Genomic DNA, 54,950 nt, shown 5'->3' with positions numbered 1-54,950 from the left:
ACGGCCTTTCATCAGGCGGACTCGCCAACCTGCATCCGAGGGGTTGGCCTTCCGTTGATCCCGGGTGATGCCTTGCATATCAGGATCGATACCGCGTCGTGTGCCACGGGCTTGCATCGAAGTCATTCCAGACGACGAACTTACTGGGAGATCAGAAGCCATAGTTCGTCCAGAGGAGTCAATCCGAGTCGACATCGGTAGCGCTGCCAGAAAACTCGATATCCTGGTCCTCAGCTGCATAAACAATCCCGCCTCCCAGCAAGAGCGAAGTCATCCCCAGATCCGGTAGCGTCAGTTTTGATGCGTCATCGGCATTTGCCCCTTTTGGCTGCACCTTGGCCGGCATTGGGATGACAGCAGCACGGATTGGGGATGGCTCCAGAGATGTCAATGCGTCTCGTGGGCGTGATTGTGGCTTCGGCCGGGGCAGCGGATTACTGCGCATAGGCATCAGCAATGGCTCGTTACCCTCATCGGCCTCTGGTAGTGCTGCTGTCATCGACCTTTCAAGAAGGTCGAACACTTCATCAGAGCGGGCCATCATTTTGCGAAAGGCAGAGTCAGAAAGATCCTGATGCCGGCGCAAATTACCCATGGCGCGAACCGTATCAGTTCCAAGTGCATCGAGAGCGTGCCGAAGCTCCATCCGCGTTGCATGTGTCAAAAAGTTGCATTTGTATAACGTGCCATCGGCTTGCTCAATTCTCAGCGAGAGCTTCTCCATTGCTCTCAACTGCCTTTGCACTCGTTGCTCCTGAGATTTGGAAAAGCTCCGAACACGTCGGACCCAGAAATATCCCCCTGCCACAAGAGCGATAGCCATGCCCGACGCTAAAACCGGGGATGCGCCTGATTGAAAATTCTCCGGAAACAGACTGAAACCGTACGATGTCGACGCCAATAGAGGCGCAGAGAGTGCCCCTGTTACCACTGCCACGAGCATTGGTTTATGGATCATGTTCGCTCCAACGCCATACCTAATTATTGATATTTGTGTTTCGATACATAACGCGTAGGCGTACGTTAGGCTTATTACACCCTGTCACACCATTCTTGTCACGCTGAAACAACAGAAGGGCACGAGTGCAGGAAAAAAATTACTGTTGTGCACGTTGAAATTTGAGGCAGCATCCGGAAGGTGGGAGTCGTAGAACTACGTTGCTAGGATCCTGTAATCTGCACGCCGGCATGCGCATCGTTTTGCGGGGAAAGAAAAAGGCGCGGTCCAAACCGGGGTTTCAGACCGCGCCTACGAAGCCTGGCATTGCTTCAACTGGAACCTACAGAACAGTCATGGAACTCTGATCAGCCAAGACTCCCGTGAGATCCTACATCTGGTCCAACTTGAAGGACCCAGCTTTGGCGCCGGCGATAACGTCTGACTTCAAATTATTGAGCACCGTTTCGGAATCCTGAGTAACACCGTGTCCACGAATGCCGCCGGTAGGAACCCAGTAGGGCTTTCCAGTCCCAGACTCAATAACTTTGCGGTGAAGGGTCACCGAATAGCTGTACAGACGCTGGCCAGGCATGTAATCGCCAGTCTCAAAGATAGCGAATACCTGGTAGTCGCTGCCGAGCTGGGAAACCTTCGTGGGAAGGTTTGGAACGATCGCGTCCTTTATTTGGACTTGTGGAATATGGGGTTGTACGCCGGAATCCCAGAAATTTCCGTCAGCCCAGCTCCAGTCCCGCCACGAGCGCATCCAGGTCGATGAACTTGCCGTCAGTCTGGAAGGTGTAATGCCCGTTCAGCAGGATGTGCCGCCAGGCCGCTGGCGACATCTGCGTGATCAACGCCAGCGCCTTGGCATTGCCAGCTGCCTCGTACTTCGTCAGCAGCAGGGACAGGATCGCCGAGTTGTAGAAGATGATCGCGTTGCCGATCAGCCTGGCGCACTGGTTGCTGATCTCGATTTCGATGTCGGTGCGGCCGGTCAATTCCTTCTTCCCACCGACTTGGGCGATGGTCGAGCGTAGCTGGTGATAGGGGAGCCCGCAGAATTCGGAAAAAATCGTACGCTAAGGTTTTCCGGGCAATCGTAGCGGCCTGAACTTCCCGATCTCCAGCCTGCGGCTCTGCCGCCAGACGTAATCGCCAGTCAGGTTGATGTGCTCCCAGCCCAGCGGCAATAGGTATTGCAGCAGCTCGCCGCCCACCGACTTGCCAGCCTCGACCAGCCCCAAGTGATGCACTCCAGATACATCGTGTTCCATAGCACGATGGCCGTCACCAAGTTTGGGCTTCTGGCTCTGTAGCGCTGCGGCTCGAAGTTCCGATCCTGATTTTGCCTAAAACTGGACACTAGCTATTGTCTTTGAACAACGTCGATACGGTACGGGCAACATGGTCTGCACCGTCACTGATTTCACGCATAATAGTTGTTACAGTTGCGATCTGATCGTTGTTTTCTTCGGCGCTTCTAGCGATGCTGTTCATATCTATATTCAGTTGCTGAGTAAGCTTTCCGTTAGCAGTTACCACATTCTGGATTTCCACGGTGGCACTGCTAGTTCGAGCTGCCAACTGACGAACCTCGTCGGCTACTACAGCAAAGCCTCGGCCCATTTCACCCGCTCGGGCAGCTTCAATTGCGGCGTTAAGTGCTAGTAAGTTAGTTTGTTCTGCCACGCCTTGGATGATGGTAACAATTTTCTCGATATCTTTAGCCTGAGCATTTAGCTGTGTAATCGAAATAACCGCACCGTTTATTAAATTAAATGTACCCTGAGATAGTTCAATTGAACTAGCAAGGGACTCCATGCCCCGCACGGAAATTTGAGATGTCTCCTCGGCGGTGGTGAAGGAAAGCTCTGCGGCCTGACGGATTTCATCAGCCTTATGCTTCTGCGAGCTGACGTCGGTGGCAAATTTTAACACTTTCACAACCTGGCCGGCTTCATCAATGACGGGGTTGTAGGTGGCCTCAAGATAGATGGTCTCTCCCGATGCGGTCTTGCGCTCAAATTGCCCGCTTAAAAAAGTTCCTCCCTTTAAACTCTGCCAAAAATTTGGATTTTCTTGATAAAAATTATCGAAACAGAACATTCGGTGGTGTCGACCCTTGATATCGCTGAGGCGATAACCCATAGCACGGAGGAAATTCTCATTTGCATGCAGGATGTCACCGTTAGGTGTGAACTCGATCTCCGCCATCGAGCGGGAGATGGCTGCATGGACGGCTCTTAGTGAGAGTAACTCGTTTTCTCTCTGAGTGACATCTGAGCCAATCTTAATGATTTCAATAACTTTTCCATCTTGATTTTGAACTGGAATATAAGTAGCCTCAATCAATACTAAGTTACCGTCTTTGCGCAGCCGCCTAAATAAACCTGATTGAAGATGGCCGTCAGCCAATTTCTGCCAGAAGCGCGAATAATCAGCTGTGTTAGCATAATTCTTTTCGCAGAAAATTCTGTGGTGCTGCCCTGCTATTTCTTCGAGTTTGTAACCAAGCATCTCTAGAAAGATATTGCTCGCATAGATTACGCTCCCGTCTGGCCTGAATCTGATTTCCGCGACATTTCGACTTATTGAATCAAGCTGCCGCTGTAGTTCTGAGAGCTTATTTTCTGTGTCCAGCAGTTGTTTGTTTTTATTGAAAAACATAATCATTACCTTTGTGCAAATAAAATAATACTTGGGGCCCAATTTATACTGTATCGGTTAGCGCAACCGCTTCTTGAGAGCATAGCTCTTTATAGTTGGAAAATTAGCGATTTGCAGCCATGTGTCATATTGAGCTATGCCTCAACCTGGCGTCAGTGTCGTTTTCAGAAGACGACCGCACCATCTGACTGGATGTAACGCCTGGTGTGCATACGGCTCCTGACAGCCCAATATCAGGAGTCGTCTGCACCAATCTCGACTATGCTCAATACTCGTGTGCACCAAAGCGAGGTTTGGGCATGACATCAGACACTCCACCGATTGCCGCGCAAGGCGTGGCCACCCTGCCCGACGAGGCATGGGCGCAAGCCCGGCACCGGACGGAAATCATCGGGCCACTGGCAGCGCTTGAGGTGGTCGGGCATGAAGCCGCCGATGAGGCAGCCCAAGCGCTGGGCCTGTCCCGGCGACAGGTATATGTCCTGATCCGTCGCGCCCGGCAGGGTACTGGCCTGGTAACAGACCTGACGCCCGGCCGATCCGGCGGCGGCAAAGGCAAGGGGCGCTTGCCGGAACCGGTCGAGCGCATCATCCGCGAGCTGCTGCAAAAGCGCTTCCTGACCAAGCAGAAACGCAGCCTGGCGGCGTTCCACCGCGAAGTCGCGCAGGCGTGCAAAACCCAGAAGCTGCCGGTGCCGGCGCGCAACACCGTGGCCCAGCGGATTGCCGGACTACACCCGGCGAAAATAGCCCGCAGCCGGGGCGGGCAGGACGCTGCCCGTCCCTTGCAAGGCGCGGGTGGCATTCCGCCCGAAGTCACCATGCCGCTGGAACAGGTGCAGATCGACCACACCGTCATCGACCTGATCGTGGTCGACGAGCGCGACCGGCAACCGATTGGCCGCCCATATTTGACCCTCGCCATCGACGTGTTCACGCGCTGCGTACTCGGCCTGGTGGTCACGCTGGAAGCGCCGTCCGCCGTCTCGGTCGGCCTATGCCTCGCGCATGCCGCCTGCGACAAGCGGCCCTGGCTGGAAGGGCTGAATGTGGAAATGGACTGGCCGATGAGCGGCAAGCCCAGGCTGCTCTATCTGGACAACGCGGCCGAGTTCAAAAGCGAAGCGCTGCGCCGTGGCTGCGAACAGCATGGCATCCGGCTGGACTATCGCCCACCAGGCCAGCCGCACTACGGCGGCATCGTGGAACGGATCATCGGCACGGCGATGCAGATGATCCACGACGAATTACCGGGGACGACCTTCTCCAATCCCGGCCAGCGCGGCGAGTACGATTCCGAGAAGATGGCCACCCTGACGCTGCGCGAGCTGGAGCGCTGGCTCGCGTTGGCGGTAGGCACCTATCACGGCTCCGTGCACAACGGCCTGCTCCAGCCGCCGGCCGCGCGCTGGGCCGAGGCCGTGGAGCGCGTTGGCGTCCCGGCCGTCGTTACCCGCCCCACCGCGTTTTTGGTCGATTTCCTGCCGGTGATCCGCCGCACCCTGACCCGCACCGGCTTTGTCATCGACCACATCCACTACTACGCCGACGCCCTCAAGCCGTGGATTGCCCGGCGCGAGCGCTTGCCCGCCTTCCTGATCCGGCGCGATCCGCGCGACATCAGCCGCATCTGGGTACTGGAACCGGAAGGTCAGCACTATCTGGAGATCCACTACCGCACCTTGTCCCATCCGGCCGTCACCCTCTGGGAACAACGCCAGGCGCTGGCCAAATTGCGTCAGCTCGGGCGCGAGCAGGTGGACGAGTCGGCGCTGTTCCGCATGATCGGGCAGATGCGCGAGATCGTGACCACCGCCCAGAAGGCCACGCGCAAGGCGCGGCGCGACGCTGATCGCCGCCAGCACCTCAAGACGTCGGAGCCACCGGCCAAGCCCATACCGCCGGATGTGGACATGGCTGACCCGCAGGCAGACAACCTGCCGCCGGCCAAACCGTTCGATCAGATCGAGGAGTGGTAGCCGTGGACGAATATCCCGTCATTGACCTGTCCCACCTGCTGCCAGCGGCACAGGGTTTGGCCAGGCTGCCGGCAGACGAGCGCATCCAGCGCATTCGCGCCGACCGCTGGATCGGCTACCCGCGCGCGGTCGAGGCGCTGAACCGGCTGGAAACTCTGTATGCGTGGCCGAACAAGCAACGCATGCCAAACCTGCTGCTGGTCGGCCCCACCAACAACGGCAAGTCGATGATCGTCGAGAAATTCCGGCGGGCGCACCCGGTCGGCACCGACGCTGACCAAGAACATATCCCGGTGCTGGTCGTGCAGATGCCGTCAGAGCCATCGGTGATCCGCTTCTATGTCGCGCTGCTGGCTGCGATGGGCGCGCCGCTGCGCCCGCGCCCACGGCTGCCGGAAATGGAGCAACTGGCGCTGGCCCTGCTGCGCAAGGTCGGCGTGCGCATGCTGGTGATCGACGAACTGCACAATGTACTGGCTGGCAACAGCGTTAACCGGCGCGAGTTCCTCAACCTGCTGCGCTTCCTCGGCAACGAGCTGCGTATCCCCCTGGTCGGGGTCGGCACGCGCGAGGCGTACCTGGCCATCCGTTCGGACGATCAGTTGGAAAACCGCTTCGAGCCGATGCTGCTGCCGCCGTGGGAGGCCAATGAGGACTGCTGCTCGCTGCTGGCCAGCTTCGCGGCGTCACTCCCGCTACGGCGGCCATCCCCGATTGCCACGCTGGACATGGCCCGCTACCTGCTCACCCGGAGCGAAGGCACCATCGGCGAGCTTGCACATCTGCTGGTGGCGGCGGCCGTCGCCGCCGTGGAGAGTGGCGAGGAAGCGATCAACCACCGCACGCTCAGCATGGCCGACTACATCGGCCCCAGTGAGCGGCGGCGACAGTTCGAGCGGGAACTGATGTGAAGTCCGCGCCGCGCTGGCCGCTGCATCCGGCACCCAAGGAAGGCGAAGCCCTGTCCTCATGGCTCAACCGGGTCGCCGCCTGCTACCAGATGGACGTGCACGAGCTGCTGGCCCACGATCTTGGTCACAGCCAACTTGATGACCTGGATACCGCACCATCCTTGTCGTTGCTGACGGCGCTCTGCCAGCGCAGTGGCGTCGAGCTGGAGCGGTTGCGCAGCATGAGTCTTGCAGGCTGGGTGCCGTGGCTGCTCGACAGTCTCGACGATTCGGTACCAGCAGCCTTGGAAACCTATACATTCCAATGCGCGGTGCTCCTGCCCAAGCGCACCCGCAAGGTGCGGTCCATCACTCGCTGGCGTGCCTGGCTACCGAGCCAGACGATTCGCCGGGCGTGTCCGCAGTGTCTGAACGATCCAACGAATCAAGCTGTGCTACTCGTCTGGCAGCTCCCCTTGATGCTGAGCTGCCCGCAGCATGGCTGCTGGCTGGAGTCCTACTGGGGCATGCACGGCCGGTATCTTCAGTGGGAAATCGCCGATGCTGCGCCGCGCCCTGCCGATGACGCAATCGCCTGCATGGACCGGCGCACCTGGCAGGCGCTGACGACGGGTTTTGTGGAGCTGCCGCGTCGGCGTGTCCACGCCGGCTTGTGGTTCCGGCTGCTGCGCACCCTGCTTGATGAGCTGAACACGCCGCTCTCGCACTGCGGCAGTTGCTCGGCGAGCATCCGCCATGTCTGGGAGCGCTGCGGCCATCCGCTGCGCGCCGGGCAGAGTCTGTGGCGTCCCTACGAGATTCTGGCCCCGGCGGTGCAGTGGCAGATGCTGGAGGCGGCGGCCACCGCCATCACGCTGATCGAGTCAAAGGCGCTGATCCCGCGCGGGGAACAGGCCGCGCTGTTTCAGACGGAGCCGCACACTGGTTTCACCAACGGCCTGCCGGCGAAGGTGCCGAAGCCGGAACCCATCAACCACTGGCAACGAGCAGCCCAGGCCATCGATGAGGCCATCATTGAAGCGCGACACAACCCGGAGACGGCCCGCTTGCTGTTCACACTGGCGTCCTACGGGCGACGCGACCCCGAATCCCTGGAACGTTTGCGCGCCACGTTCACCAAGGAGGGCATCCCGCCGGAGTTTTTGTCACATTACGAGCCTGAATGGCCGTTTGCAGGTCTTAGACTAAATGACGGGTTAAGTGACAGTTTTTGACGGCGAGAACTTTCTGGCTCACACTGTCACATAATCGAACGTATATGTGACAGGTACGACATGCTGATAGGCTACATGCGGGTATCGAAGGCGGACGGCTCCCAGGCTACCGATTTGCAGCGCGACGCGCTGATTGCCGCCGGGGTGTTGCCGCTGACCGAAAACTGACCCAGTAGAGGCTGTTCTGCCGACTGAAAACTGACCCAGGTGTTCAACTGCTTCTGCTCAATTTTTGAGCAGGAGAACACAGGGTGATCAGTATGGAAATGATGGGCAAAATTCGCCGGATGTATTTCCGCGACAAGCTGTCGCTGCATGAGATAGCCAAGCGCACCGGGTTGGCGCGCAACACGATTCGCAAGTGGGTCAGAGCACCTGAGGCCAAGCCGCCGGTCTACCAACGCCGCGCGATCTTCAACAAACTCAGCCCTTTTCACGCCACGCTGGAGCAGGCGCTAAAAGCCGATTCGCTGCGGCCCAAGCAACAGCGGCGCAGTGCCAAGGCGCTGTTGGCGCAAATCAAAGCCGAAGGTTATGACGGTGGCTACAGCCAGCTCACCGCGTTTATCCGTGCCTGGCGAGGGGGACAGGGCAAGGCGTCGCAGGCCTTTGTGCCGCTGACCTTTGCTCTTGGCGAGGCGTTTCAGTTTGACTGGAGCGAGGAAGGCTTGCTGGTCGGCGGCATTTACCGGCGTATGCAGGTGGCACATCTGAAGCTGTGTGCCAGCCGTGCGTTCTGGCTTGTGGCGTATCCGAGCCAGGGCCATGAGATGTTATTTGACGCCCATACACGCTCGTTCGGCTCCTTGGGCGGCGTGCCGCGCCGGGGCATCTACGACAACATGAAGACCGCCGTCGACAAGGTCAATAAGGGCAAAGGCCGGGCGGTGAATGCGCGCTTTGCGGTGATGTGCGCGCATTACCTGTTCGATCCGGACTTCTGCAACGTCGCCGCTGGTTGGGAAAAGGGCATCGTTGAAAAGAACGTGCAAGACAGCCGCAGGCGTATCTGGCTAGACGCCCAGGACTGCCAGTTTCACTCCTTCGAGGAACTCAATGCCTGGCTGGGCCAGCGCTGCCGCGCGCTTTGGAACGAGCTGACGCACCCTCAATACAGCGGGCTGAGTGTGGCCGAAGTGCTGGAGTTGGAGCGCGCTGAACTGATGCCTGTGCCAGCGCCATTCGACGGTTACGTCGAGCGGCCTGCGCGGGTCTCCAGCACCTGCCTGGTCAGCGTCGGGCGCAACCGCTACTCGGTGCCGTGTGAGTATGCGGGTAAGTGGGTCAGCAGCCGTTTGTATCCGACGCGAATCGAGGTGGTGGCTGACGACGCGCTGATCGCCAGCCATGTCCGCTTGCTGGATCGCGACCAGGTCAGCTATGACTGGCAGCACTACCTCCCGCTGATCGAACGCAAGCCCGGTGCGCTGCGCAACGGCGCGCCCTTTGCTGATCTGCCGGCGCCGCTGCGTCAGCTTAAGCACGGTCTGGGGCGTCATGCCGGCGGTGACCGGATCATGGCGCAAGTTCTGGCTGCCGTACCGGTCGCCGGGCTCGATGCGGTGCTGGTGGCTGTTGAGCTGGTACTGGAAAGCGGCAGCCTGAGCGCCGAACACATCCTCAATGTCGTGGCGCGCCTGGCCGCGACCGAACCACCACCCAGCGTCGAAACCCACTTGTCGCTCAAGGAAGCCCCCGTCGCTAACACGGCGCGCTACGACCGCCTGCGTGGCCAGACCGAGGAGATCGGTCATGCGTGATTTGATGGCGGAACTCAAGGAGCTGCGCCTGCACGGCATGGCCACGGCCTGGGCGGAGTTGACTGCGCAGGGTGAGTCGAACACAGCCTCGTCCAAGTGGCTGCTCGAACACCTGCTGGAACAAGAGCACACAGATCGCGCCATGCGCTCGGTGAGCCACCAGATGAACATGGCCAAGCTGCCGATGCACCGCGACCTGGCCGGCTTCGACTTCAGCGCCTCCAGCGCAGACGCTCGTTTGATCAGCGAACTGGCCAGTCTGGCCTTTACCGACACCGCGCAGAACGTGGTGCTGATCGGTGGGCCTGGCACCGGTAAAACCCACCTGGCCACTGCGCTGGCCGTGTCCGGCATCACCCGGCACGGCAAGCGCGTGCGCTTCTACTCCACGGTCGATCTGGTCAATCTGCTGGAGCGCGAAAAGCACGACGGCAAAGCCGGGCGGATCGCCCAAGCTCTGCTGCGCATGGATCTGGTCATCCTCGACGAACTGGGTTATCTGCCCTTCAGCCAGGCCGGCGGTGCGTTGCTGTTTCACCTGCTATCCAAGCTGTACGAACACACCAGCGTGGTGATCACCACCAACCTGAGCTTCGCCGAATGGTCGAGCGTGTTCGGCGACGCCAAGATGACCACCGCCCTGCTGGATCGGCTGACCCACCACTGCCACATCGTCGAAACCGGTAACGAGTCCTATCGCCTGCAACACAGTAGCTTGGCGGCCCAGGCCAAGATCAAATCACGGGAGCGAAAGCGTAAGGGCGGCCAGGAACCGGAGGACGATGAGCCGTTCTGATTTCATGGCGACGACGGCCTGCTACATGGCTGCGTGTGGCAGGTCTTAAACAACTGAACTGGGCTAGCGAAGGAGTGGGGGCAACAGCAGCTGCGCTGGTAGACTTATCCACAGTTGCTGGTAACAAAATCAGCAATCCGCCCTGGGTCAAATTTCAATCGGCAGGGTGGGTCAATTTTCCATCAGCGCCAACACACTAAGCAACCATCAGAAAATTTTGACTGTACGCCAAAAAATTCGCATCTACCAGCATCTAAACAGGCGTTGCAGGGCAATCGCATGAACGCCTGCCGATTTGAATGAGTCCTTTCCCAGCGGGCATCCTGAGCGCCTCTCTACTCAGGATGCCCTGCAATGTCGCATCACATACCAATCTCCGATGTTCTGGTCGCCATCAATGATCCCCGTCAGCAGGGCAAGATTCGTCACGACCTGGTCGAAACACTGGTCGTGGCTATCTGCGGCGTGCTTGCCGGCGCTGACACCTTCATCGAAATCGAACTCTGGGCTGAGCAGCGGCTGGACTGGTTCCGCCGTATTCTGAAACTACCCCACGGCATTCCCTCACACGACACCTTTGGACGGCTATTCAGCCTGATCGATCCAGAGGAGTTCGAGCAGGCCTTCCGCTGTTGGGTTGCGGCGATCCTACCGGCCCTTTCTCCGCAAGTGGTTGCCCTAGACGGCAAGACCAGTCGCCGCTCCGGCAAGAAAAACACGGCCCCGTTGCACCTGGTCAGCGCTTTTGCGGCTGATTCAGGGCTGATTCTCGGGCAGAGGGCGACCTCCCAGAAGTCCAACGAGAAGACCGCCATTCCTGAGCTGCTGGCCACACTGGCGCTTGAGGGCTGCACCGTGACGATCGATGCCATGGGTACCCAGCCGGACATTGCACAGGCCATTCTCGATCGCGGGGCGCACTATCTGCTGGCCATCAAGGGAAACCAGCCGAAGCTGGCCGAAGCGATCGATGACTTCGCTGACACCTTTTTGGACGGCGATCCTGCCCGGGTACCCCATGCGCACTTCGAGCATGTCGAGAAGGACCATGGCCGGCTGGAGGTTCGTCGCTGCCATGTTTTCGACCAACTCCAGTGCCTGCCACAGCCAGAACGCTGGCCAGGACTGCGCACTTTCGTGATGCTGGAGTCCGAGCGGACTGTGGGCAACCAGACCAGCCTGGAGCGCCGTTACTACATCAGCAGTCTTGCTCCGGATGCAGAGCGCATCGCACATGCCATCAGGGCGCACTGGGGCGTGGAGAACCGCGTCCACTGGTGCATGGATGTCATTTTTGGTGACGATCAGATGCGGATCCGAACCGGGCATGCTGCCCACAACATGGCCGTTCTCAAGCAACTTACATTGAATTTGATCCGGTTGGATCCGGTCAAGCGCAAGGGTGGCATCAAGGCACGAAGGCTGATTGCTGCAACCTCTGATGATTATCGGGCTGAACTATTAGGTCTCAGGTGAGCTTCATGCGATTGCCTTGACAGGCGTTGTTGATTATCATAAAACACTGACACTGTATTATATAATCGTGCTTTTGTGTTATTTTTTTAATATTTACTGATTACGTACTTGCTTAACCACTCAGTTGCGCTAGAACTAATAGACGCGAAATTTAAATCTCTAATTTTCCAACACTTAGTAAAACCTCGTTTGCCATCCCACTACCATTGTAGGAGCAAATCAGGAGACATAAAAAATTAGCGGTAGCGTGCCTGGCCCTCTAGATAAGTATTGGAGACTGTAATGAAGTTTGAAAAGTCACAGACAGCAATCGACCACCTGACTCCCGAGCAACACCGAATTACCCAGGAGGCGGGCACCGAAAGGCCCTTCACGGGCGAGTACAACGACAACAAGGAGCCTGGCATCTACGTCGACATAGTGTCGGGAGAGCCACTGTTCGCTTCGACGGACAAGTTCGATTCGGGTACTGGCTGGCCCAGCTTCACCAAGCCGATCGTTTCGGCAAACGTGAACGAGGTGCGGGACAGCGCACACGGCATGGTCCGGACGGAGGTCAGGTCAGTACACGCAGACAGTCATCTCGGCCATGTGTTCCCCGATGGTCCTTCCGACCGCGGCGGTCTGCGGTACTGCATCAACTCAGCGTCCCTTCGCTTCATCCCGCGCGACGAGATGGAGTCCGAGGGATACGGTGAATATCTCGATCAAGTAGAGGAGGCTTAACATGCATCAGCGCGCTGTTCTCGCAGGAGGATGTTTCTGGGGCATGCAGGATCTGATCCGCAAGCGGCCCGGCATCATCTCGACCCGTGTGGGTTACACGGGCGGCGATATTCCGAACGCCACGTATCGTAATCACGGCACGCATGCCGAGGGGATCGAGATTGTCTTCGACCCGACAGTGACGAGCTACCGGAACATCCTGGAATTCTTCTTCCAGATCCACGATCCGACGACGCTGAACCGCCAGGGCAATGATCGTGGGCTCTCCTACCGGTCGGGCATCTATTATGTCGACGAGGAGCAGAAGCGCGTCGCCGAGGATACGATCGCCGATGTGGATGCCTCGGGGCTGTGGGATGGCAAAGTGGTGACCGAGGTCCAGCCGGTCGGCGAGTTCTGGGAGGCCGAGCCCGATCACCAGGATTATCTGGAGAAGCGCCCGGGCGGCTACACCTGCCACTTCGTCCGTCCCGGCTGGGTGCTTCCGAAGCGCCAAAAGGTTGACGACGTACAGCCAGCGGCCGGGACCGCGGCGGAATAGGCTTCACTGCCGTTGCCACTGCGCCGATCCGGTCCGCAATCTTCGTGACCGCGTCGTTCAGCGACGCGGTCATCGAACCCTACTTCAGAGTGACGGCTCGTTCCAGTCAGTCGCCATCGCAACACCAGGATCGCAGATTTATGCCAGACCTCTCGTCCTTTCCGATCACGCAGCGCTGGCCGGCATCTCATCCCGATCGCCTGCAACTCTACGCAGCCCCTACGCCCAATGGCGTCAAGGTCTCGATCATGCTTGAGGAGACTGGCCTGGCGTACGAGCCCCACCTGATCGACATCTCGAACAACGAGTCGAAGGATCCGGCGTTCGTGTCGCTGAACCCGAACGGACGCATACCGGCGATCATCGATCCGGCTGGCCCTGACGGTAGACCCATCGCCTTATGGGAATCCGGTGCGATCCTCCTCTATCTGGCCGACAAGACGGGTCAGTTCATCTCCACCGAACCAGGCCAGCGTTACGAGACCCTAGCGTGGGTGTTCTTTCAGATGTCGGCCATCGGGCCGATGTTCGGTCAGCTCGGCTTCTTCCTGCGATTTGGCGGCAAGGACTATGAGGACAAGCGGCCGCAACAGCGCTTTATCGACGAATCCACGCGTCTGCTGGGGATTCTGGATCGCCGGCTGGAAGGCCGCGACTGGATCGTCGACGACTATTCGATCGCGGACATCGCGACGCTCGGCTGGGTGAATGCGCTGGTGGAATTCTACGCTGCGGGTGACATCCTTGGCCTCAGCAGCTTTTCGAACGTCCGCGCATGGCTTGGACGCGGGCTGGCTCGACCGGCCGTCCAGCGTGGCCTCCACATTCCCGCGAGGCCAGCATGAGCATCATCGCCGCCTATTATTACAACGAAGGCAAGCGAGTTCGCGAAATCGCGCTCGATGAGCACGTCAAGTTGGGCGAGAGTCGCTCGGGCTTCTGCTGGATCGCGCTTAGCGAACCCACCCCCGAGGAACTACTCGCGATCCAAAGGACATATAATCTTCATCCGTTGGCGATCGACAACGCGATGCACCCGCTGTGCCCGCCCAAGCTCGAGGTCTACAACGATGAGTTGTACGTCGTCGCGCAGACCGCCGAGCTGGTCGGCGACCGGATCAGCTACGGCAAGATGGCGATCTTCACCGGTCACAATCACCTTATCACCGTGCGGCACGGCAATGCCGGAGCGCTGGGCAAACTTCGGGAGCAACTCGAGGCATCGCCGACGCAGTTCGGCAAGGGTGTCGACTATGTGCTGCACGCGATCTTGCATCGCGTGGTCGACCAGTATCTGCCCATCTTCGAAATGATCGAGGACGACGTCCTGGCGATGGAGCGACGGTCGCTGCACGATTTCCTCGGGCCAGAAGAGGTGGCGCGAATCTTCGAACTAAGGTCCGAACTCACGCGGTTCCAGCGCACGCTCGGGGCTATGGCCGAGCTGGTGCGAAAGCTCGTTCGCGGCCACTTTCCCTGCATCAGCGCCGAAATGACACCATATTTCCACGACGTCGCGGACCATGTCCACCGCGTGCAGTCCATGGTCGACGGCCTCCTGCTTGTCCTGTCCACGGTCTTTGAGGCCAGCAGCCTTCTTGAAGCGCAAAGGACGGGGGTGATCACCCGCCAGCTGGCGGCTTGGGCGGCAATACTGGCAGTCCCGACGGCGATCGCTGGAATATACGGCATGAACTTTAAGCACATGCCGGAGCTGGACACGGCCTACGGATACTTTGTCGTGCTCGGAGTGATAGCGATATCGTGCGTTTTCCTATTTGTGCGCTTCAAGAAGGCTAAGTGGCTGTGAATACTGCCCATCGTTTTCTTCGCCGTCATCTGACGGTTACAGCGGGCCTTATACGGAAGCTTGTCCAATCCAACTCAAGATGAAGGTGCGTCCATGACATAGCAGCTGACCGACGCTCTACAAGCAGTTCAGTCCTTCATCGCCAAGGGCTAAGACCGCGAATAGCGCGTCAAGGACAGCAATCTCGTCGATCTCGAGCCAGGATCAACCATCGGTCCGTGCGGCATCTGCGTCGACGCGGCGTTTCGCCTCGGAAGCGGTGATGATGGCGATAACGCCTCCACCCTCTACGCGATCACCGATCCGGCGACCGAGCATAAGGGCCTGTTGATCGACGTGTTCGATGAAATCTGCTACCGCGACCCAGTTCAAGAGTCGGGACCTCAATGTAGAAGAAGTTGACTAACGAGCATTCGCGTCATCCGATCAAGCAAGCTGGAGACATTTATGAAAGCCATTGGTTACAAGGTTCCGGGACCCATCGCCGCGGATGCCGCGCTGGTCGACATCAATCTGCCTCGGCCTGTCGCTGCAGGATACGATATCCTGGTTGAGGTGAAGGCCGTCTCGGTCAACCCGGTCGACTACAAGGTCCGCAACAGCACGCCGCCGGCAGATGGCGATTGGAAGGTGCTGGGATGGGATGCCGCCGGGATTGTGCGCGAGGTCGGCCCCGACGTCACGCAGTTCGAGTTAGGCGACGAGGTCTATTATGCCGGATCGATCACACGGCCCGGTACCAATGCGGAGTTCCATCTCGTCGACGCCCGGATTGTCGGTCACAAACCTGCGTCGCTCTCCTGGGCGGAAGCGGCGGCGCTGCCGCTGACGACGTTGACGGCCTGGGAGGCGATGTTCGACCGCCTGGACGTGGCGAAGCCCGTACCCGGTGCGGCGGAGGCGATCCTCATCATCGGTGGCGCGGGCGGGGTTGGGTCGATCGCCGTCCAGATCGCGCGACAGCGCACGGACCTCACCGTCATCGCCACAGCCTCTCGACCGGAAACCCAAGAGTGGGTAAGAGGGCTTGGAGCTCACCACGTCATCGACCATTCTCGTCCGCTCGCGCCACAGATCGCCGAACTCGGCATCGGTGCTCCCGCTTTCGTCTTTTCGACCACACATACCGAGCAACATGTCGCCGACATCGCCGAACTGATCGCCCCACAAGGACGGTTCGGACTGATCGACGATCCCAAGGCATTCGATATCATGGTTTTCAAGCGCAAGGCGGTGTCGATCCACCACGAGCTGATGTTCACGCGGTCGATCTACGGCACGCCCGACATGAATGAGCAGGGCGAGATTCTGGATGCGATGGCAGCGCTGGTTGACGACGGCAAAATCCGCACGACGCTGACCCGGCGACTGTCGCCGATCAATGCCGCCAATCTGAAGACGGTGCATGCACTGATCGAAAGTGGCGCGGCTAAAGGCAAGATCGTCCTCGAAGGCTTCTAACGACCGCGATCGCCAAACATCTTGTCCAACCTCAAAAAGCCGAACGGGTTATGCCCCAGCGATGAGAATCCCATGACCAAATCTATTGCCACCGCCTCGATCAACCGCGAAACCGCAGTCGCCCTCATCGACGCGGCGCTCGCTGCGGCCCGTGCCATCGGCATCCCGGCTGCCGTCGCCGTCGTCGACGCCACCGGTAACCTGCGCGCGTTCGAGCGCACCGACGATGCGCCGTTCCTTACCGTCGATGTTGCCATCGACAAGGCCTGGAGTTCCGCCTCGTTTGGGTTCCCGACCCATGTCTGGAACGACTATGTGACCAACGATCCAAAAGTGGCGCCGCTAGCCTATCGCCCTCGGATGGTCGCTGTCGGCGGCGGTTATCCGATTCTGGAGGATGGGAAGTTGATCGGCGGCATAGGCATCTCCGGAGGCAACTATCAGCAGGATCAGGATGCGTGCGTCGAGGCACTCATGAAAATCGGGTTCCAGTTGCCAGCCTGACGACTGTGAGGCCATCACCGGTGGTAATGGCCAACAGATCCAACCTTTGAGAGGCCTAATGATGGAAGCGTTCGTCGTCTTTACGCGGGAAGAAACCAGCGACCCACATGCACTCGCAACCTATTCTGCAGGCGTCGGACCATCGTTCGATGGTCACGACGTTACCTTTCTCGCCGCTTATGGCGCGATCCAGCATTTGGAGGGGCCGCCCATCGAAGGGGCCGTAATCTTGCGTTTCCCGACGATGCAGGCCGCTCGCGACTGGTATGACAGTCCCGCCTACCAAACCATCGCTGCTCAACGCTTTGCCGGTTCCCGTTACCGCGCCTTTATCATTGAAGGGCGGCGGTGACATACCGACAGAAGCACTTCGGCGCTGACCACGAGGTATCGGCGTGTGAACTCGCATCTTGGGAATCTGTGGGGGGGACCAAGACAGCGGCGCTAGGGGCTCATATCGTCGATCGGATCAGAGAGTTGCTCGGCGAGAATGGGTTATCTATTGCCGAGCTGACGGAGCGGAGCCGCCCTCTCCCAACGGATTGATTCAATCGTTGACGCTCCTCCTATCCGGATCCGGGTTTTCGCACGCTGATCAACAGAGTTACAGCGCGCAACGCCTGTAGTGGGCATCAGGGGATGGGTGGCAATCAGGATGATTGCCCACCTTCCAACGATTAACCTTGCTCAAGTTGCTTCACTAGTCGCTCCGCGTCGAGATGGAAGTCCGAGAAAACAATGCTACCGCCAGCGTCGATAACCGTAAACCACGGAGTTCCTCGTGTGCGGTAGTCTTCCATGAAGGTTGGAAACGGCGAGCCGGTCGGTTGCTCGTCGTGACCGAAAACGATAGGAAGCTCATACTTGAGCTGGTTCACGCGCAACTTCTCGAAGGTATTCTCATGCGTTCCTTCGAAGACGGTCTGGATCACTGCGAACCCCACGTCTTTTGAGCTCAACGCTGCATGCAACTTTTGTAGCGTCGGAAACCCATGCAAATGGCAACCTTGGCACCAATGCTGGAAGGCAAACAAGATTTTCGGGCCGGGCCCGATATCTGACAGTTTGAACGGCGCGATACTTTCCCCATCTTTGCCAATCCATTTTTGCACCCGCAGCTCAGGCGCTTGTCGTTCGATCTCGTTCATCTGATCCTCCAACCCCGATACAGAAGCTTAGTGGATGATCGCGCGTCGCGACGGTGCGCGAACGTCCGACCTTATTTTCCCTATTTCCTGAAGCCAGAATAGATCAGATCGACATTTCGTCCTTAATATACTCAAGCTGCCGGCGAGCGCGAACTGGGCAACCATGCGCTGGTGAGCCTTGAGCTTTGCACGCTGCCCATCCGTTTGAGAGCGAACCTGCAACTTCCGCTCCGCATACCGCAGATCAGCGTACGCAGCCTTGGGGTTATCTACCCTATAGCCATTGGGTATTGGGAATCATGCTGGCCTGACGCTATGTTCGATACGCGATTTTTTACGATGATAGAGCATCTGTATCTGATTTTTAGTCGATTGGCTTATTCGGCGGATGTGCGGGCAAATGCTTTACGCAGAGTACTGAAATGAAGGCCGGCTTCGGTCTGCCGTATCGAGCAAGAGGGGTCACTATGGTCACCAGAGGTTTCACCGGTCGCGGTTCAGGCGACCAGTCCGATCGGATTCCGCCAGGTCAGCATCTGGTGGAGGATTTCCCTGTTCTGTCGGCCGGCCCTACGCCGAGGGTAGAGCCCTCCGACTGGAAATTCACAGTCAAAATTGGTCCGAAGCCCGTCAAAACGTGGAATTGGGGCGAATTCAACACTCTACCAAAGACCCAGGTGACAAAGGATATTCACTGCGTCACCTCTTGGTCCAAACTGGATACCGTTTGGGAGGGTGTACTCATTGAAGACATCCTTGCAGATGCAGAGCTTGATCGGCCTACCGATTTCGTCTTGGCGCACTGCTACGATAATTATTCGACAAACGTCCCTCTGACGGATCTGCTTTCCGGGAAAGCGATGGTCGCCCTCAGTTATGCGGGCAAGCCACTTTCCCGCGATCATGGGGGGCCGGCGCGTCTTCTAGTGCCGCACCTTTACTTCTGGAAATCCGCCAAATGGGTGAATGCGCTGCAATTCACGACGCGTGACGAGGCCGGCTTTTGGGAGCTGCACGGCTATCACATCTACGGCGATCCGTGGCGCGAACAACGATACACCCATGACTGAAAACGAAGCGCAAGTCCGTTCGTGGCAATCATGCGTGATCGACGACATCATCCAGCAAACACCGAGTATCAAGAGCTTCTTCCTTCGGTTGAGCAAGCCGTTCGCGCACACCGCAGGTCAGCACGTCGATATCCGGCTGACCGCGCCCGACGGCTACAGTGCAATGCGCAGCTACTCGATCGCGTCATCGGCAGTTTCGACCCCGATCGTCGAGATAGCTATCGAGCGCATGCCGGATGCCGAAGTTTCGCCGTTTTTTCACGACATCGCGGCGATTGGTGACGAAATCGAAGTTCGCGGTCCGCTCGGTGGCCATTTCCTTTGGCCTGAGCCTGCCATAGATCCGGTTCTGTTGATCGGGGGAGGCTCCGGCCTCGTGCCGTTGATGGCAATGATCCGGCAGCGCCGCGCATTGGCCCAAGCCGTTCCGACAGCGTTGCTCCTGTCCGCACGAACCGCCGAGGACGTTCTCTTCTCAGAAGAACTTCATTGCATCGAAATCAGCGATCCGGCGTTCGTCCTGGCGCTCGCGATTACGCGCGAGAAACCGGTTCGCGCATCGGACTTTGCGCGACGGATCGACGGCATGATGGTCCAAGAAATTCTAACCAGGCTTCAGGGAAAGCCGACGCAAGTGTTCGTCTGCGGGTCTAACGGATTCGTCAACATCGCAACCGATAGCGCGCTGCTGGCGGGCTTGGACGCCTCCATCATCAAGACGGAGCGCTACGGGGGCTAGCGGCGCGAGCTATCTCACGTCGCGCCGATCGTAGACGTGCGCCCTGGGAAGCTTTGGCGATCAACGTGAACCGTTTTGCCGAACACAGTCTTCGTACCCCCCGGCCTCTAGAACGCCTTCGCTCGCGATACCTGGCTCGACATCAAGCTCAATTTGAAAGTTCCTGCACTATCCGTCGTCCTGATATGCTCGACCAGCATGATGGGCGATTCGAGCGGGACCGCTTCCGTCCCAATCGAGGCTCGGTTACCTTAGAGCATCGGCTCGGCGCTACAGGAGGCGCGTGCGGCCTCTGCCTGGCGGTGAAAGCACTTTGGGCCATGTCGCCTGGATAGCGGCCAATCGTCAGCATCTGCTCCGATGTCGGCCAAGGTGCAGTCGCCATCTTTGAACGCCGCGAATTGGAGATCAACGCCATGACAGCGATCCGCGTGCAACTGCCGGAGATGCAATATGACAACTGATGTATTGCTGTACACCACGAATTGGTGCCCGTTCTGCCGCCGAGCGAAGGCGCTCCTCAAGGAAAAGGGCGTGCGATGGAAGGAGCTCGATATTGAGGCGGATCCGGCTCACCGGCAGGCCATGGCGGAAGCGTCGGGGCGAAGCTCCGTGCCGCAGATCTTCATCAATGGCACCCTTATCGGTGGCTCCGATGAGCTATTCGCGCTCGATGTCAGAGGCGAGCTCGACAAACTTCTCGGGCGCAACCCGCCTGCCACCTGAGGAGGTGCGGCTTGGGGCAGCCAGCCCGCGAGCCTTCGCCGGTTGATGAATACAAAAGGAGAGTCCGTTGGTCTCAGCCATCTGGAAAGACACTACTATCGCCACAAGCGACGAAACAGTCATCGTCGAGGGAAATCACTACTTCCCACCGTCAGGAGTCGACCTGAGCCTGCTTGAGATGAGCCCGCACACATCTGTCTGTCCGATCAAAGGCGCCGCGCGCTTCTTTCATGTTCGCGCGGGTGACGCGCTCAACGTGAACGCCGCTTGGACCTATCCCGCCCCCACTCCGGATGCCGAGGGTATCCGGGATTACATCGCTTTCTGGAAAGGCGTGGACGTTGCCTAGCAGACTGGACGGACGACTTCGCTGATAGCCATGCGGGCGCCGACATCTCAATTATCCTGCCCACCCCGGGCCTCGTCGGCTGCAGGAATCTGCCCGGCACCTTAGCGCGACCCGGCACTGGCGGTCTCGCACCCGCCGCGCCTCTGTTCTATCAATAAGGATGGATGACATGGAGCATTCCGAGTTCGATGCCGCTTTCGCGAAGCTTGCGGAGGGATACAGAGAAGGGACTTATGAAGGCCGGCGTTTCAGCTTGATCGTCCGGCGATCTGGGGACGGACGTCGCAACAGTCTGTTCGCCAGGGAGTTGGACGGGACTGACATTGTCAGCTTCAACCTCTTCCGCGTTACATCAGATAGGACATTGTTGAAGCCGTGCGAAATGTCCGCCGAAAAGGTCGTAGCGTTCGTGCTGGAGTTCCGACCGGACACCTGACGGGCAGAAGAAGATCCCGGCCAACCGGCGCGCCTGCGACGGCCGGCTATCTAAGGCTGCGCAAGCCTATAGCCGCAGCTCATTGCACTTCGTCTGGCGAGGAATTCAACATCGATACGTCGCCATCCGCGGGGATATCGGTACAGGCGCCCGTGTAAGCCAGATTGAGAAATCCTAAGCGATGACTAACACCAATGACGCCACCCTTCCGACACATTCTATTCTTGAGGAATGCACAGCGATGGCTGTCGTCAACGCTCTGAAGATTATTCTGAAGAACAGCTACGCGATCTACCTTAAGACAAAAAATGCCACTCGGGCGCATCCCGCCCCTACTTCAGGGACTTTCACTTGCTTCTCGCTCTGTCACTCACAGCATCGGCACGCCCATGACGCATGGTATCCAGGCCTCATAATTTTCCCATATAACCTTCTTGTCTTTTGCGCACCCAGAAAGACTCGAGGCTTTAACTGGACAGATGAGCCCTCGAGGGTAGTGTTCACCTGATTGGCTTTCTCATATCTGATGTTGATTCGCACAGTGTGCCAACCAGGTGATAGTTTCAAAAAACCTGCGCTTCAGAGCGAATTAGACGATCTTCGATAAGAGCGATCCGCCTCAAAATCCAAAACATCTAACATTGTCCTAGAGCCATATTTGTACCTAGTACTATGGCGCTCCCATTAACACATTTGATGATGCACAGAAAACTTAGCTCATGATAGCTTTCAGCTAACAGCTATTCGGAAGCCCGAAAGGATTCAACCGTTTAAGCGTGAACCGTCGATTATAAATACTTTCGTAAGTTAGCTTTAAAGGACGCTTTTAGTCCTTGTAAATACGCATTACGACTCCACAGCTACCAAATCCATACGGCGCCAGCAACCATTAAAACACCCGACACTACTAAAACAATAGTAGAGGCGCGATTGCTGCCTTTCAAAGTATGACCAACACCCACATCCATAACTAGGTGTCGAATTCCGGCTACGAGATGATAAATAAATGAAGAGTATACCAACCAGAAACTAACTTTGCCGAAAGGTGAAGAAAAAATCTCCTTGACTTCATTAAAACCCTTTTCTGACTCCAACGATTTGCTCAGCATATACAGTATCAGTCCCAGAAAAATAAAGAGCATAATTCCTGAAATCCGGTGCAGAATCGATGTAAGCGCCGTGAGAGGAAGCTGAATGGTTCGAATATCAAGATTAACCGGCCGCTTTTTATTCATTTTGACTCCAGTCAACAATTCTAGTGGGGGATTTCAGTTTTCGATCTCATTCATCATAGCAGCTGTAACTAAGGCTGGCGGCGACAATAATGGAGATATTCGGGGCTTACGTTGCATTTTGAGGTCGCAAGTGCATGTGCGTAAATTGAAGCAAATTGCAAGGTTATGCCCAATAGGTAGCTAGCTTATTAATTTAACAAAAGTGACGTGTGTCGTTCTGCAGGGCATGCTGTTCCCCAACCCTGGAAAACCTATCCTCTTTAACACGTCAAAGTCGATTGATAGGCTTGCTGCAACAGCTATCTGCCCGGTTGAAGTCGAAGATCGATGTATCTGTAGGGTTTGGAAATAAATGCGGGCGCCCACCGCACTCACGGCTCAGTTACCATTCTTTGTGCATCGCGGCCGCGCGGCTAGTTGGTAGCTGTTCTAAGCCTAGTCAGTGCCGCCCTTCGCCCCAAGCCCCATAGTCAGATTTGAGAAATGACAGTAGGCGATGCCGCAACGCGCTTCATCGACCTATGTAAAACGACTCCTTTATCGAAATAGTGCACTCATCGCTCTCCACGGCGATCCCTTCATCGCGAATTGCACCGCCCAAGACGATCTGCACTGAAATCAATACTTTCTGATGCCTCTTGATTAGAGATGCCAGCCATAATCATCTCATCGCCAACGCATACGGCGTTCGGCAGCCAACACACTCTCACTCACTACTGGAAGCTCAGACATGAAAACCATAGGCATTGAAAACTCGAAGTCCAGCGTACAGGCCCACTTAACGCTTGGAACCAAAACTATGGGGCTAGGTATCTATGGCGCGTACTTGGCTCTCGCTATTATTTACTTCTGGTTCGGCGGCATGAAATTTACCCACTACGAGGCCGAGGGCCTGGTTCCACTGGTGAGCAACAGCCCGCTTTTGGGATGGGTGTATAGCATTTTTTCGGTCGACATGTTCTCCAGCCTGCTCGGCATACTAGAGATTTCGATCGGCACTCTGATCGCAGGCCGCATGCTGTCGCCCAAACTATCCGTGGTAGGAGGCGCTCTGTCTGCAGGCCTGTTCTTCACAACCCTTAGCTTTATGTTTTCCACTCCGGGCGTCATTGAGCCTAGTTTAGGGTTTCCGGCGATTTCCGTTGCGCCAGGTCAGTTTCTGCTTAAAGACTTAGGGTTGCTTGCTGTTTCGATATTTGTGGCAGGCCATTCGCTGGTTGAACTGGAAAAACGTAAAATTAATGCATAATTTTTTCAATGGCTTAAGGCAGTAATGCCTTAGGCCTTTTTGCCATCATTTTCCCCCGCCAGATCTTTCAACCAGTCACGAGGGCTCAACCCCGTCTTGCGTCTAAATGCGCGAGACAGCGCCGAAGGACTTTCGTAGCCGACTTGAGCTGCAATCAGCGTAATCGAGCGCCCTTCTCGCATCAGCTTCTGAGCCAGGCTAACTCGCCAACTCAACAAATAATCAGCAGGCGTCTGTCCGATGACACTCTTGAAATGCACGGCATACGCAGCGCGTGACATATTTGACTCACTGGCCAGCTCTGCTATTGACCAGGCATGTTCCGGGGAGTTGTGCATCTGTAAAAGCGATCGGGCAAGCCGCATGTCGGCCAGTCCAGCCATCATTCCGGTGCGCAACTGGTGATGATCGAGCAGGTAACGGAGCAACAGAATGATTAGGAGCTCAAATAAGCGCTCAAGCGCGGCTTCCCTTCCACAATGCACATTTGCCGCCTCGGCAAACATCCACTCCAACGTGTCTGCCAGCATGGGCAGATCATCGAGTGCGAGCACCAAACAGTCCGGTAATGAAGCCGACAAAGGATTATCAATTCCGCCCTCAAACTCCATGGAAGCACACAACAACTTTGCGCCATCGGACTCACCCGCAAACAATTGATGCTTGGCGGGGCGTGGCATAAAAATCAAGCTAGGGCGAGTGAGCTGCAAATCCTTGCGATCGGGACCAAGCAACGTCACGCTGCCGGCCTGAAGCAGATGGATATAACCTCGCCGCTCGGCGCCATCGTAAGATGCAGAGCCGCATAGGTCGCCGTCATAGAACAGATTGGCCCGCACGCCGAACCGCGAGAGCAAATTAGACAAACGATCCATTGGCCGATCCTTGACGAGTCAGAACGCACAGACCATACCATCTGCGTTGTCGTTCAGTGCCTGTAGCGAACATGCCGGCGTAAATCAGCCAACGGATAAAGTGATCACTGAGCAGCTCAGCCTCCCTTTCCAGTTCGGCTGTTAAAAAAACAACACCGTTGTTTGAAAGCACCAGCAAATCAAGTGCTCACTCTTCTATTTTACGGGGTTGTACGCCGGAATCCCAGAAATTTCCGTCAGCCCAGCTCCAGTCCCGCCACGAGCGCATCCAGGTCGATGAACTTGCCGTCAGTCTGGAAGGTGTAATGCCCGTTCAGCAGGATGTGCCGCCAGGCCGCTGGCGACATCTGCGTGATCAACGCCAGCGCCTTGGCATTGCCAGCTGCCTCGTACTTCGTCAGCAGCAGGGACAGGATCGCCGAGTTGTAGAAGATGATCGCGTTGCCGATCAGCCTGGCGCACTGGTTGCTGATCTCGATTTCGATGTCGGTGCGGCCGGTCAATTCCTTCTTCCCACCGACTTGGGCGATGGTCGAGCGTAGCTGGTGATAGGACTCAATGCGGTTCTGCGAGCGGTGAACATTACGCTCCAGTTGCGGGTCGCGCAGGTAGCGCAGTGTGTAGATACTGCGGATGAGCTTGTCGAACTCGAAGATTGCGCGCCGCGTCGGGTTCGGCGCCGTATAGGTGCACAGCTTGCGGATCAGCGTGCCCTGCGTCATTTCCTTCAGGCCCAGTGTGGCGACGATTCGGTCGATGTTCGCCTTCTCACCGACGATGAGTTGCCGGTCGATCTGGCCAGCCGGCCGGATCAGGCATTTCTCGTACAATGCCAGATCATCGGCGCAATACAGCTCCTGCAACTGGTCGTCGAGGTCGGTGAAGCGCGGCTCGAAACGAAGTCCGAACCAGTGCAGGATGGCGAAGTTGGCCTTGTTGATGCTGTGCATGTCGCCGGTGATCGCGCTCGGCACGATGTCCGACGTGTTGCGGTACCAGATGTCGAACACGTGGTGAGCCTCGTACTCGTGTGCGCCTATCAGGTAGCCGTTCAACGGCACGTGATTGCACAGCAGCGTGTAGGCGACGACGCCCTTGCCGCGGCCGAAATATTTGCGCGAGTAGCGCGCCTTCACAGTTGGTCGCTCGACGCCGAATTTCTGCCCATCAACGGCACCGTACAACGAATCGAGGTCGAACGAGTAATGCGGGAAGATCGGCAGTGCGGCGATGGCGTTGCTGATGCAATCGTTGGCCACATGTAGCGTCGCCTGGCGCAGGTACTGCTGGTAGGTACTCTCCAGGACGTGGTACGGGATGTCGCTGGTACGTGCCATAACCTGGTTGCCGTGGTTCATGGCTTGGGCAATGATCACCGCCATCAGACTGTCGGCGTCGGCTACCTTCTTCGCATAGCGTGGCTGCAATGGTGTCAGCGCCGACAGGAACTGGCACTGGCCGTTGACGAAGCGAAACACGTCGGCGACATCGCAGTATGGCAGTTGCTCGTAGAGAGCTTGCTCGCGCGCCTTCTGGTTCTCCCCCTTGGGCTTGCGCCAGGTCAGTCTCTGCGTGTCCTTGTCGTATTCCAGGTGCGTCAGCTTGCCCTGTTTCAGCTCGCGATTGAACGCCACCCATTGCGCACGCAACTCGGTCGCCAGTGCATCGAGCTGGGCACTGACCGGCTGCCGCAGGAAGGGGATGTCCATCTGCGCGAGCACGGCGGCTTTCTCGTCCATCGAAACCAACTCGTCGGACAAATGCCGGTGCTGCAAGCTATCGTCAATGTAGAGCTCGCCCGCCTGGAAGCGTTTCCTGACCTGACGGTAAAGCCAGAATTCGTAACGATCGGCATGCAGGCCTGTCGGCGTGCCTTCGGCATCGAACATTAGCAGGTACGGACGCAAGCGTTTCGGCAGCGTTGCCGCCGGACATTCGTCGAGTGGCCGTTGTGATAGGCGCTGCTGCTTGGCGAACACGCTCTTGGCCCAAGTCAGCGCCGCGAGCCATGGGTTATCGGGGGCCGTGCCGGCGAAGTCGAGCGCGACGTACAGCGGCCGTAGATGGCGTCGAATGCGTTCGGCCAGGCCGTCCACCGCCTGCCAGTGCAGCGCCAGTTTGTTCAGTGGCTTGACGCTCATGCGCTGCGCCGTGTTTTGCAGCAATTCCCTGGACATGATTTTGTAGGCGCGTTGGCGCACCTCGCCGAACGGCGTCGGATCGGCCACGCTGTCGTCCACGTACAGCGACAGCAGGCGGCCAACCTGCGGCGTTTCCTGATGGCGTCGCAGCTGTTCGGCGACAAAGGACTGTTTCGCACCCGTGCGGCTCTCGTCCTCAAGTTTTTTCATGTGGAAGGCCATCGCGTCGACCAGGTTGTCGGTGAGCTGCCGGTAACGTACCCAGGCATAGCACAGCAGGTAGAGCCGGGTCTGCTCCGCCTTCAGGTGGCGCAGGTCATGGACGGTATAGAAGTTCGCCAGGCTCGCGTAGTACAGCAGGTTCTGCTGCGAGATGCCGAGCTTGGGCAGCAGCGCCTTGGCGATCCCGTGCAAGGACTTCAGCGTGGCGCGCTTCTCGCGCTCCCCTGCCATCTGACGCCAGCCGAAATCTTTAGCGTCCTGCTTGAGCGCTGCCAGTTGAGACAGGGTGTCGTCACGCACCAGGAGCTGGCCCAGCGCAGCTTTGGCCGATTCGTCCAACACTTCTGCCAGCAAGCCGCCCAAGCGCCTGCGTTCGGTGGACAGGGCTTCACTGACCAGCTCTTGTAAGGTGGTGTGGCCGGGCCGGATGATTTTGTGCTCGCTGAGCCAAACGATCAGTTCGGCGGCCACGAATCCTGGCATTACGTCGCGCCGCACGATCTGTTCAGCCTGCTGTGCCAGTTGCGGCAGGAAGCTAGCCGCCCACGACCGGTAGCCGAACAGTTCGGCGATCTGACCCCTCTGGCTGTAGTGCTCATGCTTGGTGATCGCCTTGCGTTCGAACGCTTCGCCGTGGAAATAGCGACTCAGCACGAAGGCGCAATCGTCCTCGACCTCATGCCAATCGAAGCGGAAGAAAGCATGCTTGGCCTTGAAGTAGCCGATCTGCAAGACGCAATAGACTTGGGCCTGCAGGCTAGGCCGGCTGCTGGCGAACGCCAGTTCAGATTCGGCCAACGCCAGGTATTCCAGCCGCTGAGCATCGTCGAAGTCCGGTAGGCCGTACAAGGCTTCCTGCTCTGCGTCAGAAAAGACGGTGAGTAGCTTATTCTTGTTGCTCATCGACCGTCCTTCCCGCACCACGCCAACCTGCTCGCGTCAATGTTTCGATCAACGTAGTGCGCTTGACATTGAAGTTGCGGCACACCGCCGCCTTAGACATGCCGCCATCGAGCGCGGCGACGATGGCGTCCAGCTTCTCACCAGTGATCGCCTGCGGCCGGCCGCCGATCCGGCCGCGTTTGCGTGCGGCGGCCAAGCCCGCGACGACGCGCTCCTGAATCAAGGCGCGCTCGTACTGCGCGAGCGCACCGAACACCTGGAACAGGAATTCGCCCGAGGGCGTCGTAGTGTCCAGGTTCTCTGTCAGCGAGCGGAACGCCACCCGCTTGTCCTTGAGCGAAGTCACAATGGCGAGCAGGTGCGACAGCGAGCGACCGAGCCGGTCGAGTTTCCACACCACCAGCACATCGCCGGCTCGAACGAACTCAAGCGCCCGCGCCAAGCCGGCACGGTCATCCTTCGCGCCAGAGGCACGATCCTCAAACAGGTGACGCGGATCGACGCCGGCGGCGAGCAGCGCGTCGCGCTGCAAGTCCGTGCTCTGGCGGTCGGAGTCCGACGACACGCGCATGTAGCCAACCAACATAGGCGGATAACCATCAAAAACAGGTTTCCGCATAATAGTGAATAGCGATAGAGTTTTCCGTACATTTTTGAGGGGGTGTTGCACAGGTAGCACAGCGGCGGCTGACAGCCTGTCGCAAAACAAATGTTTTACGACACCTCCTTGAGGTTGCCGCGTTTACATCATTACCTGAACAGGTATAAAATTCCGTCATGACAAACAAAGAAAAACCGCTCGAATGGATCGCGAGCAGCCACAAGGATTTGATGGCGTTGCCGTCCGACGTGCGTCGCCGTTTCGGTTACGCGCTCTCGTTGGCGCAGATAGGCGATCAGGATGACGCAGCAAAGGTGCTCAAGGGGTTCGGTGGTGCCGGCGTGCTGGAGGTCGTCGAAGACGATGCCGGCGGCACCTATCGAGCGGTATACACGGTCAAGTTTGCGGAAGCGGTGTTCGTCCTGCACTGCTTCCAGAAGAAGAGCAAGAGCGGAATCGCCACGCCAAAGGCCGACATGGACATCATCCGCGCTCGGCTGAAGGTGGCCGAGGTATTGGCACAGGAGCTACGAAATGCAAAAACGAATTATTGAAGGCGTCGAGGTTCAGCGCAGCTCGGGCAACGTCTTTGCCGACCTTGGACTGCCTGACGCTGAAAAGCTCAAGATCAAGACCGGCCTGGTGGTCGAGATCAGGAGGGCCATGCGCGCCCTTGGGCTGACTCAACAAGCGGCGGCCAAACGCATGGGCATCCCGCAACCGAAGGTGTCGGGCATGATGCGCGGCGACTTCACCAATCTATCCGAACGCAAGCTGATGGATTGTCTGAATCGCCTCGGCTACGACATCGAAATCAAGGTACGGCCAGCAGCCGAGCCGATCGGGCATCTAACGCTCGCAACCGCTTAATCGGAGCTCTCCTGATGGCAGCCCGCATCACCGACGACGAATGGGACGAACTGACTCCCGAGAATTTCGATACCACGGCACTGCTGCGTGCAGTCGATGCCGTGGACGTGCTGCGCGGCGATTTGAATGACAGCGCAGACGGCGCACCTCCGCAACTGCGCACCGACCTGTTGAAGCTGCATCAACTGGCAATGGCCGCGTTCAACGAGGGATCACGCAGCCGAGTGGCTGAGCTATTTGATCTCGCCGTGGATCTTCAGGATCAGGTTGATCATCTGATGACCTCGCTGGAACAAGTGCAAGAAACCCTGTCCCGGTTGACGGCGCTCTACCCAGAAAGCCTGTCCTGAATGTTCTTGGAGACAACCACATCATGAGCCGCAGCCGCCGCAAAACGCCCATCGTTGGGCACACGACCTGCCGTAGCGAGCGCGAGGACAAGAAACTCTGGCATCAGCGCTGGCGAACTCACGAGCGCACCGCGCTGGCCAGCGCGTCGCCGGAAGCTCTATGCGCCCATCTGCCTCTACTGGAAAACCAGGTCAGCAACGTCTGGTCGATGGGTAAGGATGGCCGCTCCTACTGGCCCATCAAGCGCCAGGCCGCCACGGCGGATCGCATTGCCAACCACAAGGGACGCAATCCGCAAGAGCGCGCCTCCCTGAAAAAGCGTCTGCTGCGCAAGTGGATGAGCAAATGAACCTGTCCACCATCGAGGCGCTGGCTATCGCTTGGGCGCGAATCGCTGAAGAAGCAGAACTCCCAGCCGGCTACGAGGGCACGGCGACGCCAGAGGCGCATCGGGCCTGCGAGGTGATCCAGGAGCGGATTCGAGAGCACGTCGTCGCCACCAATGACATGCGGCTGTTCGGCCTGCTGCACCTGCTTGGGCAGGCGTCGCTGCGCATGGAGCAAGCGCTGTGGCCGGAAGAATATGCGCGGATGACCCGCGAGGTCGAGGAAGCTCTCCGAGAGGCCGACGACCCCAACGCCAAGTCGTACACCCACGAAGAAGTCATGCAGGCGATGCAGGAACGCATCGACCGAGCGCGAGACAAAGCCATGTTGATCGGCTGACGGAAATTTCGGCGGTTCCGGCTGATCCAAGAATCTTGGCGTGACCTTACCTCCGCTCTACCGCTGGGTGCCAGCCTCGGCGCACGCCTAACCACCCAACTCAGAAAGGAAAATAAGTTGGTAAAACGCATTCCCGTATCCGAGCTTCGTCTCGGCATGTACATCCACAAGCTCGCCGGCTCTTGGGTTCGACACCCATTCTGGCGCGGCAGCTTCCTGCTGACCGAGCCTCAGGATCTCTCTGCCATTCGAGAATGTGGCGTCGGGGAGGTCTGGGTCGACTTGGCCAAAAGCCAAGTCGACCCAGAGAGCCCAGAGAGCCCAGAGAGCCCAGAGAGCCCAGAGCCCAGAGCCCAGAGCCCAGAGAATTGTCGGAGGAGCAATCTCTGCCGTCTAGTCCACTAAGCAAGAAAAGTGACGGCGCAACCTCAATGGAGAGCGAAATGTGTTATGCACGGAAACTCTGTCTTGCGGCCAAGTCCCAAGTCATGGACATGTTCCAGGAAGCCCGGCTTGGCAAGGCCGTCGACCCAAGCACGACGTTGCCGCTGGTCGGAGAAATCGCTGCCTCGGTGCTGCGCCAACCTCATGCCCTCATCAGCGTCGCACGCATCAAAACGCACGACGATTACACCTACCTGCACTCGGTTGCCGTCTGCGCCCTGATGCTATCGCTGGCCCGGCATCTCGATCTAGACGAGGAGCAAACGCGCCTGGCTGGCATCGGCGGACTGATGCACGACCTAGGCAAGGCCGCGATGCCGCTGGAAGTGCTTAACAAACCAGGCAAGCTCACCGATGCCGAGTTCGCCATCATGAAGCGCCACCCTGTGGAGGGCGCAAAGATGCTGCGCGCAGGCGGGGCCGAGCCCGGGGTGGTGGACATTGCCCTGCACCATCACGAGAAGATCGACGGAACCGGCTACCCGGATCGCTTGGCCGGTGACGCCATTTCACTCCTGGCCCGCATGGGCGCAATCTGCGACGTCTATGATGCCGTGACGTCGGAGCGAGCCTACAAAAAGCCGTGGGACCCGTCCGCGGCGATGCGGCAGATGGCCAAGTGGGAGGGCCATTTCGACAAACGCATCTTCCACGCCTTCGTCAAGGCCGTGGGCATCTACCCCGTCGGCTCCTTGGTTCGCCTGTCCTCTCAGCGTCTGGCCGTTGTCGTTGAGCCGGGAATGGAATCACTGCTGACTCCCAAGGTTCGCGTGTTCTTCTCGCTACGCTCGAGAGAGCCGATCCCGATGCAGACCATCGACCTGGCGGCCACGAGTTGCAAGGACAGTATCACTGGCCCCGAAGACCCGACGCTCTGGAACTTCAAGAACCTCGACGACTTGTGGATGGAATAGCCCCCACAAAACGACGGCCCCGTGAGGGAGCCGTTGAACATCGTCGAGCGATGCCCGTCCAGGGAGGGATGGCCGAGCTCGATTCTCCAGAAGGTAGCTGGTGACACGAGTGTTGAGCCCACCCAACTAGGGTGACGGAAATTTCTGGGGTTCCGGCTTACATCCCCAATATCGGGTGCATTCGTCGACAAGGTCATTTCGAGAGCTTGCGCGTTGGCCATGTACGCATAAATGAAAAGCGCCGGCGACCAGCGAAAGAATTTGGACATCATGAAATCTCTACAGTTGGGATTAGGCTTCACAGGCGACCTGCTCGAGCTCAATGCTCTCCCCGCGCTGTTGAAGCATCATGCTTAAAATGCCGGTATCGATGGGGTCGCCCTTGTCGACGTGCTCGCGCAACATCTGGCTCAAGGTTGAGGCCGAGCACAGATCTTTCCGGAACCAGCCATCACGCCCCTTGGCACGAGAACGAGCCATCTTCACCTTCAACTGAATCGAGAACTCGTTAATTGCATTCTCGTCAAACTTGGTATCCGCATACGCCTCAGGCGCGTTGTAGCGGCGAATGAGAACGCCCTCGTCGACACTTGCCCGAACCGGTACGTCTACGACCCCAATCGCTTCCAGCGCAGCCAGAACTCTTTCAGGGGCCTCCCGGTACGCAATACCCAGTGCGTCAAGCCATATACGTTCGATTGCTTGTCCGTCAGCTCCGGATGCAGCGAGCGTGCCCACCTCATTTTTCGCGTCCATCAACCACAACATCGTGTTGCAACGAGGACAAGGCTTCTCATGCTCCAGCGATACTACAGTGTGATTGGGGTCGGTGAGGAATCCCCCTCCATTACAATGCCGCTCGCCCACCTGATAGAGACATGGGTGGACATGGGGGTTGCAATTGCCTTGGATAAACTCAACTTCCGCTAAAACCGAGTGATCCGCTGTACGGGCCATGCGGGCAAGTTCCCGGGCTGCTTCATCTGGAGGAAAGTCGGCCAGATCACGAATCAAACGGTTGAGTCTGCGTTTGAAGTAATCCATATCGAGACCAAAACGATTCTTAGCGGCATGGGCAGGCCGTAGGTGCGCCATCCCATCAATTACCGCTTGACTGATGCGCTTGACGTATTCAAAGGATGGATTCGGCCCTTGTGCATGCCCAGCAGCATAAAACCATTCATCACCGAAGAGATCCGTCATGAGCGCTGAAGGGAGGGACTCAAATGTCACGTATCCACGCAAGCTATCGCATGCGTTGTATAGGCGGCGAGCGTCCTCTTTATCAAGGGAATCATAATCAAGGCTTTTGCCGAGGCGGCGCTCTAACACGACTTTCTTTGCGTAAGCGACAAGCATTGACTCGTCGTAAACGGTCGCCGAGATCATCGGTGCAAGTGCACAGGCCAAATACTCAGCGTCCTGCCAGCCAATGTATTCAGCGATGGAGTTGGCGCCGGTGTTATTCCATTGGCGCATCCAGCTGCGGCCGGCGCAAGAAACGGTGATGCTACCGCTATAACGACCCAAATCTTGCAAGATGCATGTCACAGGGTCGAGCGCTTTTATTTCAGAAATCTCCACTTTTTGAATTGTTGATGCCATGACCTGCATAGGGGAGCCTCCTCAGGGAAGTGAGTGCTATAGAAAGATGGATTGAGCTGTCACTGGTAGTGCCCTGTGCGCAGATGGAGCGTCAACTTGCGCAGCGGGTACGACATCAACTTCGACGACTGCACTTGATGCCACCCTGGCAACAGCAATGACTCCAGCATCTACCTGAGACCAGTAGAAGAATGCTGAGCTTCCGTTCAGGCGTACGACACTTGACGGCCGGCGACGCATCAGGTGCTCGACCTCTGAAACAACCCACGCAGAGTCGAAGGGGAAGTCACGGTTTTCGATCCAGAACAGCGAGTGGGGGATCTTGAAAAGCATTTCGTGCACCGCAAGCGCCGCGATAGCAAGAGGATCGTCAATCCTCTTTAGCTGGGCCATTACTGGGCCCAGCTTTCTCAAAATCTTGAGTCGAATATCCTTTGCCCAGCTCACAGCATTTGGTCGTCCGGTGAGTGCTGGCAGAGCTACAGGAAAAAAGCCTGTACCAGGTCTTTCAACCGACCGTCCAAGTCTGGCTCGGCAGTCACCACATAACGTGGCCGATGCGTACAACGAGTCGCTTCGGCGCCCATCGCGACCTTTGCTACTGAAGCTGTAGATGTCGAGGTGACCGCAGAGCCTTTTGGTCATTGCGGAGATATGCGCGTTGCTCATCGAAGCCTCCTTTCGTGCATGAGCGGATGTAGCTGTTTAGTGTCATGCTTCATATAGATTCATAACACGTATACTTAATCCGCGATCGAAAGAAGTCAATCAGCAATGTAAGTTCAAGCAGTCGGTAGCAGGGAGAGGATCAAAGGGCCCATGTCGAGTGCTGTAAACGAATCAGTTATGGCCACCTTCACGAGAAAGGGAATTGGCCTTAGCCCTTGCCGAAGATCGATCAGCTCATCGAGAGTCAAACCCAAACGTTCAGCAAGTCCTTCCTGATCGACACCTGCAATGGCTGCCAGGCCGTCAAAAAACCCCCTTATAACATCGACAGTCTCACCGGCATCGAGGCGATCGAAGAACCCATAAATCAGAGTTCTGCGAACAAATGACGACTGACCATTAGCGGCAGCGACAGCCTCTTTGACAGCGGATGGAAGCGCGGCGATGAGGGAAGATAGGGACATCTCGACGCCCATTGCAGAAAGAATTCGCACTCTGGCAGCTGGGGGCAATGGGCGCATTTGAATCCTACACTGCCTGATCATCGAAATGCTGATCCCAATTTGCTTACCCAGCCTTGTATCGCTCCACCCCTGCTCCACGCGAAGCATGTCCATCAGCTCTGTCCACTCGGAATTACTGAGACCGTTGGGGGCAAGTGATAAAAACTTGCTTCTGGAAGTCAGATTGCGTGGCGGCTCTTTGGCGGCCGTCGGCTCTGCCATGACACCGAACATTTTAATTCCTCCCTTCTGGCCGGGCAGCCAAGGAATCGTCTTGCGGGCTGGAGGTTTCGCTCGAAATGAACGCCTGCACCAGGTTCAACAGAGCTCCGCCCACAATGAGCAAAAACATCCCCATGAAAATTCGTCCTGGGGACAGTTGGAGCATTCCTGCGCGGGCGGCCATCAGCGCCAAAAGCGCTCCAAGCATCGCCACAAGGGCGATCACAACTTTTATGATTAAACGGCCAGATGCTTTGCGATCCATTCGAGCAGACCTCAGTGATTCATAACGTGTAGCAATATACACCCATCACGTGACAAGGAAAAACAAACCTTCCAGTATTAGGGGGTGAGATGGTCTATGCCGCTCCGATCCTCTTCATCAGTGATCTGGATCAACTGGTGGACATTGAAGATTCGGGGTGGGCTGGATCAGTCGCTGCTTGATTCCGACCGATAGCCCCAGTCGAGTGATGGGGTTTCAGTTTTCTCGGCCAAAAAAAAACCACCCTCGCTCAGCGAGAGTGGTCGATGACGCTGTTACAAAATCGACGTCCGGGCATGGTGCCCGAGAAGAGTGCCGACGAAGAAACTACCAGAGCTGTTTTCACTACTCAGACTGGTCGTCGTTTGAATTTCAACCGAAGCAAGGCAGCCAGTTTCAGGACTTGCGATGGAGATTTCATTGCTCACCAGATGAGTTAAGCCAACCGGATGAAAATCCTCACCCATGTCGCGCCGTAGTACTGAATTGATCGAGGTACACATCTCGTCGGCGGCGGATTCCGCCAAGGCCAACGCCGATACCGGATCGAAACAGACCCCTTTCACAGCCACTTCAGGGCCAGCGGCGCCGTCCTCAATACCAATGACAACATGGGCGGTCAGAGGAGCGCCGTTGCCAACCACCAGTTCAGTGATGACGCTCGAACGGTTCATCTCCTCAATTGCGACGAACACCTCGTCACGCGCCGAACCTGCCGGAAAGTCACCAACACTCTGCAAGAGACAACCGCTAGCATCTACTGGTGCAGTGGCAACTTTTGCGTACAACAAAGCCAAATTGTGAAAGCTCATGTTCATTCTCCTGATAGGTGGATGCAAGACTCTTGCGAAGTCCTTGCAGGTTGGTATGAGGAACATGGGCATATACTTTGACGTTTCTTCATAACTTCACCTTCCTTGATACACGGCAGTCAATTTGAAATTCGTTTGAATCGGATTCGATCTTGGCCAAATGACACAGAATAGAGGGCCCGCCCAATGATCTCGGATTGATGGACAAACCCCCAATAACGACTATCGAGGCTGTCACCACGATTATCTCCGAGAACAAAGAAAGCATCGTTAGGCACAAGACACTTCAAACCATCAACCCTCCTTTCACAGCCTGCAATCCCTGGAAAGTCAGATCCACGGCCAAGCTCCATTGCCTGTACGTCAGGCAGAATCACATAAGGAGTTCCACCCATATCTTCAGTCAATGCTGTTGATGACCGTACTTTTCCTGAGTTCTCATCAATGTACTCGTAGCGATCACCCTCTTTAGCTCTAATGACAGTGTTATTTACATAAAGATTTCCGGCTTTGTATTCGACTAAATCACCCGGCAAACCGATAACCCGTTTTATATAGGCTTTGCTAGGATCCAAGGGAAATCTGAATACAAGGACATCAGAACGGTCCGGCACTGACACGTTCAAAAACAATTTATTCGAAAGAGGCAGACGTAATCCGTAAGTGATTTTGTCCACCAACACGTAATCACCAACCGCGAGAGTTGGACGCATGGATGACGACGGGACGACATAAGGTTCCACAATGAATGATCGGATCACTAATAACAGAGCCGCTACGGGTACAAGCTCAACCGCGAAGGCTAATATCCCGTGCGATAGATGGCCTAAGCGATTGGCTGCACGAACTCGTTGTACCAACCAAAAAGGTGTACCAATTGCAACGCACGCCAATAGGATGGTGTGCATCTCCAAAAATGTGCAAAGAAGAAAATACGGGCCCAGGACGCCTGCTGCGCACCCCAACGTGTATATCCACTGAGGGGCGCAAGTCGTGAGGCCTCTACGACACATGAAAGGTGCGACTGCTGTTAGAGCCATCCCTGACAGAAAAAGACTCACAGGACCCGACCCGACCGACGTGCCCACCAATATTTGCACATTAAAAGCAGGAAAATTAGGACTGACCCAGTGCCACAGACCCAACCTGCATAGACTATGTAGGCACCAATGCGCGGGATCCAGCCATCAACAATATCGACTGAAATGGATTGAAGTCCTGATCCAATACACCAAAGCAATGCCGCCAATACCCAGCCGTTGAGCAATAATTTGAAATTGAATTTAATGCCTTTGATCGGGACTTGGTTAGAAAGCATGATTACTCCAAAACTTCGACAGACCACCCAAAGCGGTCAATGTTGAGTCGCCACCCAGGCAACGTATTGATGAGCAAACCAGTCTCGGGCGATACACTTTTGCACCCAAACTCATAGCAATAATAATTAGACAGCTTCTCGACATCCCCACGAAACGATTCCCAAAACACCTCGTATTCTTGGCTATCGGGATTTGGCTCGCAGTATTCATACTGTAAAGGGAATGGATGAAGTGCATAGAGCGAAAGCGGTAAGTGAGTATTGATGTCTTTGATAAGTGCAGTAAAAAATCGGTGACCTATTCCATGGTGGTTGCAGTTAGACCTAACTTCCAATCGGTTCAATATGAGTACGCCACCGACGGAGATCACATTCAGCAGATCTTCAACGCACGTTTTGGACAAGTCGTTCACGACCTTGTTGAGCGATTCGCTCAGTAGGTCACATGACTCGGAAATACCTAATCCACGACCGCTGCCTTTCGAAAGGACTGTAGCCTCCAGTACTGCAAGAGGTACGGGATCTCCATTTTTTAAGAACGAGGCGTCTAGTGTCCGGCCTTCACAGACAGCCCCCCAGGTGAAGACATCTTCTGACAGACAGTAACGAACCGTGAGTCCCTCGCCGACAGGAATAGAACGGGGATTGTGCAGGAACGGGACGCCGTTAAAAAAACCGCAATTCTCACGTTGCCTGCGCAAAATAACACTCAGTGTCGCCGCCTTTGACATCCCAGATCCTCAGCTCAAATCCGAGCCTGCCGGTCGAGAATCTGCTCGTTTGGAACCGAGAGGAAATAAGCGCTTAAGCGCCTGGCGGTATAAGAACGCGACCAGCAGAATCACAACGCTCGTTACCGCCGAGAACATGCCGATGTAACCGACCTTGAACCACACGTAAAAAAATACAACCAACGCAATTGCAGCAGACGGGTGGCCGACCAGCCACAACGTCCGGTGTGTCAAATAGAAGAGCTTCATTATTGATCCCTCAATCAGTATGAAGCACCACACGTACGCGTAGTACGCCTACCTGTAGTACTTCTTTTCTGGCAATTTTTAGTGATGCTTGAAAGCCCTACCGATCAGTAAAGCCTCATTGGAGTCGGGATCAGCCTGCGGCCACGACCGACCAAATGCAGTAGGCCAGTACGAAGGAACCGAAACCGCCGACGAGCCACAGCAGGAGGTTCGTGTCTCGGATCTGCCGGGAAACGTAGTTCTCGAGTAGAGCAACCTGGGCGTCACCCTTAGTGTTTTTCACAGTGAAAAGTTCTTTTCGACGTTTGAATGCGATCGAGAAGATGATCACGAGTACGGCCACGGTGATTCGAGCAACGATGTCAATTGTAAGGGTCATTGGGTATTCCTATCTCTACGGTTAGTTTGATACATATCGCGTACGCATATGCGGTTTACAAATTCGGATTTTACGGTGGTGTTCGATCCATTCCGCCGGGGGTCAGAGAGTCACTCATTTGTTTTATTGCGGACAGCATCGGGTCTTTCGGTGAATCACCCTCACCATCACAATGTGGTCGAACCTCCCCAGGTCTGATCAGACAGTACCGCCCGACAATTTTGAAGTCTTTGGTAGAGGTCGATGGAGCAGTTGTTGGATGCGGCAATAGAAATGTCGCTCCGACAGCCAAAGCACTGGCGGAGAACGTGGCCATACCTGCCATCAACAGGTTTATCCGAAGACGGGAAATCCCGTGTTTAAGCAAGCGACACCCCCGTCGCGAGCTCGGTCATAACGACAGCGAGGTTTGGGTTCAAAATCCCCTTCGCCGCTAATCCTTTGACTTGCCCAGAGAGAAATTGGGTAAAAAATCGATGAGACGCATCAATCGATTCGTCATCAGTGCCATGAGCCGCCACGAGGGTCCGCTGCTCATTTGCAGCCGCGGCCGACGACACCAGCGCAGTCATCAGATCCGCAAACTGGCTTTCACCAGACTTGTCCAGTTTTTGATATCGCAACAAGGCAACGATGTCATCGGGGAGAAACACCGTAGATACTCCACTATCATAGGCGCCGTCGTACACCCACGCGCCACCGTTCTCAAGGGCAGTCACCGTAAAGTAGCGGCCGAGCTGGTGGTTGGGTTCGCCAGGTTGCATCTCGAGGATCGGCGGGTTGAACACCTCATAGCCCGCCCCGACTTCAAAATCAGTCCTACTCATGAATTCCTCCTGAGGAAAACGCTGGCTCTATGCCGGCGCAGGGACAATGATACATAACACGTAGACATAATACACAGAGTTTTTTGATCAACAATGTGGATGGCTTACGGCGCCCCTCCCGTTCAGTGCCTTGCTGCCAAGGTAACCATCTGGCACAAAAAAACCCGTCGACACATGATGTGTTGACGGGTCAGTTGAAGCGTTAGGGTAAAGCTGCTCTTTTATTACAGAGCTTTATTTTGTTTGTATCTGCTCGATGTTACGGCGAGAGCCACGCTGTACGCGAAGGAACTCAGTTTTTACGGCGTTAATCGCTCCTATTAAGGGCGCGAAATATAGACGTGGTGCTTGTTTTGCCGCAATCACGAACTCTGATCCAAACGTACTATTCATTCGAAAACTCCTTAAGTGCCCTGAAAATACCCAGGCACAAGAATATTAAGAAGAGTGTGGCATCGGCAATCGTTAATGCCATCTCCAAAAAAGTTAGCACAGCGATTGTCAAAGGGTTAACGACACCCAATGTTTCCAGTTTGTGAACCAGAAACGATAGTGCCACGGCCGGAAGGCCAATAATGATAAAAATGATGAAGCCGACAAAGCAGTGTGCAGCAAAGTGTGCAATGGGGTTCCACCAAGGTTTTTTTACGGTTTTTGACATAGTTACTCCTGAAAGGACCTGATCGGTCGTTATGTGATGCGTAGGCCATACTTGCGAGTAGTCCTAGCGTTTGGAGATGAGTAACGTGCAGGCGTAAATGCAGACACAAAAAAGCCAGACCGGAGCCTGGCTGATTTACATTTGCAATCTATCAGTGCGGTCGAGGATGACGGATCCGACCTGGTGTGAATTGCCCAGAAAAAGAAAGCCCTTTTTTCCGAACCATGTCACGTACTTTGATTTTGCTTGGTGTAGAACCGTTTTCTTTGTGCAATGCGACATGCTCTGCCTCGACGTTCAGCAGAAATTCGATATCCTTTTGGCTCAACTCCAGCTTTGTTTCGAGCTTCTTACGGTCTGTAAACCTTTTACCGATAAGCGCTGCACAAATTGCAGCAGTTACAGTGCTGAAGACTGCGGCTCCCGCCTGGATCAAAGCAGATTGAACTGCCGGGTCATTAATGGCCAATACCATTGGTCACACTCCTGAAGGTAGTACTTGGTATCAGGTGATGCTCGACGTGGGTCTATATTTGCGAGAAAGGTTCAGCAACAAAAAAGTGCCGGTGTCAATTCTTTCGCGCAAATCAAGAAGGACTTGAAACCGTATATGGGACAGTAGGTTAGCTCCTTTCGGGGCCGCTTAGAAGAAGAGCGGCGTTGTCGGCTAGGAGCGACATAGGAGCGTTGGGAGAGAAAGCCGCATCGCACTGTGTAGTGCTGGATTGCCGAGGAACGGCGGGCCTGTCGCATCATCATAGCCCAACAGGCTCGGCGGCATCCAGAATGAAGAACGCGCAGCCTGGGCTGCGCGTTCGATGGATGCCGTTGAATAGCATGCGGTGCAATCATGGCGGCTTCGGTGGTGTGCTGCGGGTCGCCGTGCCCTTCCTGAATCCTCGATCCCCCGCCATGAACGCTTCCAGCATATGCGGGATCAGCGTCGCCGCATCAACGGCCTCGCCATACGCCTGCGCGTGTAGCGCGGCGTAGCGGTCGAGGTCGACTTTCAAGCTGGTCGGGCAAACGAAAGTCAGCTTGGTGCTCTCGGTCTTCGGCAGCGGGCCGAGCCGCAGCTTCTTGGTCGTGCTCATCGTGAAGTCCCCCGGTTGAAGAACAGCGGCTGGTACGGCCGCAGCACCAGATCCCGGTTGACGATGATGCGAACCGGCAGGCCCGGCCGTTGCGTTAAGGTCGGCTGGATGTTGAGGTTGCGCCGGGTCATCTCCTGGCCGACCTGATTGATGCTGTCCTGCGCGCTGTCGCGCCCAGCGATGATGACGCGATCACCATCCTGCCGGTTCTCCGGCGCGGCCAGCTCGGCACCGACGCCCAGCAGCGTGGTGAGTGCCGCACCGGCAAAGATGCGGCCCCAGTGGTAGTCCACATCGTCCTCCAGCCCGGCATAGCCGGCTGGGTCGGTGCCGGCCAGGTTGTCGAGCGTGAGCGAAGACGTGTCCGGCAGGATGATCCGGTTCCAGACGACTTGAACGCGGCTCTGCCCGTAGCTGACCTGGCTGTTGTATTTGCCCAGGATGCGCGAACCCTGCGGAATCAGCAGGAAGCGCCCGGTGGCTGTGTCATAGACCGGCTCCGTCACCGTGGCGATCACGTCGCCGGGCAAGTCCGACTTGATGCCCGTCACCAAGGCACCTGCGACCACTGTTCCGGCCATAACCTGATACGGCGAAATTGGCAGAGTCAGATTGCCGGAATTACGGGTTTCAGTGGGGCCAGCTTTCATGAAAGCCTCTTTCTGGTCTTGCCGGTTTTGCACCGCTGTCGGGTCAGCAGGTTGGGCCGCCGTGGAGGCCGGCCCGGCCGCCAGCGGGTCAAACGCCGCATTGGCGGCGAAGCCCGGCGCAGCGGCCACCTGTGTCTGCGCTACCGGCGCCGCATTCTGCCCACCCGAGCGGAAGAACACGGACGAGGCCGCGGCCGCCTCGGCTTCTTTTCGCAGGGCATCGTTCGGGTCGTGACCGGGGGCCGCGTAGGCAGCCGTCGCCGGTTGCTGCGACTTCACGATAGCCGGGCCAAGATCGCCCGGCAGCGGTGGCCCTAGTTCGGGAACGGCAGGCAGCAACGCCGGCGGCAGCTTGGAATAGTCCGTCGGCAGCGCATCCAGTCCTTCCGACTTTGACACGCGATCGACGTTGTAAAGCTCGGTCTGCTCGCCTGTGCTGCGTCGATGAGGTTGCAGCGACCACATCAGCGCGCCGAGCACGGCGACCGCTAGGACGCCGGCAAGGATGGCCAGCGAGCGCCGGTTCAGGCGTGTGACTGGACGCGGCTGGGCGCGCAGCGCCACTGCCTCCGGCGCCACCTTGTCCGCCTGCGGCGCGGCAAGGTCGGGAGTGTCATCCTGGCTCATGGTCAGTTCCTCCGTGCAACACCATCGGTGCGCTCGATCCGCACCACGTCGCCGCCATCGCCGCCCAGCCGCAGTTCGGCCGCGCCGAACAGGCGATCCACGACGTAGTACGGCGAGCGAAAACGGTAGTTCACCAGTTGCCCGTCGCCCTGCGCGCCGATGACAAACAGCGGCGGCAGCTCGCCCTGGGCGATGCCCGGCGGGAACTGGATATAGACCTTCTCTCCATCATCGAAGGCGCGCAGAGGCTTCCACGGCGGGTTGCTGCCCGATACCGCGTAGCGGAAGCGGATCTTGTCCAGCGACAGGCCCGTATCGACAGGCGTTGTTGCCTGCGCTGCCTGCGCCTGGCGCTGCAACGCGAGCATTCGGTCTTTCGGATAGTCCCAGGACACCGACGCCATCCATGCCCTCTCGGTCGAGGTCAGCTCCAGCAGGTAGGTGCGCCGACTGGTGGTGATGACGAGATTGGTTTTCAGACCGGAGCGGATAGGCTTGACCAGCACATTGACGCGCAGATCGGCCCCGCCGCCGCTGGACGTGTCGCCCACGATCCAGCGCACGGTATCGCCGGCGGCGACCGTTACCAGTTCCTCGCCCGGTTGAAGCGAAACCACCGTCACGCGCCCCGGCGACGCATAGACCTGATAAAGCGCGCCATCGGTGAACGGCCACACCTGAATCGCGTTGACGTAGCCCTCACGGGTAGGCGCGATACGCGCTTCTGCATTGGCACGGGAAACGCGCACCTTTTCGTCGGCCGGCTCCGGCGCAACGGGGGCCTCATCGAGTTCCGGCAGGGGCTTCAACTGCGCCGGCAGCGCCAGCGGTTCAGGGACGGCGACGACTTCGACGGGCTTGGGCGGTTCGGGCAACGGCTGGGCCAGCACCGTCTCGTCGAGCGAGATGGATGGCGGCGGCTTCCCCTGCGAGGCGCAGCCCGCGAGGGCCAGCAGCGTCAAAGGAACAACGTAAAGGCGGAAACGAAGTTTCATGGTTTGGCTCCTTCGGAAGAATCCAGTTCGCGGCTCCATGACAGGCCGTTGACGTAGATACCCAATGGGTTCTTGAGCAGGCGCTGTTCAGTACGCGGGGTTTGCAGGACGGTCGAAAGCACGGCGTTCCAGCGTTCGGTGCCGGCGGGCGCACCGTTGACATAGCGCTGCTCTGTCCAGCGCACGTTGAAAGACGTGTCGCTCGCGCGAACCACGCTGGTGATTTGCACCGTTACCGATTCCTTGCCGATGCGGGCGAATGGGTCATTGGTGCGGGCGTAGTCGTTGAGCACCGCCGCGCCCTTGTCGGTGGTGTAGTCGTAGGCATCGAGCCAGTTCTGCCGCACCACGATGGGGTCGATGGACAGCGAGCGAACCAGCGTCACGAAGCGCGCCAGGTGGTGCGCGATCTGCGCGTCGCCGGGCCGGTACGGCGTGGCGGCCTCTCCCACGGCGCGCACCTGCCCGGCTTGATCGACCTCGATGACATAGGGCGTCACGATGGACTGCGCCGAGCGCCACACCAGGCCGCCGGCCATCAACAGCGCGAGCACTAGGCAGCCGAAGGCCATCAGGCGCCAATTCTTCGCCTGCACGCGGGCGGAGCCGATACGGTCGTCCCACACCTGGGCGGCGGCTTGATACGGGGTGGCAGGCTGCGGCGTATCGGCGTAGCGCACCTGCGGTCGTTTGAATCGCATGGGTGTTCTCCTTGAAGGTTAGGTATCGGAATCCCGCAGGCTCGGGCCTTGCCCGGAGCCGCCGCCGTCGCCGCCGCGCAGCGTGTGGGCGGCAGTGGTCGCGGCATGGGTAGCCTGCTGGCGGCGGTGCATCCGCTTGGCCCAGGCCGGTTGCTGTTGCTTCTGCGAGCCTGCGGTGCCGTCTGCGGTCTGGCCGGGGCCAGCACCGTCGCTGCCGGCTTCTGTGCCGTTCCAGCCAGCGCGGAAGGAGTCGGCCACCTTCTGCCCAACAGCGGAAGCACCAGAGGTGACGCTGCGGCCTGCGGCTTGTGCGCCAGTCTTGGCGACATTGCCGAGGCCAGCCGCCGCGCCCTTGGCACCGCCGCCGGCCGCAGCGGAACCGGCCTGGAACGCCGATCGGGCACTGCCGGCCGCCGAAGTCGCGGCACGCGCACCGGCACCGGCCAGCTTTGCGGCCGCCGGGGCCATTCGTGCCCCGGCCATGACGGCGCCGCCCACGCCCGTTACGGCGGCGCCGATGGCAACGCCGGTGCCGACAGCCCCGACCGCAGCACCAGCCATCGCGCCCGCACCAAGCTGTGGCGCACCGGACACCAGGCCGGTGGCGATACCGGGGCCGAAAATGCCCAGCGCCAGCAGCGCGAGCGAGGCCAGCATCACGACCAGCGCGTGGTCGATGGATGGTTCGTCGGGATGCACCTGGAACTCGGCGAACAGGCCTGAACCGATGCCGACGATGACGGCCAGCACCAAGACCTTGATGCCTGACGACACCACGTTGCCTAGCACCTTTTCCGCGAGGAACGAGGTCTTGTTCCAGAGTGCAAACGGGATCAAGACGAAGCCGGCGAGCGTAGTCAGTTTGAACTCGATCAGCGTGATGAAAAGCTGTACGGCCAGCACGAAGAAGCAGAGGATCACCACCAGCCAGGCGATGAACAGAACCACGATAGGGTCGATGTTCACGAACACCTCGGGGAACCCAGCCATGTCCCCGATCTGTTCCAGAATCGGCGCGGCTGCGTCGATGCCGGTCTTCGCCAGCCGGCCCGGCTGAAGGAAGTTCTCCATCGTGATGGCCGAGCCGGTAGCGGTAATTCCCAAGCCGGCGAACGAGCGGAACACGATGCTCGCCAGCCAGTTGAAGTTGCCGATGATGTAGGCGAACGCGCCGACACAGAGCACCTTGCGCAGCAGCTTGGCGATCACGTCGTCGCCCTGGCCGGTGGCGTGGCTCATGGCCCAATACAGGCCAGCGATCGTCATGTCGATGACGATGAGCGTGGCGGTGAGAAATGCCACTTCGCCCTGCAATAAGCCGAAGCCCGAGTCGATGTAGCGCGAGAACGTATCGAGGAAACGGTCGATGATGGTCACGTCGTTCATGGCGAATCCTCGGGCGGAGTGAGCGGAACGGCGCCCTCTGGCAATTCATCTGCGGGCGTATCGAAGCTCGGCGGAATCGGCGGGAGTTCAGCCAGCGAGTTGTATTCATCCGGCCCGGTATGGCCGGCGAAGAAGCGCCGCCGGAAGGCTTCAGCGGCGGCGCGGCAGGCATCCTCGCCCACGGCCTGCCGGTCGGCCGCGCATTGCCCGCGCAACGCCTTGAGCCGCACCGGATCTGCGGCCAGGGCGTCGGCCAGGTTCTCGGCCGGCTGCTGGCCGCACGCGGTCAGCAGCACGGCCATCAGGACGGAAGCGCATCGCATGGCCGCCTCCGGTCAGTTGTTATAGAAGTTGACGGACTGCGGCGTGTACGGCGTGCCGGTGCCCAGAAAGCGCCGCCGCACTTCGCGGGCGCGCTCCATAGCCGCCGCTTGCCGCGCCAGTTCCAGTGAAGCGGCCCGGTCTTGCGTGATCTGGAGCTGCTGCGCCTGGATCGACTGCTTGGCCTGCAAAGCCAGGAGCTGGTTCGTCGCCTGCATCGCTTGCAGCGCGCCGGTGGCCGACTGGCTCTGGCTCACGAGATCGGCCAGCGCGCTTTCGTCTTGGGCGAGGTTCTGCGACACCTGCGCCTGCATCCGCATCGCGGTGTGCAAGCCGTTCAAGGTGTTCTGCCAGCGTTCGCGGGCGTCCTGTGCCATGCGGTCGCCGCTGATGGTGGCGGCGTACTGTTCCGGGTACAGGCGGGCGAACGTGGCATCCATGCTCTGCACGTCGTAGGCCAAGCCGCGCGCCTCGGCGATCAGGCGCTCGGTGGTGGCGAGCGTCGAGCGCAGGCGGTTGACGATGTTGAAGTCGAGATTTGCCAGGTTCCTGGCCTGGTTCATCAACATCTGCGCCTCGTTCTGAAGCTGGTTGATCTGGTTGTTGATCTGTTCCAGCGTGCGCACGGCGGTCAGCGTGTTCTGCACGAAGTTGGACGGGTCGAACACCGTCAGCGCGGATGCGGGCTGCACGGCCAGCAGCGATACCGACAGCACGGCAGCGAGTGAGACAGAGAGCAAACGGGGCTTGGTCTTCATGGTGAAACCTCCAGCGGTTGAGAAGCGAGAAAGGAAGCTGCCGCCGGAGCGGACGGCAGCAGGTCGGCGGCCCAGCCGAGGCCGCGATGGCGCAGCCACGCGCCGGCGAAGCCGGGAGCGCCGGCCTGCGTCAGCACGCGGTCAATATCGCGTTGGTCTTGAGGGGTGGATGCGCCCGCGAATGCGAGCGCGACAGGCCCCAGGTCGAGGTCGAACAGGCGATTGCCGAGGCGCGACTGGTAGTAGTAATCGCGCTTGGGCTGTGCGGTCGCCACGATCTCAATCTGGCGGCTGTTCAAGCCGAAGCCTTCGTAGATCGTGCGAATCTGCGGCTCGGTGGCCTGCGGGTTAGGTAAGAAGATCCTGCTCGCGCAGCTTTCGATGATGGCTGGCGCGATGGTCGAGTCCTTGATGTCGGCCAGCGACTGCGTGGCAAAGATGACGCTGACGTTCTTTTTTCTGAGCGTCTTGAGCCATTGCCGGATGCGGGCCGCGAAGGACGGCTCATCGAGGAACAGCCACGCTTCATCGAGGATCAGCAGCGTGGGCGCGCCGTCAAAACGTTCGTCGAAGCGGGCGAACAGGTAGCGCAGCACTGCTTGCACGGCGGCGGGGCTGTGCATCAGTTCTTCCATCTCAAAGCCCTGCACGTCGGCCATGCCCAGCCGGTCGTGGTCAGCGTCCAGCAGCTTGCCGTGGGCGCCGCCCAACACATAGGGCGCGAGCGCTTGGCGCAGCGCGTTGGACTGCAATAACACCGACAAGCCGGTCATGGTGCGCTGCTCCACTGGCGCACCGGCAAGGCTTCGCAGCGCCGACCAAATGGCAGCCTTCTCGTCCGGGCCGACCGTCACGCCTTCGTGCAGCAGCCGGCCCTCCACCCATTCGGCGGCCCAGGTGCGGTAGCCCTCGTGGGCTATTCGCGCGAGTGGCTGGAAGGCGATGCCGCCATCGGCACCGAGGTCGTAGTGCTCACCGCCAAGGCCGAGGATGGTGGCGCGCATCGAGCGCCCCATGTCGAAGGCGAAGATCCGCGAGCCGAAGTAGCGCCGGAACTGCATGGCCAATATGGCGAGCAGCACCGACTTGCCCATGCCGGTCGGCCCGGCGACAAGGGTGTGCCCCACGTCGCCGATGTGCGTCACCAGCCGGAACGGCGTCGCGCCATCGGTGCGGGTGACGATCAGCGGCGGGCCATCGAGGTGTTCGTTCTTCTCCGGCCCAGCCCATACCGCTGACATCGGCATCATGTGCGCCAGGTTCAGCGTCGAAACGATGGGCTGACGCACGTTCGCGTATGCGTTGCCGGGGACGGACGACAGCCAGGCATCGACTGCGTTGAGGGTTTCGGGGATGGTCACGAAACCCCGGCCCTGGATGACGCGCTCCACCATGCGCAGCTTCTCGTCGGCCACGGCCGGGTCGGCGTCGAGCACCGTCACCGTGGCGGTGAGGTAGCCGAAGGCGACTTGATCGCTGCCCAGCTCCTGCAAGGCGGCATCGGCGTCGGCGGCCTTGTTGCTGGCATCGGTATCGACCAGCGGGCTTTCCTGCTGAAAGATCGTTTCGCGCAGCAGCGCGATGACGTTCTTGCGCTTGGCGAACCATTGGCGCCGCAAGCGCCCCAATTCCCGTTCCGCCTCGGCTTTGTCCAGGCACAGGAAGCGCGTACTCCAGCGATACGCAAAGCCCAGGCGGTTGAGGTCGTCCAAGATCCCCGGCCAGGTCGAGGTCGGGAAGCCTCGTACCGACACCACGCGCAGGTGCTGATCGCCCAGCATGGGCGCCAGGCCGCCGACCAGCGCGGCATCGGCCAGCAGTGCGTCGATATGGAACGGCACGTCGGGCACGCCGACGCGATAGCGCCGCGTGGAGACTGTGGCATGCAGGTAGGTCAGCGTCTGGCTATCGTCCAGCCAGGCAATCTCCGGCATCACACCATCGAGCAGGTCGAACACGCGATCGGTCTCTGCCACGAAGGAATCAAGCCGACCACGCCAGTCCACACCCTCAGTGGGCCGGTTCTCGTACAGCATCCCAGCCGCACGGGCGCGAGACTCTTGCGGCGGTAGGTGTTGCAACGTGAAGTGATAGACGCTCTCGAAATGGCCATCCGACTCCTCGAACGCCGCGCGTCGCTCCTCATCCACCAGCCAGGACAGTGGTTCGGGAAAGGAGGATTGCGGATAGCTCGATGCCCGCATCCGCTCGGCCTCGATATAGAAGGCCCAGCCAGACCCGGTACGGCGAAGCGCGTTGTTCTGCCGCGCCGACGTGGCAATCAGCTCGCCCTGTGTCGCACTGTCCAAGTCGGGGCCGCGAAACTGGAACGTGCGTTGAAACGAACCATCTTTGTTCAGCACAACGCCCGGCGCGACCAGCCCGGCCCAGGGCAGCCAGTCGGCAAGCAAGGCCGGGCGCTGACGATATTCGGCAAGGTTCAGCATGGCGTCCTCCCCTCACACGTCCAGAAGCGGGCGGTGTTTGATATGCCGCGCGAAGACCTGCATGAACTGCGGATCGACGCGCGCACCCCATACGGCCAGCGAGTGGCCGACGATCCAGAGCACCACGCCGGGAATCCACAGTTGCAGGCCCAGCCCGACGGCGGCGGCTAGCGTGCCGTTGGCAATCGCCACGGTGCGCGGCGCACCGCCCAGCAGGATCGGCTCGGTCAGCGAGCGATGCAGCGGCACTTCAAAGCCCGGAAGATCGGTGGCCTTACTCATACGACGGCCCCTCCGGAGAAGCTGAAGAACGACAGGAAGAACGAGGACGCGGCGAACGCGATGGACAGGCCGAACACGATCTGGATCAGCTTGCGAAAGCCGCCGCTGGTATCACCGAACGCCAGCGCAAGCCCCGTCGAGATGATGATGATCACCGCCACGATCCGGGCGACTGGCCCTTGGATGGATTCGAGGATGGAGGTCAGCGGCCCTTCCCACGGCATCGAGGAACCGGCGGCCTGCGCCGTGCCCGCCAGCAACAGCATCAGCGCGGCCAGCAGCAGCCCTTGCCCTGCGGGACGGGCCAGGTGGCGCAGCCGCGCCATGCTGGACAGGCGAGAAATAGGATTTACGGAAAGACGGAAAGCATCAACGTGCGTCATGGCAGTTCTCCAGGTTGGTCAGGGGTCGAGGAAGGCGCAGCGGCAGCGGCTGCAAGAGGAACCGGCGGCAGCTCGGGAAACGGCGTTTCCAGCGCATCTGTCAGGCGATAGCCCGCACCGTCGAAGCCGACGACACGGGAGATGGTTTCGACGTGACGTTTGCGGCCACGGCCTGCGATGTGAATCACCACGTTGACCGCCTCGGCGATCAGGGCGCGGGGCGGATTCACTGCCACTTCGAGGATCAGTTGCTCCAGACGCAGCAGTGCGCCCAAGGCGGAGCCGGCATGGATGGTGGCAATGCCGCCGGGGTGGCCGGTGCCCCAGACCTTCACCAAGTCCAGGGCTTCGCCGCCACGCACTTCGCCGACGATCACGCGGTCAGGCCGCAGGCGCATCGTGGCCCGCACCAGCTCGGTCATTGTGACGACGCCGGCGCGGGTGCGCAGCGGCACATGGTCGCGGGCCGCGCATTGCAGCTCGATGGTGTCTTCGAGCACCAGCACGCGGTCGCCTGTGGCGGCGATCTCGGCCAGCAGCGCGTTCGCCAGCGTGGTCTTGCCGGTGCTGGTGCCGCCGGCGATCAGGATGTTCTGCCGCTCGCGCACGGCGCGGCGCAGGAACTCGGCCTGCCCGGCGGTCAGGATGCCGTCGGCCACGTAGCGATCCAGGCCGATGATGCTCACGGCCCGCTTGCGTAGCGCGAAGGCTGGCCCCGGGGCGGCCGGAGGCAGGATGCCCTCGAAACGCTCGCCGGTTTCCGGCAACTCGGCGGTCAAGAGCGGCTGGCCGCGATGCACCTCCGCGCCGACATGCGCGGCGACCAGGCGGATGATGCGTTCACCATCGGCCTCGGGCATCTCCACGCCCAGCGGCGAGCGACCCGACGACAGCCGATCCACCCACAGGGTGCGATCGGGGTTGAGCATGATTTCCACAACATCCGGATCTTCGAGCGCAGCGGCGATCAGCGGCCCCATCGCCGTGCGCAGCATCTGGATGCGGCGATCCTGGGACGCCGCGGCGGATGAGCGAGATTCAGGCGGAATCTGCGGAACGGCACTCATGACGCACGCTCTGCAGCTCGCTCATCGGCGGACGCCATCGCTGCTGCGTCATCCATCCGCATCGGATCGGGGTGCAGTTCCTCCACCACGTCGCGCACCAGACTGCGGCCACGCAGCAGGTGGCGACCCAACTGCTCGACGAACTGCTCGAAGCGCGCTTTGCCCTGGGCGCGGGCCGCGTCCTTGTGGGCTTCTGGCACCGGCGTGCTGATGGTCAAGAAATAGCGGATGAACAGCGCCAGCGTTTCGATCTGGATGTTCTGGTCGCGCTCCATGCGTTCGGTCTGCCGCGACAGTCGATCCAGCCGCTTGGCAATGGCGGCCTCACGCTGGTCGCCCGCATCGGGTGACAGCCAGGACGCCAAGGCCGCTGCGACGATGGAGGACTTGGACACGCCTTTCTTGGCGGCAAGTTCATCCAGGCGCTTGGCGTGCTCGGGCTGGATGAAAAGATTGAGGCGGTATTGGCTCATAGGTCGATTCCGTCGTTGGGGTCGAGAGAAGCCAGCCGGGCCGTGCGCTGCATGGCCGGGTCGAGCTGGCCGGGAAGCGGGAGCGCCAGGTCGTCGTCATCGAGCAGCTCCAGGTCGTTCGCACACGCGTCCAACTCGGGCTCGTAGGCGACGGTTTCGGAGAGTTCGAGCTGGCGGCGCGGGCCGCCGTCATCGGTGCCGCCCGGACCATCGGCGGATACCGAGGTCGGCGCCGTAGGTACGGCCGGGATCGCCAAGCCGCTCCAGTCGTCGGGGCGGGCTGGCGGCGCGTCGGCGTACCTCCCGACTGCGAGCACGGGCGGTGGCAGGACGCGATCCTTGAAATTGGCGTCGACGTAGTAACGCAGCTTCTTCGCGCGGATCGGGGCAACGCTGGACACCATGACTACGGCGTCCTCAGGTGGAAGCTGCATCACCTCGCCGGGCGTCAGCAGCGGACGTGCAGTTTCCTGACGCGACACCATCAGGTGCCCCAGCCACGGAGCGAGGCGGTGGCCCGCGTAGTTGCGCTGCGCGCGAAGCTCGGTGGCGGTGCCGAGGGTTTCGGAAATCCTTTTCGCCGTCCTTTCGTCGTTGGTGGCGAAAGTCACCCGGACATGGCAGTTGTCGAGGATGGAATGGTTCTGCCCATACGCCTTGTCGATCTGGTTCAGGCTTTGAGCGATGAGAAAGCTGCGGATGCCGTAGCCGGCCATGAAGGCAAGCGCGGACTCGAAAAAATCGAGGCGACCCAGCGCCGGAAACTCGTCCAGCATCAGCAGCAGCTTGTGCCGGCGCGCGATGCCATCGCTGCCGTCGAGCGATTCGGTCAGCCGCCGCCCGATCTGGTTCAAGATGAGCCGGATCAGCGGCTTGGTGCGGCTTATGTCGGAGGGCGGCACCACCAGATAGAGCGATACCGGGTGCTCGGCGGAAATCAGGTCGGCGATGCGCCAATCGCAGCGCGATGTGACTTCGGCCACGGTCGGGTCGCGGTACAGGCCGAGAAACGACATGGCGGTGGAGAGCACGCCCGATCGCTCGTTGTCCGACTTGTTGAGCACTTCGCGGGCAGCGGATGCGACAACCGGGTGAGGCGCATCGCCCAGGTGCTTCGTCGTCATCATCCGGTGCAGCGTCAGCTCGAACGGACACGCCGGGTCGCTGAGGAAGTTGGCGACGCCGCGCAGCGTCTTGTCCTCGCCTGCGTACAGAACATGCAAGATTGCACCGACCAGTAGCGCGTGGCTGGTCTTCTCCCAATGATTGCGCTTCTCTAACGCACCTTCAGGGTCAACCAGAATGTCGGCGATGTTCTGCACGTCGCGCACTTCATGTGCGCCGCGCCGGACTTCAAGCAGCGGGTTGTAGGCGGCCGACTGCCTATCGGTGGGGTTGAAAAGCAGGCAGTGCGAAAAGCGCGAACGCCAGCCCGCCGTGATCTTCCAGTTCTCTCCCTTAATGTCGTGAATGACGGCGGACGCCGGCCACGAAAGCAACGTAGGCACCACCAAGCCCACGCCCTTGCCCGAGCGCGTGGGTGCGAAGCTCAGGACATGTTCCGGCCCCTCATGTCGGAGGTATTGGTCGTCGTGTTGGCCGAGGAAGACGCCCGCCGGGAGGGTCAGTCCAGCTTTGCGGATGTCGACGGCATCGGCCCAGCGTGCCGAACCATAAGTCGTAACCAGCCGCGACTGCCGAGAACGCCATACCGACATGGCGATGGCGACGAGTAAAGCGAACAAACCGCTACCACCCGCAATCGCACCGCCTGTGTCGAAGACGTGCGGCGCGTAGGCATCAAAGAAGAACCACCATTCGAACAAGCGCCACGGGTGATAAACCGGTACACCTAGAAGATCGAACCAGGGCGATCCGAGGCGTACTTGATAGCCAAGGGTCGCTGCTGTCCATTGTGTGGCGCCCCAGACGCCGGCGATCACGATGCCGATTACCACAGCGATCTGGCCGAACAGAACGTTCGTCCCTTGCATGACCTGTCCTCCGATTTCTCCTGCGCTGGTGTCTCATTGAAAGCGTTGCACAGGGGGTGTCGCAGGCGTCAGGATCGGTTCTGGGCTAGTGCCGGTCAAAGACCGTTCGCAGCACAATGGTCGAGGGAAAAGAAAGAATGAGCGCGGTGGCGAGTCAAAGAAAAGCGCCGCAAGCGAAAGCGCACTGCGGCGCATACAGAGTTCCAAGCAAGTTACCCAAAAAAAGCCGTCAATGGGCCTTGCTTCCACTCATAGGCAATATTTAGATATCATGAAAAACGATGATATTTAAGATTGGAATAAAAATGAAAAATATCAAGAGTATGGATCTCAACTTGCTCAAGGCGCTGGACGCATTGTTAGACGAACGCAATGTGACACGGGCGGCGGCCCGTCTGGGACTAACCCAGCCGGCCTTGAGTGGCATGCTGACGCGGTTGCGCGAGAGCTTCGGTGACCCGCTTTTCGCGCGCTCGCAGCGGGGTATCGTTCCAACGCAGCGGGCGCTGGATCTAGGGATGCCTGTCAAGCAGGTGCTCGCCGAAATCGACGCGCTGCTCCAGCCACCTTCCTTCAATCCGGCCACCGCACAACTGACCTTCTCCATCGCCGCGACGGACTATGCGCTGCGTGCCGTTGCTGTCCCATTTCTATCGGCACTTAAACGGCACGCACCGCGTGTACGAGTCTCATTAGTGCCAGTCGAGAGCGGGCAGCTACAGAACCAGCTTGAGCGCGGTCAGATCGATTTAGCCCTCCTGACGCCAGAGATCACTCCGCCAAATCTGCATGCCCGAGAGCTGTTCAAGGAACACTATGTGTGTGTCCTGCGGGAAGACCATCCTGCGGCTATGGGGCGCAAGCTGACCGTTAAACAGTTCTGTGCTCTCGACCATGCGCTTGTTTCCTACGATGGTGGAGGTTTCCGCGGCGTCACCGACGATGCGCTAGAACAGTTGGGCAAACGACGCAGCGTCACACTGTCGGTCAAGAGCTTTCTGATCTTGCCAGACATCCTGCGTGCCAGTGACATGGTTGCGATCTTGCCGAGCCGCTTGGTCGCCGGTATGGACAAGCTGGCTATCTCCCTGCCGCCGGTGAAGATACCGGGGTTCACCAAGACGGCTGCTTGGCACGAACGCACCCATCACGATCCAGCACATCGCTGGATACGAGCACTGCTGTTCACTTCCTGTGCTAACAACAAGTAGGCAAGATCGCTCCTATCGTCATGCTCAGCACAACTCTACCTCGCACTACAAATAAGCAATCAGTCGGCTCAATTGGAGACGCGCCCTTTCGTAGCGCCGCTGCGAGATAGCCTAGTCGGTGGATGGCAGAACCTAGGCCTTGATATCATATTTTATGATATCAAAAATAGAAACTTAGGATTTCACTTATTGCAGATGGAGGCTCATGATTTGCTCCATGACCACTTGAATGACGCAGCCACCCCTGTTGCGTCATCGACATTTTGTGAAGGAGCTTCGATATGAGCAAGCAACAGAACGCCATCCTCTGGCCCGAAGGCTACACGCCGGGCTTTACTGAGAATTTCGCCTCCAATGAGATCATCGCCGCCGGCTTGAGCGCGGCCGACGTATGGCCTCTACTCGTCACACCATCGCTGTGGCCAAGCTACTACGCCAACTCGGCTAACGTGTGCTTTCATGACGGCAAAGGCCCGGTACTGGCCGACGGCGATCGGTTTTACTTCGAGACCTTCGGCTTCCCGGTAGAGGGG

61 protein-coding genes and 3 pseudogenes (1 of these 64 running past the window's edge) are annotated in these 54,950 nt (G+C 58.6%); 28 read left to right on the top strand and 36 right to left on the bottom strand.

What is annotated here, in order from left to right; all coding sequences use genetic code 11:
• Positions 1–178 precede the first annotated feature (178 nt).
• The 5 genes and pseudogenes from JFT66_RS21895 to JFT66_RS30285 form a co-directional block, all read right to left on the bottom strand.
• Positions 179–958: a hypothetical protein gene (locus JFT66_RS21895; protein WP_198860124.1), complete on the bottom strand. Its 780-nt coding sequence runs from the start codon at positions 956–958 to the stop codon at positions 179–181.
• A 716-nt stretch (positions 959–1,674) separates the two neighbouring features.
• Positions 1,675–1,989: pseudogene (locus JFT66_RS21890) on the bottom strand (Tn3 family transposase); the annotation flags it as partial.
• A 33-nt stretch (positions 1,990–2,022) separates the two neighbouring features.
• Positions 2,023–2,285: pseudogene (locus JFT66_RS21885) on the bottom strand (Tn3 family transposase); the annotation flags it as partial.
• 20 nt (positions 2,286–2,305) lie between these two features.
• Positions 2,306–2,764: a methyl-accepting chemotaxis protein gene (locus JFT66_RS30290; protein WP_275941885.1), complete on the bottom strand. Its 459-nt coding sequence runs from the start codon at positions 2,762–2,764 to the stop codon at positions 2,306–2,308.
• Positions 2,765–2,851: 87 nt separating this feature from the next.
• Positions 2,852–3,610 (bottom strand): annotated as a pseudogene (locus JFT66_RS30285) (PAS domain-containing protein); the annotation flags it as partial.
• Positions 3,611–3,909: 299 nt separating this feature from the next.
• On the opposite strand from JFT66_RS30285, the gene JFT66_RS21875 reads away from it, so the two are divergent.
• The 10 genes from JFT66_RS21875 to JFT66_RS21825 all read left to right on the top strand — a co-directional run bounded on the left by JFT66_RS21875 (position 3,910) and on the right by JFT66_RS21825 (position 14,823).
• Positions 3,910–5,589: a Mu transposase C-terminal domain-containing protein gene (locus JFT66_RS21875; RefSeq protein WP_034011913.1), complete on the top strand. Its 1,680-nt coding sequence runs from the start codon at positions 3,910–3,912 to the stop codon at positions 5,587–5,589.
• Positions 5,590–5,591: 2 nt separating this feature from the next.
• Positions 5,592–6,500, top strand: coding sequence for a TniB family NTP-binding protein (locus tag JFT66_RS21870; protein ID WP_003465065.1), 909 nt, complete (start codon positions 5,592–5,594; stop codon positions 6,498–6,500).
• Positions 6,497–7,714, top strand: coding sequence for a TniQ family protein (locus JFT66_RS21865; RefSeq protein ID WP_054471483.1), 1,218 nt, complete (start codon positions 6,497–6,499; stop codon positions 7,712–7,714). Before JFT66_RS21870 ends, JFT66_RS21865 begins: the two co-directional genes overlap by 4 nt.
• A gap of 260 nt (positions 7,715–7,974) precedes the next feature.
• Positions 7,975–9,474, top strand: a complete 1,500-nt coding sequence (istA, locus tag JFT66_RS21855) for an IS21-like element ISPst3 family transposase (RefSeq protein WP_024012635.1) — start codon at positions 7,975–7,977, stop codon at positions 9,472–9,474.
• Positions 9,467–10,270 (top strand): IS21-like element ISPst3 family helper ATPase IstB, encoded by an 804-nt coding sequence (gene istB, locus JFT66_RS21850; RefSeq protein ID WP_010454871.1) that lies wholly within the window; start codon positions 9,467–9,469, stop codon positions 10,268–10,270. Before istA ends, istB begins: the two co-directional genes overlap by 8 nt.
• A 354-nt stretch (positions 10,271–10,624) precedes the next feature.
• Positions 10,625–11,746 (top strand): ISAs1-like element ISPa60 family transposase, encoded by a 1,122-nt coding sequence (locus tag JFT66_RS21845; protein ID WP_010455375.1) that lies wholly within the window; start codon positions 10,625–10,627, stop codon positions 11,744–11,746.
• A 282-nt stretch (positions 11,747–12,028) separates the two neighbouring features.
• Positions 12,029–12,472 (top strand): peptide-methionine (R)-S-oxide reductase MsrB, encoded by a 444-nt coding sequence (msrB, locus tag JFT66_RS21840; protein ID WP_003464965.1) that lies wholly within the window; start codon positions 12,029–12,031, stop codon positions 12,470–12,472.
• 1 nt (position 12,473) lies between these two features.
• Positions 12,474–13,013, top strand: coding sequence for a peptide-methionine (S)-S-oxide reductase MsrA (gene msrA, locus JFT66_RS21835; RefSeq protein WP_003464967.1), 540 nt, complete (start codon positions 12,474–12,476; stop codon positions 13,011–13,013).
• A 140-nt stretch (positions 13,014–13,153) separates the two neighbouring features.
• A complete protein-coding gene (locus JFT66_RS21830) occupies positions 13,154–13,858 on the top strand; it encodes a glutathione S-transferase N-terminal domain-containing protein (protein WP_003464969.1) in 705 nt (234 codons plus the stop codon).
• Positions 13,855–14,823, top strand: a complete 969-nt coding sequence (locus JFT66_RS21825) for a magnesium and cobalt transport protein CorA (protein WP_003464971.1) — start codon at positions 13,855–13,857, stop codon at positions 14,821–14,823. Before JFT66_RS21830 ends, JFT66_RS21825 begins: the two co-directional genes overlap by 4 nt.
• Before the next feature lie 204 nt (positions 14,824–15,027).
• Here JFT66_RS21825 and JFT66_RS21820 read toward each other — a convergent pair whose 3' ends face one another.
• Positions 15,028–15,195, bottom strand: a complete 168-nt coding sequence (locus JFT66_RS21820) for a hypothetical protein (protein WP_016487060.1) — start codon at positions 15,193–15,195, stop codon at positions 15,028–15,030.
• Between the two features lie 75 nt (positions 15,196–15,270).
• On the opposite strand from JFT66_RS21820, the gene JFT66_RS21815 reads away from it, so the two are divergent.
• The 3 genes from JFT66_RS21815 to JFT66_RS21805 all read left to right on the top strand — a co-directional run bounded on the left by JFT66_RS21815 (position 15,271) and on the right by JFT66_RS21805 (position 17,140).
• Positions 15,271–16,284, top strand: coding sequence for a zinc-binding alcohol dehydrogenase family protein (locus JFT66_RS21815; protein ID WP_002118279.1), 1,014 nt, complete (start codon positions 15,271–15,273; stop codon positions 16,282–16,284).
• Between the two features lie 72 nt (positions 16,285–16,356).
• A complete protein-coding gene (locus JFT66_RS21810) occupies positions 16,357–16,788 on the top strand; it encodes a GlcG/HbpS family heme-binding protein (protein WP_005006001.1) in 432 nt (143 codons plus the stop codon).
• A 61-nt stretch (positions 16,789–16,849) separates the two neighbouring features.
• Positions 16,850–17,140, top strand: coding sequence for a DUF1330 domain-containing protein (locus tag JFT66_RS21805; RefSeq protein WP_005005999.1), 291 nt, complete (start codon positions 16,850–16,852; stop codon positions 17,138–17,140).
• Positions 17,141–17,465: 325 nt separating this feature from the next.
• Here JFT66_RS21805 and JFT66_RS21800 read toward each other — a convergent pair whose 3' ends face one another.
• Entirely contained in the window at positions 17,466–17,936 is a 471-nt protein-coding gene (locus tag JFT66_RS21800; RefSeq protein ID WP_003464979.1) for a TlpA family protein disulfide reductase, read from the bottom strand.
• A 422-nt stretch (positions 17,937–18,358) separates the two neighbouring features.
• Between JFT66_RS21800 and JFT66_RS21795 the strand changes: the two genes are divergently transcribed.
• The 5 genes from JFT66_RS21795 to JFT66_RS21775 all read left to right on the top strand — a co-directional run bounded on the left by JFT66_RS21795 (position 18,359) and on the right by JFT66_RS21775 (position 21,256).
• Positions 18,359–19,006, top strand: a complete 648-nt coding sequence (locus JFT66_RS21795) for a sulfite oxidase-like oxidoreductase (protein WP_002118288.1) — start codon at positions 18,359–18,361, stop codon at positions 19,004–19,006.
• Positions 18,999–19,745 (top strand): ferredoxin reductase, encoded by a 747-nt coding sequence (locus JFT66_RS21790; RefSeq protein WP_002118292.1) that lies wholly within the window; start codon positions 18,999–19,001, stop codon positions 19,743–19,745. The genes JFT66_RS21795 and JFT66_RS21790 overlap by 8 nt, the downstream gene beginning before the upstream one ends.
• Positions 19,746–20,198: 453 nt before the next feature.
• A complete protein-coding gene (grxC, locus tag JFT66_RS21785; RefSeq protein ID WP_005005995.1) occupies positions 20,199–20,471 on the top strand; it encodes a glutaredoxin 3 in 273 nt (90 codons plus the stop codon).
• Positions 20,472–20,538: 67 nt separating this feature from the next.
• On the top strand, positions 20,539–20,820 hold the full coding sequence (locus tag JFT66_RS21780; protein WP_003464986.1) for a DUF427 domain-containing protein: 282 nt from the start codon (positions 20,539–20,541) through the stop codon (positions 20,818–20,820).
• 169 nt (positions 20,821–20,989) lie between these two features.
• The gene (locus tag JFT66_RS21775) at positions 20,990–21,256 is read left to right on the top strand and encodes a hypothetical protein (protein ID WP_003464988.1); all 267 of its coding nucleotides are present in this window, start codon (positions 20,990–20,992) and stop codon (positions 21,254–21,256) included.
• A gap of 860 nt (positions 21,257–22,116) precedes the next feature.
• Here JFT66_RS21775 and sdhC read toward each other — a convergent pair.
• On the bottom strand, positions 22,117–22,491 hold the full coding sequence (sdhC, locus tag JFT66_RS21770) for a succinate dehydrogenase, cytochrome b556 subunit (protein ID WP_005005993.1): 375 nt from the start codon (positions 22,489–22,491) through the stop codon (positions 22,117–22,119).
• Between the two features lie 730 nt (positions 22,492–23,221).
• Here sdhC and JFT66_RS21765 point away from each other — a divergent pair.
• Positions 23,222–23,740, top strand: coding sequence for a YkgB family protein (locus JFT66_RS21765; RefSeq protein WP_003464991.1), 519 nt, complete (start codon positions 23,222–23,224; stop codon positions 23,738–23,740).
• Positions 23,741–23,769: 29 nt separating this feature from the next.
• On the opposite strand, the gene JFT66_RS21760 is transcribed toward JFT66_RS21765, so the two are convergent.
• From JFT66_RS21760 to JFT66_RS21750, 3 genes are all read right to left on the bottom strand, one after another.
• Positions 23,770–24,615: an AraC family transcriptional regulator gene (locus JFT66_RS21760; protein WP_003464995.1), complete on the bottom strand. Its 846-nt coding sequence runs from the start codon at positions 24,613–24,615 to the stop codon at positions 23,770–23,772.
• A gap of 236 nt (positions 24,616–24,851) precedes the next feature.
• The gene (locus JFT66_RS21755) at positions 24,852–27,881 is read right to left on the bottom strand and encodes a Tn3 family transposase (protein ID WP_024015041.1); all 3,030 of its coding nucleotides are present in this window, start codon (positions 27,879–27,881) and stop codon (positions 24,852–24,854) included.
• Positions 27,865–28,467, bottom strand: coding sequence for a recombinase family protein (locus tag JFT66_RS21750; RefSeq protein WP_010465829.1), 603 nt, complete (start codon positions 28,465–28,467; stop codon positions 27,865–27,867). The genes JFT66_RS21755 and JFT66_RS21750 overlap by 17 nt, the downstream gene beginning before the upstream one ends.
• Before the next feature lie 191 nt (positions 28,468–28,658).
• On the opposite strand from JFT66_RS21750, the gene JFT66_RS21745 reads away from it, so the two are divergent.
• The 7 genes from JFT66_RS21745 to JFT66_RS21715 all read left to right on the top strand — a co-directional run bounded on the left by JFT66_RS21745 (position 28,659) and on the right by JFT66_RS21715 (position 31,787).
• Entirely contained in the window at positions 28,659–29,036 is a 378-nt protein-coding gene (locus tag JFT66_RS21745; RefSeq protein WP_033955292.1) for a type II toxin-antitoxin system RelE/ParE family toxin, read from the top strand.
• Positions 29,017–29,352 (top strand): helix-turn-helix domain-containing protein, encoded by a 336-nt coding sequence (locus tag JFT66_RS21740; RefSeq protein ID WP_001172026.1) that lies wholly within the window; start codon positions 29,017–29,019, stop codon positions 29,350–29,352. The genes JFT66_RS21745 and JFT66_RS21740 overlap by 20 nt, the downstream gene beginning before the upstream one ends.
• Before the next feature lie 14 nt (positions 29,353–29,366).
• The gene (locus JFT66_RS21735; RefSeq protein ID WP_000741275.1) at positions 29,367–29,702 is read left to right on the top strand and encodes a hypothetical protein; all 336 of its coding nucleotides are present in this window, start codon (positions 29,367–29,369) and stop codon (positions 29,700–29,702) included.
• 23 nt (positions 29,703–29,725) lie between these two features.
• Positions 29,726–30,052 carry a hypothetical protein gene (locus JFT66_RS21730; RefSeq protein WP_000091614.1) on the top strand — a complete coding sequence of 109 codons (327 nt, stop codon included), beginning with the start codon at positions 29,726–29,728 and terminating at the stop codon, positions 30,050–30,052.
• Positions 30,049–30,429, top strand: coding sequence for a hypothetical protein (locus JFT66_RS21725; protein WP_001054412.1), 381 nt, complete (start codon positions 30,049–30,051; stop codon positions 30,427–30,429). The genes JFT66_RS21730 and JFT66_RS21725 overlap by 4 nt, the downstream gene beginning before the upstream one ends.
• 156 nt (positions 30,430–30,585) lie before the next feature.
• Positions 30,586–30,834 (top strand): DUF3391 domain-containing protein, encoded by a 249-nt coding sequence (locus JFT66_RS30095; RefSeq protein ID WP_313453700.1) that lies wholly within the window; start codon positions 30,586–30,588, stop codon positions 30,832–30,834.
• An 83-nt stretch (positions 30,835–30,917) separates the two neighbouring features.
• Positions 30,918–31,787 carry an HD-GYP domain-containing protein gene (locus tag JFT66_RS21715; protein WP_223198360.1) on the top strand — a complete coding sequence of 290 codons (870 nt, stop codon included), beginning with the start codon at positions 30,918–30,920 and terminating at the stop codon, positions 31,785–31,787.
• Positions 31,788–32,078: 291 nt separating this feature from the next.
• Here JFT66_RS21715 and JFT66_RS21710 read toward each other — a convergent pair whose 3' ends face one another.
• From JFT66_RS21710 to JFT66_RS21590, 25 genes are all read right to left on the bottom strand, one after another.
• Positions 32,079–33,401 (bottom strand): hypothetical protein, encoded by a 1,323-nt coding sequence (locus tag JFT66_RS21710; protein ID WP_198860122.1) that lies wholly within the window; start codon positions 33,399–33,401, stop codon positions 32,079–32,081.
• A gap of 27 nt (positions 33,402–33,428) precedes the next feature.
• Positions 33,429–34,061, bottom strand: a complete 633-nt coding sequence (locus JFT66_RS21705; protein ID WP_198860121.1) for a hypothetical protein — start codon at positions 34,059–34,061, stop codon at positions 33,429–33,431.
• 113 nt (positions 34,062–34,174) lie between these two features.
• Positions 34,175–34,798, bottom strand: a complete 624-nt coding sequence (locus tag JFT66_RS21700) for a hypothetical protein (RefSeq protein ID WP_198860120.1) — start codon at positions 34,796–34,798, stop codon at positions 34,175–34,177.
• A 1-nt stretch (position 34,799) separates the two neighbouring features.
• Positions 34,800–35,051: a hypothetical protein gene (locus tag JFT66_RS21695; protein WP_198860119.1), complete on the bottom strand. Its 252-nt coding sequence runs from the start codon at positions 35,049–35,051 to the stop codon at positions 34,800–34,802.
• A 275-nt stretch (positions 35,052–35,326) separates the two neighbouring features.
• Positions 35,327–35,863, bottom strand: coding sequence for a hypothetical protein (locus JFT66_RS21690; protein WP_198860118.1), 537 nt, complete (start codon positions 35,861–35,863; stop codon positions 35,327–35,329).
• A 119-nt stretch (positions 35,864–35,982) separates the two neighbouring features.
• Positions 35,983–36,771 carry a signal peptidase I gene (lepB, locus tag JFT66_RS21685; RefSeq protein WP_198860117.1) on the bottom strand — a complete coding sequence of 263 codons (789 nt, stop codon included), beginning with the start codon at positions 36,769–36,771 and terminating at the stop codon, positions 35,983–35,985.
• Between the two features lie 412 nt (positions 36,772–37,183).
• Positions 37,184–37,912 (bottom strand): hypothetical protein, encoded by a 729-nt coding sequence (locus JFT66_RS21680; RefSeq protein ID WP_198860116.1) that lies wholly within the window; start codon positions 37,910–37,912, stop codon positions 37,184–37,186.
• Between the two features lie 9 nt (positions 37,913–37,921).
• Positions 37,922–38,161, bottom strand: coding sequence for a hypothetical protein (locus tag JFT66_RS21675; protein WP_198860115.1), 240 nt, complete (start codon positions 38,159–38,161; stop codon positions 37,922–37,924).
• Between the two features lie 130 nt (positions 38,162–38,291).
• Entirely contained in the window at positions 38,292–38,540 is a 249-nt protein-coding gene (locus JFT66_RS21670; protein ID WP_198860114.1) for a hypothetical protein, read from the bottom strand.
• Positions 38,541–38,899: 359 nt separating this feature from the next.
• The gene (locus JFT66_RS21665; protein ID WP_198860113.1) at positions 38,900–39,367 is read right to left on the bottom strand and encodes a hypothetical protein; all 468 of its coding nucleotides are present in this window, start codon (positions 39,365–39,367) and stop codon (positions 38,900–38,902) included.
• 385 nt (positions 39,368–39,752) lie between these two features.
• A complete protein-coding gene (locus JFT66_RS21660) occupies positions 39,753–40,028 on the bottom strand; it encodes a hypothetical protein (RefSeq protein ID WP_198860112.1) in 276 nt (91 codons plus the stop codon).
• A 151-nt stretch (positions 40,029–40,179) separates the two neighbouring features.
• Positions 40,180–40,503: a hypothetical protein gene (locus JFT66_RS21655; RefSeq protein WP_198860111.1), complete on the bottom strand. Its 324-nt coding sequence runs from the start codon at positions 40,501–40,503 to the stop codon at positions 40,180–40,182.
• A gap of 373 nt (positions 40,504–40,876) precedes the next feature.
• Positions 40,877–41,122: a DUF2274 domain-containing protein gene (locus JFT66_RS21650; RefSeq protein WP_000108283.1), complete on the bottom strand. Its 246-nt coding sequence runs from the start codon at positions 41,120–41,122 to the stop codon at positions 40,877–40,879.
• The gene (locus JFT66_RS21645) at positions 41,119–42,399 is read right to left on the bottom strand and encodes a TrbI/VirB10 family protein (protein ID WP_003092274.1); all 1,281 of its coding nucleotides are present in this window, start codon (positions 42,397–42,399) and stop codon (positions 41,119–41,121) included. Before JFT66_RS21645 ends, JFT66_RS21650 begins: the two co-directional genes overlap by 4 nt.
• 2 nt (positions 42,400–42,401) lie before the next feature.
• A complete protein-coding gene (gene trbG, locus JFT66_RS21640; RefSeq protein WP_000776560.1) occupies positions 42,402–43,394 on the bottom strand; it encodes a P-type conjugative transfer protein TrbG in 993 nt (330 codons plus the stop codon).
• Positions 43,391–44,095, bottom strand: a complete 705-nt coding sequence (trbF, locus tag JFT66_RS21635; protein ID WP_001211312.1) for a conjugal transfer protein TrbF — start codon at positions 44,093–44,095, stop codon at positions 43,391–43,393. The genes trbG and trbF overlap by 4 nt, the downstream gene beginning before the upstream one ends.
• Before the next feature lie 18 nt (positions 44,096–44,113).
• Positions 44,114–45,481: a P-type conjugative transfer protein TrbL gene (gene trbL, locus JFT66_RS21630; protein WP_023093366.1), complete on the bottom strand. Its 1,368-nt coding sequence runs from the start codon at positions 45,479–45,481 to the stop codon at positions 44,114–44,116.
• Positions 45,478–45,804 carry a hypothetical protein gene (locus tag JFT66_RS21625; protein ID WP_014603538.1) on the bottom strand — a complete coding sequence of 109 codons (327 nt, stop codon included), beginning with the start codon at positions 45,802–45,804 and terminating at the stop codon, positions 45,478–45,480. The genes trbL and JFT66_RS21625 overlap by 4 nt, the downstream gene beginning before the upstream one ends.
• Before the next feature lie 12 nt (positions 45,805–45,816).
• Positions 45,817–46,560 (bottom strand): P-type conjugative transfer protein TrbJ, encoded by a 744-nt coding sequence (gene trbJ, locus JFT66_RS21620; RefSeq protein ID WP_003092277.1) that lies wholly within the window; start codon positions 46,558–46,560, stop codon positions 45,817–45,819.
• On the bottom strand, positions 46,557–49,007 hold the full coding sequence (trbE, locus tag JFT66_RS21615; protein WP_000933135.1) for a conjugal transfer protein TrbE: 2,451 nt from the start codon (positions 49,005–49,007) through the stop codon (positions 46,557–46,559). The genes trbJ and trbE overlap by 4 nt, the downstream gene beginning before the upstream one ends.
• Positions 49,008–49,019: 12 nt before the next feature.
• Positions 49,020–49,289 carry a VirB3 family type IV secretion system protein gene (locus JFT66_RS21610; RefSeq protein ID WP_003092280.1) on the bottom strand — a complete coding sequence of 90 codons (270 nt, stop codon included), beginning with the start codon at positions 49,287–49,289 and terminating at the stop codon, positions 49,020–49,022.
• Entirely contained in the window at positions 49,286–49,672 is a 387-nt protein-coding gene (locus JFT66_RS21605) for a TrbC/VirB2 family protein (RefSeq protein WP_000150010.1), read from the bottom strand. Before JFT66_RS21605 ends, JFT66_RS21610 begins: the two co-directional genes overlap by 4 nt.
• A complete protein-coding gene (gene trbB, locus JFT66_RS21600; protein ID WP_023093367.1) occupies positions 49,669–50,739 on the bottom strand; it encodes a P-type conjugative transfer ATPase TrbB in 1,071 nt (356 codons plus the stop codon). Before trbB ends, JFT66_RS21605 begins: the two co-directional genes overlap by 4 nt.
• Complete coding sequence (locus JFT66_RS21595) at positions 50,736–51,212, bottom strand: ribbon-helix-helix protein, CopG family (RefSeq protein WP_000085131.1); 477 nt, start codon at positions 51,210–51,212, stop codon at positions 50,736–50,738. Before JFT66_RS21595 ends, trbB begins: the two co-directional genes overlap by 4 nt.
• Positions 51,209–53,206 carry a conjugal transfer protein TraG gene (locus JFT66_RS21590; protein WP_001163195.1) on the bottom strand — a complete coding sequence of 666 codons (1,998 nt, stop codon included), beginning with the start codon at positions 53,204–53,206 and terminating at the stop codon, positions 51,209–51,211. Before JFT66_RS21590 ends, JFT66_RS21595 begins: the two co-directional genes overlap by 4 nt.
• Positions 53,207–53,511: 305 nt before the next feature.
• On the opposite strand from JFT66_RS21590, the gene JFT66_RS21585 reads away from it, so the two are divergent.
• Both JFT66_RS21585 and JFT66_RS21580 read left to right on the top strand, forming a co-directional pair.
• Positions 53,512–54,417: a LysR family transcriptional regulator gene (locus JFT66_RS21585; RefSeq protein WP_023093368.1), complete on the top strand. Its 906-nt coding sequence runs from the start codon at positions 53,512–53,514 to the stop codon at positions 54,415–54,417.
• Positions 54,418–54,698: 281 nt separating this feature from the next.
• A protein-coding gene (locus JFT66_RS21580) for a hypothetical protein (protein WP_000043569.1) crosses the window boundary here: on the top strand, positions 54,699–54,950 show its beginning. 279 nt of this gene lie beyond the right edge of the window; the window shows 252 of its 531 coding nt (coding positions 1–252); its start codon is at positions 54,699–54,701; its stop codon lies off the right edge, out of view.

This window comes from Pseudomonas sp. MF6755 (assembly GCF_016405635.1).
Classification (GTDB): Bacteria; Pseudomonadota; Gammaproteobacteria; order Pseudomonadales; family Pseudomonadaceae; genus Aquipseudomonas; species Aquipseudomonas haemolytica.
This window is presented reverse-complemented; position numbering and strand designations above follow the sequence as displayed.

Coding starts and splice junctions, on each gene's coding strand:
- JFT66_RS21585 (WP_023093368.1), top strand. CDS start 53,512: ATGAAAAATATCAAGAGTATGGATCTCAACTTGCTCAAGGCGCTGGAC.
- JFT66_RS21690 (WP_198860118.1), bottom strand. CDS start 35,863: ATGAGCTTTCACAATTTGGCTTTGTTGTACGCAAAAGTTGCCACTGCA.
- trbB (WP_023093367.1), bottom strand. CDS start 50,739: ATGAGTGCCGTTCCGCAGATTCCGCCTGAATCTCGCTCATCCGCCGCG.
- JFT66_RS21610 (WP_003092280.1), bottom strand. CDS start 49,289: ATGAGTAAGGCCACCGATCTTCCGGGCTTTGAAGTGCCGCTGCATCGC.
- JFT66_RS21670 (WP_198860114.1), bottom strand. CDS start 38,540: ATGACCCTTACAATTGACATCGTTGCTCGAATCACCGTGGCCGTACTC.
- JFT66_RS21775 (WP_003464988.1), top strand. CDS start 20,990: ATGGAGCATTCCGAGTTCGATGCCGCTTTCGCGAAGCTTGCGGAGGGA.
- JFT66_RS21700 (WP_198860120.1), bottom strand. CDS start 34,798: ATGTTCGGTGTCATGGCAGAGCCGACGGCCGCCAAAGAGCCGCCACGC.
- JFT66_RS21800 (WP_003464979.1), bottom strand. CDS start 17,936: ATGAACGAGATCGAACGACAAGCGCCTGAGCTGCGGGTGCAAAAATGG.
- JFT66_RS21665 (WP_198860113.1), bottom strand. CDS start 39,367: ATGAGTAGGACTGATTTTGAAGTCGGGGCGGGCTATGAGGTGTTCAAC.
- JFT66_RS21760 (WP_003464995.1), bottom strand. CDS start 24,615: ATGGATCGTTTGTCTAATTTGCTCTCGCGGTTCGGCGTGCGGGCCAAT.
- JFT66_RS21650 (WP_000108283.1), bottom strand. CDS start 41,122: ATGAGCACGACCAAGAAGCTGCGGCTCGGCCCGCTGCCGAAGACCGAG.
- JFT66_RS30095 (WP_313453700.1), top strand. CDS start 30,586: ATGTACATCCACAAGCTCGCCGGCTCTTGGGTTCGACACCCATTCTGG.
- sdhC (WP_005005993.1), bottom strand. CDS start 22,491: ATGAATAAAAAGCGGCCGGTTAATCTTGATATTCGAACCATTCAGCTT.
- lepB (WP_198860117.1), bottom strand. CDS start 36,771: ATGCACACCATCCTATTGGCGTGCGTTGCAATTGGTACACCTTTTTGG.
- JFT66_RS21740 (WP_001172026.1), top strand. CDS start 29,017: ATGCAAAAACGAATTATTGAAGGCGTCGAGGTTCAGCGCAGCTCGGGC.
- JFT66_RS21680 (WP_198860116.1), bottom strand. CDS start 37,912: ATGTCAAAGGCGGCGACACTGAGTGTTATTTTGCGCAGGCAACGTGAG.
- JFT66_RS21755 (WP_024015041.1), bottom strand. CDS start 27,881: ATGAGCAACAAGAATAAGCTACTCACCGTCTTTTCTGACGCAGAGCAG.
- istB (WP_010454871.1), top strand. CDS start 9,467: ATGCGTGATTTGATGGCGGAACTCAAGGAGCTGCGCCTGCACGGCATG.
- JFT66_RS21605 (WP_000150010.1), bottom strand. CDS start 49,672: ATGACGCACGTTGATGCTTTCCGTCTTTCCGTAAATCCTATTTCTCGC.
- JFT66_RS21695 (WP_198860119.1), bottom strand. CDS start 35,051: ATGGATCGCAAAGCATCTGGCCGTTTAATCATAAAAGTTGTGATCGCC.
- JFT66_RS21705 (WP_198860121.1), bottom strand. CDS start 34,061: ATGAGCAACGCGCATATCTCCGCAATGACCAAAAGGCTCTGCGGTCAC.
- JFT66_RS21825 (WP_003464971.1), top strand. CDS start 13,855: ATGAGCATCATCGCCGCCTATTATTACAACGAAGGCAAGCGAGTTCGC.
- JFT66_RS21895 (WP_198860124.1), bottom strand. CDS start 958: ATGATCCATAAACCAATGCTCGTGGCAGTGGTAACAGGGGCACTCTCT.
- JFT66_RS21675 (WP_198860115.1), bottom strand. CDS start 38,161: ATGAAGCTCTTCTATTTGACACACCGGACGTTGTGGCTGGTCGGCCAC.
- JFT66_RS21805 (WP_005005999.1), top strand. CDS start 16,850: ATGGAAGCGTTCGTCGTCTTTACGCGGGAAGAAACCAGCGACCCACAT.
- JFT66_RS21590 (WP_001163195.1), bottom strand. CDS start 53,206: ATGCAAGGGACGAACGTTCTGTTCGGCCAGATCGCTGTGGTAATCGGC.
- JFT66_RS21595 (WP_000085131.1), bottom strand. CDS start 51,212: ATGAGCCAATACCGCCTCAATCTTTTCATCCAGCCCGAGCACGCCAAG.
- JFT66_RS21645 (WP_003092274.1), bottom strand. CDS start 42,399: ATGAGCCAGGATGACACTCCCGACCTTGCCGCGCCGCAGGCGGACAAG.
- trbG (WP_000776560.1), bottom strand. CDS start 43,394: ATGAAACTTCGTTTCCGCCTTTACGTTGTTCCTTTGACGCTGCTGGCC.
- JFT66_RS21715 (WP_223198360.1), top strand. CDS start 30,918: ATGGACATGTTCCAGGAAGCCCGGCTTGGCAAGGCCGTCGACCCAAGC.
- JFT66_RS21875 (WP_034011913.1), top strand. CDS start 3,910: ATGACATCAGACACTCCACCGATTGCCGCGCAAGGCGTGGCCACCCTG.
- JFT66_RS30290 (WP_275941885.1), bottom strand. CDS start 2,764: ATGGAGTCCCTTGCTAGTTCAATTGAACTATCTCAGGGTACATTTAAT.
- JFT66_RS21795 (WP_002118288.1), top strand. CDS start 18,359: ATGAAGGCCGGCTTCGGTCTGCCGTATCGAGCAAGAGGGGTCACTATG.
- JFT66_RS21655 (WP_198860111.1), bottom strand. CDS start 40,503: ATGGTATTGGCCATTAATGACCCGGCAGTTCAATCTGCTTTGATCCAG.
- JFT66_RS21810 (WP_005006001.1), top strand. CDS start 16,357: ATGACCAAATCTATTGCCACCGCCTCGATCAACCGCGAAACCGCAGTC.
- msrA (WP_003464967.1), top strand. CDS start 12,474: ATGCATCAGCGCGCTGTTCTCGCAGGAGGATGTTTCTGGGGCATGCAG.
- trbF (WP_001211312.1), bottom strand. CDS start 44,095: ATGCGATTCAAACGACCGCAGGTGCGCTACGCCGATACGCCGCAGCCT.
- JFT66_RS21845 (WP_010455375.1), top strand. CDS start 10,625: ATGTCGCATCACATACCAATCTCCGATGTTCTGGTCGCCATCAATGAT.
- JFT66_RS21745 (WP_033955292.1), top strand. CDS start 28,659: ATGACAAACAAAGAAAAACCGCTCGAATGGATCGCGAGCAGCCACAAG.
- JFT66_RS21730 (WP_000091614.1), top strand. CDS start 29,726: ATGAGCCGCAGCCGCCGCAAAACGCCCATCGTTGGGCACACGACCTGC.
- grxC (WP_005005995.1), top strand. CDS start 20,199: ATGACAACTGATGTATTGCTGTACACCACGAATTGGTGCCCGTTCTGC.
- JFT66_RS21750 (WP_010465829.1), bottom strand. CDS start 28,467: ATGTTGGTTGGCTACATGCGCGTGTCGTCGGACTCCGACCGCCAGAGC.
- JFT66_RS21765 (WP_003464991.1), top strand. CDS start 23,222: ATGAAAACCATAGGCATTGAAAACTCGAAGTCCAGCGTACAGGCCCAC.
- trbL (WP_023093366.1), bottom strand. CDS start 45,481: ATGAACGACGTGACCATCATCGACCGTTTCCTCGATACGTTCTCGCGC.
- JFT66_RS21735 (WP_000741275.1), top strand. CDS start 29,367: ATGGCAGCCCGCATCACCGACGACGAATGGGACGAACTGACTCCCGAG.
- JFT66_RS21790 (WP_002118292.1), top strand. CDS start 18,999: ATGACTGAAAACGAAGCGCAAGTCCGTTCGTGGCAATCATGCGTGATC.
- msrB (WP_003464965.1), top strand. CDS start 12,029: ATGAAGTTTGAAAAGTCACAGACAGCAATCGACCACCTGACTCCCGAG.
- trbE (WP_000933135.1), bottom strand. CDS start 49,007: ATGCTGAACCTTGCCGAATATCGTCAGCGCCCGGCCTTGCTTGCCGAC.
- JFT66_RS21830 (WP_003464969.1), top strand. CDS start 13,154: ATGCCAGACCTCTCGTCCTTTCCGATCACGCAGCGCTGGCCGGCATCT.
- JFT66_RS21725 (WP_001054412.1), top strand. CDS start 30,049: ATGAACCTGTCCACCATCGAGGCGCTGGCTATCGCTTGGGCGCGAATC.
- JFT66_RS21660 (WP_198860112.1), bottom strand. CDS start 40,028: ATGTCAAAAACCGTAAAAAAACCTTGGTGGAACCCCATTGCACACTTT.
- trbJ (WP_003092277.1), bottom strand. CDS start 46,560: ATGAAGACCAAGCCCCGTTTGCTCTCTGTCTCACTCGCTGCCGTGCTG.
- istA (WP_024012635.1), top strand. CDS start 7,975: ATGGAAATGATGGGCAAAATTCGCCGGATGTATTTCCGCGACAAGCTG.
- JFT66_RS21625 (WP_014603538.1), bottom strand. CDS start 45,804: ATGCGATGCGCTTCCGTCCTGATGGCCGTGCTGCTGACCGCGTGCGGC.
- JFT66_RS21815 (WP_002118279.1), top strand. CDS start 15,271: ATGAAAGCCATTGGTTACAAGGTTCCGGGACCCATCGCCGCGGATGCC.
- JFT66_RS21710 (WP_198860122.1), bottom strand. CDS start 33,401: ATGCAGGTCATGGCATCAACAATTCAAAAAGTGGAGATTTCTGAAATA.